This window comes from Herbaspirillum sp. ST 5-3 (assembly GCF_004804275.1).
In the GTDB taxonomy this organism is placed as follows: domain Bacteria; phylum Pseudomonadota; class Gammaproteobacteria; order Burkholderiales; family Burkholderiaceae_D; genus Noviherbaspirillum.
Map to the genome: position 1 here is coordinate 230,686 of NZ_STGI01000005.1, position 56,913 is coordinate 287,598.

The window sequence follows — 56,913 nt, forward strand, 5'->3', positions numbered from 1 at the left end:
CGGTCAGCAGCTTCATTCCGTCAGCCGTAGTGATATTTGTTCAGATCGGGATATCGTGCCGGCGCCCGGCGCGAATGTTTCACCCGCGTTCATCAAGGCCGTGCAGCAGTGAAGCCAACCTTAGCATTGATATTTCCGCTGTGCAAATAAAACGCGACAAGTTTGGTCCGAGTGCAAACCCTTGTGATGCGCTCCTGTCGCTTTTCCGGCATTCGCATGCCGGCGCTTTGCGACGTTATTTTTCTGTCAGCGCAACGCAGCAAAACGCTCCGGATTTCGTCGCACATCCTGATGGCGAGCCCGCTTCATGACGCGCTATTACCAAATTCCCGCGGCGCACAAAGCCGTCTTTCGAGAGCCCGATCGAGGCCTTCCAGCACCAGGACTTTTTCTTTTTTCTTGATACGTATCATGTTTTTTCGTTTGGCGCTTGCGTAACTTCTATCTTGCCAAACGTCTACGTTCCTGATTTCGATCATATCGGCGCATCCGCGCCGCTCCATATAACCAATGCCGCATAACCGGCCACACGGAGGAAACGATGTCTGCAAATCCTGAGTTGCATACCAACGAAGAATCGGAAGAGCGTGTTCCCATCATGCAGCAGATCCTGGATAACCCGTTCCTGCTGCTGTTCATCGGTGTCGCCGTTCCGACGGTGTTCTACACCATGTGGGGAATCATGGAAATCGTGACGATCCCGATCGCGAAATAAGGAGACTGCTATGAGCGCCATACATCCGCCAACCACGAGGCTGTGGTGGAAACAGCCGCTGGACCGCGTCGAAGGAACCTGGATTGCGATCGCTTTCTTCTGGTGCCTGATCATGTTCTTCATGATGCCGTACTGGCATGTGACCGGAAAGCAGAACCTGTCGAATGAAGCCTACCGCATCTCGCCCGAAGCCCATGGCAAGAAGGCGCAGGAGATGGTCGACAAATACACGGTGCGCACCGAGAGCGACCAGAAGATCCCGGTGGTGCATCCGCCAGCGGGCAGCGACGTCTATCTGGTTGCCCGCCTGTGGGCATGGTGGCCGATCCTCGAACTGGAAAAGGGCAAGAGCTACCGTTTGCACCTGTCGGCCATGGATTACATGCACGGCTTCTCCCTGCAGCCGTCGAACATCAACCTGCAGGTCATTCCCGGTTACGACATGGTGGTCACCGTGACGCCGAACCAGGAGGGAACCTATTCCATCGTCTGTAACGAGTATTGCGGCATCGGCCATCACACCATGGTCAACCGCCTCTATGTCGTGAACAAATAAGGGGGATGCCCATGGCTAACCAAGAGACTTTCCGCACCTGTCCGCGGACGGGGCTGCAGTTCCATACCTCGGCAGAAAACCTGATGAAGGCCAACGCCGTTGCCGCCGTCGTGTTCCTGCTGATCGGCGGCATTCTGGCGCTGCTGATCGCACTGACCCGCTGGCCGGCGGTGCACCTGCTGCCCGCCGATACCTTCTATCTGGTACTCACCGCGCATGGCCTCGACATGCTGGTGTTCTGGATCATCTTCTTCGAGATCGCGGTCTTGTACTTCTGCTCCTCCACCCTGTTGCGATGCCGGCTGGCGACGCCCAACATGGCGTGGCTGGCGTTTGCGCTGATGCTGATCGGCGGGATCACCACCAACGTGGCGATCTTCCAGGGCAATTCGAGCGTGATGATGACCTCGTATGTGCCGATGCAGGGCAGCCCGGCCTTCTATCTGGGCCTGATCCTGTTTGCGGTCGGCGCGCTGATCGGCTGCTTCATCTTCTTCGGCACGCTGGTCGTCGCCAAGGCGGAGAAGACCTACACCGGCTCGATTCCGCTAGTGACCTTCGGCGCCATGACGGCCGCCATCATCGCGGTGTTCACGATTGCGTCCGGCGCGATCATCCTGATCCCGACCTTCCTGTGGGTGGTCGGTTACATCAAGGCGATCGATCCGCTGATGTATCGCGTGATCTGGTGGGCCTTCGGCCATTCGTCGCAGCAGATCAACGTCGCCGCGCACATCTCGGTGTGGTATGCGATTGCCGCCATCGTGTTCGGCGCCAAGCCGATGTCCGAGCGCGTGTCGCGCACCGCCTTCCTGCTGTATATCTTCTTCCTGCAACTGGCCAGCGCGCACCACATCCTGGTCGATCCGGGCGTTTCCTCCGAATGGAAGATCTTCAACACCAGCTATGCGATGTATCTCGCGGTGCTCGCTTCCATGGTGCACGGCCTGACCATTCCGGGTGCGATCGAAGTGGCGCAGCGCGAGAAGGGCTTCAACAAGGGTCTGTTCGAGTGGATCCGCAAGGCCCCATGGGGCAATCCGGTGTTCTCCGGCATGTTCATCTCGCTGGTCGGCTTCGGTTTCCTCGGCGGCATCTCGGGCGTAATGATGGGTACCGAGCAGCTCAACCTGATCATCCACAACACGATCTACGTGCCGGGCCATTTCCACGCAACCGTCGTGATCGGCACCACGCTGGCCTTCATGTCGCTGACCTACTTTCTGATTCCGGTGCTGTTCAAGCGCGAAATCATGTTCTCGGGACTGGCGAAGTGGCAGCCTTACCTGTTCGGCATCGGCATGAGCGTGTTCTCGCTGGTGATGATGGGCGCAGGTACGCTCGGCGTGCCGCGCCGCCACTGGGACATTTCCTTCGCCGGCACGGCCCTGCCCTATGAATTCCCGGGCAGCGCCTATCTGCTGATGTCGCTGGTGGGCATCAGCGCGGTCGCAGCGGTGATCGGCGGCGGCGCCTACATCCTGATCACGGTCTGCTCAATCCTGTTCGGCCGCAAGCTGGAAGGCGGCGCGCTAAGCAACAAGCCGACCCCGGTCGTCACGCCGGTGACCGCTTCGGTCGGCGGCCATGGCGGCGTCGGCATTGCCGGCTTCGCCGCACCGGGCACCTTCGTGTTCGCGATGGTGTTCCTGGTTGCCTTCGTCCTGTACTACTTCATCAACTGGAAGTACCTGTCCCAGGTGTGGGGCATGAGCTGACAGGTTGCATGCCACGGGCTCCGCTTTCCGCAGGAAGGTGGAGCCCGCGATGGCATCCATGTCCCAATTCCCCTGGAGAGCAGCCGACATGAGCAACCCCATCAAACAAATACTCAACGTTTTCAAACTCCGTATCGGCGTGGTGATCGCGCTGACTGCTCTCACCGGATATGCCATGACGCCGGGCTCCCATGCGCCGGCATGGAAAGCGGCCCTGATCGGCATGATGGTGCTGTTCTCGGCAGCGGCGGCCGGCGCCTTCAACCAGTACGTGGAGCGCGACATCGACGTCAAGATGACGCGCACGCGCAACCGCCCTTTCGTCACCGGCACGCTCAGGCATGGCCCGCACTGGCTGTGGCTGATTGCCATCATGGTGATCGGATCGACGCTGGCGACCGGCTGGGCGCTCAACTGGGTCTCGGCGCTGTATGTGTTTCTCGGTGCATTCTTCTATGCGGTGGTCTATACCGTCTGGCTCAAGCGCCGCACCTGGCTCAATATCGTGGTCGGCGGACTGGCCGGCAGCTTCGCGGTGATGGCGGGCGCGGCGGCGGTCAACCCGCAGCCGGAGCCGCTTTCCCTCTCGCTGGCGCTGGTCCTGTTCCTGTGGACGCCGCCGCACTTCTGGAGCCTGGCGATCGCGCGCGCCGACGACTACACGGCCGCGGGTGTGCCGATGCTGCCGGTGGTGATCGGCGTGCCGGCAGCCGCGCGGGTGGTGCTGGCCAACACGATTGCGCTGGTGTCGGCATCGCTGTTGCCGATGTGGTTCGGCGCCGGCCCGATCTACCTGGCCGGGGCGCTGATCGGCGGCGCGTATTTCCTGGACAAGAGCGTGCGCCTGGCGCGGCGTCCGGATCGCGCGAGCGCAATGGTCAACTTCCACGCCTCATTGCTGCAACTCACCGTGCTGATCACCGCGGCCGTCGCCGATGCGGTATGGCGGCACTAGCAAACAAATCGAAAGCGCTGATCGCCGCCTTGATGCTGTCCACAGGATGGCATGCCGGCGCGGCGGAACAGGCGCAGCTCGACCCGCAGGCGGTCTATCAGACCAGCCAGGCCGCGATCGGCACGACGCCGGGCGATTACATCTTGCGCGACCGCACCGGCAAGCCGGTGCGCTTGTCGTCCTATCGCGGCAAGCCGCTGCTGGTGAGCTTTGTGTACACCGGATGTTTCCAGGTCTGTCCGAGCGATACCGTGCTGATTTCCAAGGCGGTGAATGCGACGCAGGACTTGTTGGGAACGGAAGCCTTTCACACGGTCACGATCGGCTTCAACGCGCCCTTCGATTCACCTGAAGCGATGGCGTCATTCTCGCGGCAACTCGGTGTCACGGCGCGCAACTGGGAGTTCCTCAGCCCGGATCTCAAAACCGTGGCGCCACTGACGCGCGACTTCGGTTTCAGCTACCTCGCCACGCCGAAGGGTTTTGACCATATCACGCAGCTGAGCGTGCTCGATCGCAGCGGCCGCATCTACCGGCAACTGTATGGCGACAGCCTGAACGCGCAGGCCATCGTCGCGGCATTGCGCGACATCGACCACGGCGTGGTCCCGGTACCGTCCGGCTGGTCGGGCGTGCTGGTGCGCGTGCGTCTGCTGTGCACCGTGTACGACGGCGGCACCGGCACCTATCGCGCCAATTACGGAGTGATCGTCGGTCTGCTGGTGGGCGCCAGCATACTCGGCAGCGTCGCATGGATGCTGGTCAGTGAGTGGAGACGCCAGCGCAAGGTTTAGGAGCAGATTCAACGTGACGGAACAATCAGTCAAGCAGGCCGACAAGCCTGCACCAAGGCCTGCAACTAAGCCGACCACCTCGCCGTTTCCGGCAGCGCTGCGTTTGCTGCAGTTCATCGAAAGAGCGTTCGACCGCGCCTTCTGCACCGTGCACAATCCCTGGCACAGCCTCGGTGCGCTGTCCTATTTTTTCTTCTGGATCATCGCGGCCACCGGCCTGTACCTGTTCATCGTGTTCGACACCGGCGTCAACGGCGCCTACCAGTCGGTCGCGGCGATTACCGCGCAATGGTATTTCGGTGGCGTGATCCGCAGCCTGCATCGTTATGCCTCGGATGCCTTCACGGTGACCATGACGCTGCACCTGGTGCGCGAATTCCTGTACGGGCGCTATGCCGGGTTCCGCTGGTTCTCCTGGGTCAGCGGCATTCCGCTCATCTGGCTGGCCTTCGCCAGCGGCATCAACGGTTACTGGCTGGCGTGGGACCAGCTTGCGCAATTCATCGCGGTGGGCACGGCCGAACTGTTCGACTGGCTGCCGGTGTTCGGCGGCGCGATGGTGCGCAACTTCCTCACGCCGGAAACGATCAGCGACCGCTTCTTTTCCTTGCTGGTGTTCCTGCACATCGGCCTGCCGCTGCTGCTGCTGGCCGGGATGTGGATCCACATCCAGCGCATCAGCCGCGCCAAGACCAAACCCTCGCGCATGCTGGGCTGGGGCACCTTCACCGGACTGATGCTGCTGTCGCTGCTCAAGCCTGCGGTCAGCATGGCGCCGGCCGACATGATGGTGGCGCCTGCGGTTCTTCCGCTCGACTGGTTTTACCTGACGGTTTATCCCTTGCTGTACGCCTGGACGCCCGGCCCGGTGTGGGCGCTGCTGGTCGGATCGACGCTGGTGCTGCTGCTGATTCCGCTCCTGTTCAGGCGCAAGCGCGCGCCGGTGGCCGTGGTCAACCTGGACAACTGCAATGGCTGCGGACGCTGCTTCAACGACTGCCCGTATTCGGCGGTCATCATGCAGCCGCGCACGGATGGCGCGCGGCATGCAATGCAGGCGGTGGTCAATCCGGAACTGTGCGCGTCCTGCGGCATCTGCGCCGGCGCCTGCCCGTCTTCCACACCTTTCCGCAGCATCGGCGAACTGGTGACGGGCATCGACATGCCGCAGCGCCCGGTGCAAGCCTTGCGCTCGGAACTGGAAAGTGCATTGCACGGCCTGACCGGCAAGCAGCCGCGCATCGTGGTGTTTGGCTGCGATTGCGGCATGAGCGTCAACAAGCTGGCGAGCGAGGATGTCGCGACCGTCAGCCTGCTGTGCACCGGGCAGTTGCCGCCTTCCTTCATCGAGTTCGCCCTGCGCAATGGCGCAGATGGCGTGTTCATCACCGGATGCCATGAAGGCGAATGCGAATTCCGCCTCGGCCATGTCTGGACCCGGCAACGCATCGCGGGCGAGCGCGAACCGCATCTGCGCCGCAATAACATCGACCTGACGCGCCTGCGGCTGTCTTCGGGCAGTCTTGCCGAGTCGCACAAGCTGGCCGGGGAAATCGACGCCTTCCGCGAGGATTTGCTGAAGCTTGCGCCGCTGCCGAATGCGAGCGAAGCGGAAGAATCGACAAGCGCGGGAGAGCATCATGACTAAATGGATCGCGCGATGTGCCCTGTTCGCCGTGTTCATGCTGGGCGTCGGCTATCTGTCGAGCGCGCCAGCCTATCGGCATCTCGGCAGCAACGAGGCCCTGATCCGCCTGAGCATCAGCCACACCGGACAGCTGGTCGGCGACTGCCGCGACCGCAGCGCAGCCGAACTGAGCAAGCTGTCGCGCAATATGCGCGCCGCGCAGGTCTGCCCGCGCGAGCGCTCGCCGGTCACGATCGAGGTCGAGTTTGACGGCAAGCCGCTGTACCGCGAAGTGCTGCCGGCATCAGGACTGTCGCACGACGGCGCGTCGAGCGTGTATCGCCGCTTCACGACGCCGGCCGGCGAACATCGCATCACGGTGCGCCTCAACGATTCGGTGCGGGTGAAAGGCTTCAATTACCAGCGCAGCGAAGTCGTGCAACTGCACCCGACGCAAGTACTGGTCATCGATTTCAATCATGAACAAGGTGGAGTAATCATCAAGTGAACATCAGCACGCATACCTCTCCCGCAGCCACTCCGGCCGCCCTTGCCACTGCCCCCTCCGCCAACGATTTCTCGCTCGCGGTTGCACGCGACGAACGCCGCACGCTGGCACGCGCATGGCTGTGGCTGGCGCTGGCTTCGCTGATCGTATCCGGCATCCTGTCGGTGCTGCTGGTGCTGTCGCGCACGCCCTACCTGCAAAAGCTGTTTCCGGTCGCGGACTTCTTCCATGTGGCGCTGGTGGTGCATGTGGACTTGTCGGTGCTGGTGTGGTTTCTTGCTTTCGCCGGACTGCTGTGGAGCATCAACGGCGAACGCGGCCGGCTCGCGCTGGCATGGAGCGGCTGGGCCGGCGCAGCGCTGGGCGCGGCGATCATGAGCCTGGCGCCCTTCTTCGGACGTGGCGGCGCAATCATGAGCAACTACGTGCCGGTGCTGGAAGACCCGATGTTCATGAGCGGGCTGATCGTGTTCGGCATCGGCATCGCACTGCTGACCCTGCGCAGCCTGCTGAGCGCACCCAAGGTGGGCACGCGTCCGGACGGGCAGGCGGCCTTGTCCTTCGGCCTGAACACGGCGGCGGTGTCGACCGCGGTCGCGCTGTTCGCGCTGGTGTGGTCGCTGCTCAAGGTGCCGTCCGCACTGGAGGCGAAGGCGTACTACGAGTTGCTGTTCTGGGGCAGCGGCCATGTGATCCAGTTCACCTACACCTTGATGATGCTGGTGGCCTGGCTTTGGCTGGCCAGTGCCTGCGGCGCACGAGTGCCGCTCACGCCGCGCGTTGCCCTGCTGCTGTTCGCCATCGGCCTGGCATCGGTGTTCGCGGTGCCGCCGATCTATCTCGCCTATGACGTCGCCTCGGTCGAACACCGCAACCTGCTGACCTGGCTGATGCGCTTCGGCGGCGGACTGCCCATCCTGCCGCTCGGACTCGCCGTCATCGTCAGCCTCGCCGGCTATCGTTCCCGTGCGCTGACGCCGCAGCAGAAGCCGCTGCACGCGGCCTTGGTGTCGTCGCTGGTGCTCTTTGCAGCAGGCGGCCTGATCGGCTTCCTGATCCACGGCAGCAATGTGAAGATTCCGGCGCACTACCACGGCTGCATCGTCGGCGTGACGCTGGCGCTGATGGGCCTCACCTATCATCTGCTGCCCCGCCTGGGCTATCGGCAGCCGTCCTCGCGCATGGCGGCATTGCAGCCGTATGTCTACGGCGTCGGCCAGTTGTTGCACATCGTCGGGCTGGTCTGGTCCGGCGGCTACGGCGTGCAACGCAAGGTGGCGGGCAGCGAGCAGGTGCTGCGCAGCACGCAGGAAATCGCAGGCATGGGCTTGATGGGGCTTGGCGGACTTATCGCCGTGATTGGCGGTATCATCTTCCTGGTCATCGTTCTGAAGGCGATGACTTCCAAAGTACACGGCGAGGGTGAATGAACAGTGATGCGCGTTATGCCCGCTTGACAGCGAACCTGTGCGGATTTGCCGCGGCCCTGATGCTCCTTGTGCTGTCCACCAGCGCCTTCATCCGCATCGAACACAACGGTTGCACCAACATCGCCTTTCCCGCCACGCTCACCTTGATGTCGCGCGTGATGCATCGGGTCAGCGCTTCATCCGTCGGCTTGCTGCTGATCGCGATTTCCTTCTTCGTGCTGCGCTGCCGCCCGGTCGTGCGCAGCCGTAATGTCCTGCTGGCTTTGCTCTGGGTCCTGACGATTTTTCTCGCTGTGCTTGGCCGCTTTACTTCGGGCAGCGTGGTGCCCGCCGTCGTGATCGGCAATGTCGTCGGCGGGATGGCTCTGATGGCCCTGTTCTGGCGCCTGAGGCTGGAGTTCGTGCCGCGCGAATCCTACCAGCGACCGGAACGCGCATTGAGCAAGCTCGCATCGACTGCGCGCTCGGTGGCTGCCTTCCAGGTATGGATAGGCAGCTGGGTAGCCGGGCTGATTGCCGAAATCGATTGCAAGGCGCTGACGTCAGCCGGCAAGTTGATGCTGTGGCCGGACGTCGCGACGTGGAAGGCACTCAACCCGACGAGGATTTACTCCACCGGCAACGCGGACCTGCTGCAGGCGGTGAACTGGCTGAGTGCGGTGCACGTGGCGGTCGCGCTCGTCCTGCTGGCGACCGTTGTCATGCTCTGCCTGCGCCTTCGGCATTCCGCCGGTGGTCTCAATCGCACCGCCCCTGTTTTACTGGCCCTGCTCGCACTGCAGCTCCTGCTCGGCATGGCCACGATCATCGCCGGCCGCGCAGTGCTGATCGGCGTGATGCACAACATCGTCGCCGCGCTGCTGCTGGTCAAGCTGATCGACGTGGACTACCGGCTGCACCGGAGCTGAGGACGGGCCGGAACCGCCGGCACATATCAGCCTTCCGTACGCGCATCCTTGGGCTTGTCGCCCTTCGGCCAGTCCTTCGCCTTGTCCGGGAAGTCCGGGCGTGCCTGATGCGTGAAGTATTCGGCAACATCAACCGCTTCCTGCTCCGTCAGCGTATCCGGCTGGCCGAGCGGCATGTTGTGCCTGACGAAGGCGGCTGCGGTATAGGTGCGTGCCATGCCAGCGCCGACGTTGAAGGACTGCTTGCCCCACAAGGGCGGGAAGGCATAGCTGCCGTCGGGATTCTTCACCCCCTGTCCGTCCACCTGATGGCAGCTCACGCATTTGGCCGCATATACCGCCTTGCCATTCTCCACATTCGGTTTCAGATCCCGGTTGATCTGGACGAAGCCGCGCCCCTTGACGCTCATGCCGACAGGAACGCCGCTCGACAGCCACTGCATGTAGGCCAGGATGTCATTCATTTCCTGCGAGTCCCAGGGCAATGCCTTGCCGTTCATGGAGCGCTGGAAGCAATCGTTGATGCGCTGTTGCAGTGAATTGATCTTCGCGCTGCGCGAACGGTACTCGGGGAATACGCCCCAGATGCCGACCCAGGGTGACGCGCCCGACATGGTTCCGGCATTGAGGTGGCAATTCGAACAAGTCAGCTTGTTGCCGACATTCTTCGGCAAGCGTTGATGCGTTTGCGTCAGCAGCAGCTTGCCGTTGCGGATGGCGTCGCCCTGCGGCCCGGAAGGAATGGTGGATTCGTCCGGCACCTTGAACTCTGCCCGGGCCTGCGCGGTCTGTGCAACGGCCGGACTGGACATGGCGCCGAACAGGACAAGCAAGGCAAGCGAACGTAGGGACATGATCTTCTCCCTGCAAAATGGACTCCCGCTATACAACGATGGCAACGAGGGCGCAACAGCAGGCGTCGGATTACCGGGCGTCGGCAAGCGCCTCACCTCTTGGTCGCGACAATCGCTGATGTAAAGACGATCTATATCGCGTGAAAGTATGACCGGGCCGCAATATCAAAAGTTCTGGCTTTTTTGCCAACAAGACGGTCGCATCAAGCATGGTCGGTGCGCGTGCCGACTTTTATTAGAAGAATAATTCAAGCGTTCGCTTAAACAAGCATTCTTCATATATCTTATAATGCCTCCGCTTTAGCACGAGATACCGCGTTTCTCAAATGACTCAGGTCAAGGTTTTTCAAAGCAATTCGAAAACGCGGCGTTCGGCATTCCCCCACCCTTCATCTTCAGGATTATGGACACCGCCACCATACTGCTGTCATCTTTTGTTCTGTCCATTACAGGACTGTTCTTTTTTATCTGGTCCCTGCGCAAGAAGCTGTTCGACAACAACCCAGCCGCCGCGCATGTGATTTTCTCGCCGGGCGAGGTTGGCCGCATCGAAGAGCCCGCCGCCGACGCCGCGCAACGCGCCGGCTTGCAGGATGCCACCATCGCGCACGGTGGACCGGCACTCAATGCGGCGCAGGAAGCGAGCCTGTCGAACGAGCTGGCCGAGCGCATCGAGGCCGACAAGTCGACCGCCTTCGTGGCCTTCGTGTTCCTGGCCTGTGCGGTGGTGTGGCTGATCGTCGCCTCCAGCGCCGGCCTGATCAGCTCCATCAAGCTGCATGAACCCGACTGGCTGGTCAATCAGGCATGGCTGACCTTCGGCCGCATCCGCACCATCCACCTCAACGCAGTGGCCTACGGCTGGGCGCCGATGGCCGCGCTCGGCATCGCCATCTGGATGCTGCCGCGCCTGCTGAAAACGCCGCTGATCGGCGGGCGTTTCGCGGTGCTCGGCGCCATGATCTGGAATGCCGGCCTGATCGCCGGCCTGGGCTGCATCGCGGTCGGCCTGAACGACGGCATGGAGTGGCTGGAAATTCCCTGGCAAGTCGACATCCTGCTGGTGGTCGGCGGCCTGCTGGTCGCGCTGCCGCTGGTGTTCACCTTGCAGAACCGCCGCGTCGATCATCTCTATGTATCGATCTGGTACATGGGTGCCGCGCTGTTCTGGTTCCCCACGCTGTTTTTGATCGGCAATATTCCGGGCCTGCATTTCGGTGTCGAACAAGCCACGATGAACTGGTGGTTCGGCCATAACGTGCTCGGCCTGTTCTACACGCCGATGGCGCTGGCGTCGGTGTATTACTTCCTGCCGAAAATCATCGGCCGTCCGGTGCAGTCGTACAACCTGTCGCTGCTCGGCTTCTGGACGTTGGCCTTCTTCTACGGCCAGGTCGGCGGACACCACCTGATCGGCGGTCCGGTGCCCGGCTGGCTGATCACCTTGTCGATCGTGCAAAGCGTGATGATGATCATCCCGGTGATCTCGTTCTCGGTGAACCAGCATCTGACCATGCGCGGCAGCTTCAAGGCGCTGATCTATTCGCCGACGCTGCGTTTCATCGTGCTCGGCGGCATGATGTACACCGTCAGCTCGATCCAGGGTTCGCTGGAGGCGCTGCGCAGCGTCAACACCATCACCCACTTCACGCATTACACCGTGGCACACGCGCACCTCGGGCTGTACGGCTTCTTCTCGATGGTAATGTTCGGCGCCGTGTATTTCGTGATGCCGCGCGTGATGGCCTGGGAATGGCCTTATCCGAAACTGATCGCCACGCATTTCTGGCTGGTCGTGGCCGGCTTCTCGATCTACGTGGTCGGTCTGACCATCGGCGGCTGGCTGCAAGGCGTGGCAATGCTTGATGCCGCCAAGCCCTTCATGGATTCGGTCACCGTCACCCTGCCCTACCTGCAAGCCCGTTCCGTTGGCGGCGCGATCATGACGCTCGGCCACCTGGTCTTTGCGTTCCACTTCATCGCGATGGCCCTGCGTTACGGCCCGCGCCGCATCGGCGCCGCGCTGCTGCACACTCCCGCTCCCGTTGTCTCCCTGCCGCGAGAATATTCATGGAAAACGAACTGAAATTATTGACCGGCGCCATGGTGACGCTGGCGCTTGCCACGTCAACCCTGGTCGTGGTGCCTTACCTGCAACTGTCCGACCTGAAGCCCGCGGCCAGCCTGAAGCCCTACACCTCGGTGCAACTGCGCGGCCGCGAGCAGTACATCAAGAACGGTTGCATCTACTGCCATTCGCAGCAGCCGCGCGACAAGGCGCAGGCGCCGGACACCCAGCGTGGCTGGGGTCGCGCCTCGGTCGCCGCCGATTACTACTATGACAGCCCGCACCTGCTCGGCACCATGCGCACCGGCCCCGATCTCTTCAACATCGGAGCGCGCCAGCCGAGCGCCGATTGGCAGCTCGGCCACCTCTACCAGCCGCGCGCCTATACGCCGGGCAGCATCATGCCGTCCTACCCTTACCTGTTCGAGGTCAAGGACCAGGCCGACAGCGGCGACCGTGTGGTGAACCTGCCGCCAGGCTACGCGCCGCCCGGCAAAGTGGTGATCGCCAAGCCGGAAGCGATGGACCTGGTGCAGTACCTGCTCGGACTTGACCACACTTATCCGGCCATCACGGCGGATGACGTCAAGAATAAATAGCAAATCGTAGCAGCGCCGCTTGCGAAGAAAACCATACGGAGTTCATACATGATTCAGGACATCAAGCAAACCGCCGCGCAGATGCGCGAGCATCCCGATCCGCATGAAAGCGGAACGCCGGTGCCGCGCAAGGTGATCGTCATCGTCAGCCTCGCGCTGCTGTGGGCCGTCGGCTACATCTTCATGGCGCGCCCCAATGCCGATCCCGCACTGGGCGACAACCGCACCAGGACCGATCTGATGGCGCAGGCCGGAGGCGGCACGGCCGATGGTGCACAGATCTTCGGTGCCCAATGCGCTGCCTGCCATCAGGCCACCGGCGCCGGCCTGCCCGGCGTGTTCCCGCCGCTGGCCGGGTCGGAATGGGTGATCGGCAAGGACACGCTCGCCGCCAACATCCTGCTGCATGGCATTTCGGGCAAGCTGACGGTGAAAGGCACGAGCTACAACGGCGCGATGCCGGCCTTCGGTGAAAAGCTGGACGATGCGCAAATCGCCGCAGTGCTCACCTATGTGCGCTCCAACTTCGGCAACAGCGCGGGCAAGATCGACGCCGCTGCGGTGAAGACCGCGCGCGAGGCAAGCAAGGACCGCAAGACGCCGTGGAACGGTGACGATGAGCTGGGTAAACTCAAGTGATGCCGGCGCGCCGGTAAAGACATTACTGGCGCTGCTGCTCGTGGCCGCGCTCGCCGCCGTCGCGGTTCACACCGTGACGGACGGCTTCCGCGTCTTCACGACGGAAGACGGGCGGCGTCTGGCGATCGAGGAGCATCCGCGGCATCTTCCCGCGACCACGATCCAGTACGAGGACGGCAGCGCGCTGCCGCTGGCACAGGCGCTGCACGAGGATGGCCGCGCGACCATCGCGGTGTTCTTCTACACGCGCTGCAATACCATCTGTTCGGTTGTCGGCACCGAACTCCAGCAACTTCAGGACAGGATCAAGGCCGACGGCCTGGAGTCGCAAATCCGCCTGCTGAGCATCAGCTTCGATCCGGATGACGGGCAGCCTGCGCTGGCCGGGTATGCGAAACGCATGCACGCAGATGCCGGCGACTGGCGCTTCGCGCGGATCACGGACACGCAACAGCGCAGCAAGCTGCTCGATGCCTTCGGCATCACGGTGGTACCCGCGCCGCTCGGCGAATTCCAGCACAATGCCGCCTTCCACATCCTGACGCCCGACGGACGGCTGGCGCATATCATCGACTATGACCAGCCCGAGGTCGCGCTGGCACATGCACTCGCGGCCGCGCGCCGCTCCGGCGCACGCCATGGAGCAGTGTCGTGAAGACCATGCATTCCCAATTTTCCAGCAGCATGAAAGCAGCGGCATGGGCCATGCTCGGCAGCCTGCTGCTGGTCATCGCCATCGCATGCAGGCAGCCGCTTGAGCAGACCATGGCGCGCCATATGCTGGTGCAGATCCCGATGCTGCTGATCGCAGGCGTCTCGCTCAACCGTTTTCTGGCGCGCCTGCCCGGCCTGCGCACCATTGCACGCCACGCGGGTTCGTGGGACGAATATGGATTGACCGGCTTGGCGGTGTTCCTGCTGGCGAGTGCCTACTGGATGATTCCCAAGGCGCTCGACAGCGCGGTCGCATCGGGCTTGATGGAGACCGGCAAGTTCGCCTCGCTGCTCGTCGCCGGTTTCGTGCTGCCCGCGTCGCTGTCGCGCGCCAACACCATTCTTCAGCTTTTCTTCCTTGGCAATTTCGCATCGATGATGGCGATCGCCGGCATGCTCTTTCAGGACACGTCGACGCGTCTCTGCAATTTCTATCTGCTTGACGATCAGGTGCTGGCAGGTACCGGACTGGTCACGCTGGCTGTCGTGATTCCGGTGTTGTGGTGCCTGGGACAGGCGTCGGTGAGGGAATTCTTCAGGGGCGGACAGCAAGCCGCCCCTGAAGTGGTGAAGGTCGGGCATCCGTAAGCGACGGATGCACGGTGCTTAGATCAGCTTCGAATAGGTGGACGTGGTCGGCTGCGTCAGATACTTGTCGAATGCCATGCCGACTGCGCGCACGAACAGGCGGCCCTTCGGCGTGACGCGAATTCCGCTGCGGTCGATGGTGATCAGGCCGGCATCCTCGTACTGCTTCAGAATGCTCATCTCGGGCGCAAAATAGCTCTCGAAATCGATCCCGTACTGGCGATTGATGTCCGCAAATTCCAGCGGCAGACTGCACATCAGGGTCATGATGATCTGGCGGCGCAGCAGGTCGTCCTTGCTCAGTTCAAAGCCTTTTTCGACCGGCAGGCGGCCCTGGTCGAGATGCTCGTAATACGCTTTCACCGTGCGCACTGACTGGCTGTAGGAACTGCCGACCTTGCCGATGGCGGACACGCCAAAACCGATCAGATCGCATTCCGCGCGCGTGGTATAGCCCTGGAAATTGCGATGCAGCGTCTTGTCCAGGCGCGCCTTGTTCAATTCATCATCCGGCTTGGCGAAGTGATCCAGGCCGATGTACACATAGCCCGCTTCCAGCAGGCGGCGCGTCGACATCAGGAAGATCTGCAGGCGCTCCTCGGCCGACGGCAGGTCGGCGGCCACGATCAGACGCTGCGCCTTGAAGCGGCTGGGCAGGTGCGCGTAGTTGTAGAGCGCGATGCGGTCGGGCGATACCTGGATCAGGCTGTCGAGCGTGCGGCTGAAGCTTTCCAGCGTCTGCTTGGGCAGGCCATAGATCAGGTCGGCGTTGATGGACTGGAAACCCGCCTTGCGGCTGTCGCTCACGGCCTTCTCGACCATTTCCAGCGGCTGGATGCGGTTGACCGCCTTCTGCACTTCCGGGTCGAAGTCCTGCACGCCGAAGCTGGTGCGGTTGAAGCCGAGGCCGGCCAGCATGTCGAGCGTGCCGTCGCGCACTGTGCGCGGATCGATCTCGACACCGAGTTCGGCATCGGGCGTGAATTCGAAGTGCTTGCCCACCATGGCCATCAGCTGGCGCAATTCGTCGGCATTGAAGAAGGTCGGCGTGCCGCCGCCCAGATGCAGCTGTGCCGTCTTGCGATCGGGGCCGATGTGCGACGCGACCAGCGCCATTTCCTTGTCGAGGTAGCGCAGGTATTCGGTTACGCGCTCATGGTCTTGCGTGATGATCTTGTTGCAAGCGCAGAAATAGCAAAGCGATTCGCAAAACGGCAAATGCAGGTAGATCGACAAGGGCGGATTGGTACGGCCTTCGGCGCGCTGCGCCAGATAGGTATGGTAGGTCTGGTCGGTAAAACCGGCGTTGAAACGGTCCGCCGTCGGGAAGGACGTGTAGCGCGGACCGAGTTTGTCGAACTTGCGAATCAGTTCTTCGGACAGTTCGATATCTGGCAGGGAAGATGTCACAGGCGTATCCAAAAGGTTGTCTTGCAGCGTATTTTGCCGCAAGTTTGCGATTGCCGTGCGACAGTATTTGATCGGGACAAGTTCCCCGTGGCCTCAGACTGTGGCTGCATTGACTGAGATCAACTCCGGGTCATCTGCATGCTCGATCAGGATGCGCCGTACGCGGTCCTGCCAAAGCGTGGCAAATTCCTCCGCTTCCTGCGGCGTGGCGACGCCTTCCAGCAGTTTCCTCAACAAGCCGCCGCCCCGCGAATCGCCCGGCACCCGGCCCATGTTCATGGCAAGCTGCACCGACTCACCGGTATCGACACGCTCGAAGCTCGCTTCGCTCTCGATCGCGCAGGAAAAATACATCAGGTCCTGACGCCGGAAGTTGCGGCCGATCCCCTTGAAGCCACCCGGCCCTGCCGCGCCTGTTATCAAACTCACCACACTTCCGATCACCCCGGTCACGCCCTCATCGGCCGCCGAAGCAAAGCGCACCTGCACCTTGCCGCGTTCCGGCGTCTGGTCCGGGTACAACAGTGCCAGCGCGCGGCGCGTCATCAGGTACGCCCCGGCCACGGTCGGGCACGAGTGTCCGGCCAGGCGCACCGCGTCAATGTAGTGGTAAGTAATCAAGCCGTCGGAAAACGCACCGAGGAATTGCGAGAGCCCGTCATGCAGAGTGATGGCAGGCGCCTGGTCGAAGAATGCCGGGTAGCTCATATGGTCTTTTTACCTTGAAAGATGTTTACAACAGTCCGAGTTCAAGCTTGACTTCGTCCGTCATGGAATCGATGCTCCACGGCGGCTCCCACACCAGTTCCACATGCACCGAATTCACGCCCGGCACTTCGGCCACGCGCCCCTCGACCACGCCGGGGAAGGTCCCCGCTACCGGACAGGCCGGCGCGGTCAGGGTCATTTCGATTTCGACATGGCCCTCGGGATCGATGTCGAGCGTGTAGATCAGGCCCAGGTCAAAAATGTTGACCGAGATTTCCGGGTCGTAGATCGTGCGCAGCACGGCGATGATGTCAGACCTCAGTTCGTCTTCATTCACGCCGGATTCGGCCTCGTTGGCCAGTATGTCCTTGCTTGCTTCCATGTTGATTCTCGCTCAGTGTGTCGATGACGGATTCATTCGGTGGTGACCGGCGCGGCCCGGTCCTTCAGCGCCGCCTGCATGGTGTGCCATGCCAGCGTGGCGCACTTCACGCGCGCCGGATATTCCCGCACGCCTGCCAGCACTTCCAGCTTGCCCAGATCCTCGTCCGGCGTGGCGTCGTCATGCGTGACCAGGTGGTGGAATTCCTCGAACAGGTGCGCGGCCTCGTCCAGCTTCTTGCCCTTGAGCGCATCGGTCATCAGCGAGGCCGAGGCGGTCGAGATGGCGCAGCCCGTACCCTCAAAGCTCACATCCTGGATCACGTCACCTTCGACATGCAGGTACACCGTCAACTGATCGCCGCACAAGCGGTTGTGGCCGTGCGCAACGTGGTTGGCATCGGCCATCGCGTGACAGTTGCGCGGCTTCTTGTAGTGATCGAAGATCACTTCCTGGTAAAGATCACGCAAATCACTCATCGCTGAAACATCTCCTGTACCTTGTTGATCCCGGCGATCAGGGCATCCACTTCGGCACGCGTGTTGTACAAGGAGAACGACGCCCGCGCGGTGCCGCTGATGCCGAAGCGCTGCATGATCGGCATCGCGCAATGATGGCCGGCGCGTATCGCGACGCCGTCGTGGTCGAGAATGGTGCCGATGTCGTGCGGATGCACGCCCTCCAGCGTGAAGGAAAGGATGCTGGCCTTCTGCTGCGCGGTGCCGATGATCTTCAAGCCCTTGATCCCGCTCGCCAGTTCGGTTGCGTACGCCAGCAGATCGTGCTCATGCGCGGCGATGGCCGCGATGCCGATCGACGTTACATAATCCAGCGCGTGGCCGAGCCCGATGGCGCCCGCGATATTCGGCGTGCCGGCCTCGAATTTGTATGGCAGCTCGTTGTATAGGGTTTCGCCGAAGGAAACCGAACTGATCATGTCGCCGCCACCCTGATAAGGCGGCATCGCATCCAGCAGCGCTTCTTTTCCGTACAAGACACCAATGCCGGTCGGCGCAAAGATCTTGTGTCCCGAGAACGCATAGAAATCGCAGTCAAGCTCGCGCACATCCACGCCAAGGTGCGCAATCGCCTGTGCACCATCCAGCAGCACCGGCACGTCATGCGCATGCGCCATCTCGATGATGCGCTTCACCGGCGTAATGGTACCGAGCGCATTCGAGAGATGCGTGATCGCGACCAGCTTTGTGCCGGGACCGATCAAGTGGCCGAGCATCTCGACATCCAGCTCGCCGGCTTCGTTCACCGGTACCACGCGCAGTTCCGCGCCAGTCTGGCCGCACACCATCTGCCACGGCACGATGTTGGAGTGATGCTCCATCGCGCTGACGATGATGTTGTCTTCCGCGGTCAGGCGCGGTCGTGCATAGCTTTGCGCCACCAGGTTGATCGCTTCGGTCGTGCCGCGCACGAACACGATTTCCCTGGTGCTGGCCGCGTTGATGAAGTGCCGCACCTTTTCGCGCGCCGCTTCATACTGGTCGGTCGCACGCTGGCTCAGCGTATGCACGCCGCGATGCACGTTGGAATTGGTATGCCGATAGAACGCAGCCTCGGCTTCGATCACCGATACCGGCTTGTGCGTCGTCGCCGCGTTGTCGAGATAGACCAGCGGCTTGCCGCGAATCGTTTCGCGCAGCACGGGAAAATCCTCGCGCCAGCGGGCGACGTCGCTGTTGATGTGGCCTGGATGTCGCAACACTTCCGATTCCATTTTCATCACAGTTCTCCGAGTCGTTCCTCCTGCCCGATACCGCCCTCCTTCGGAAGACGCGTCAGCAGGATTTGTTCAAGCCGGGACCGCAGGGACGCGACCCGGATGCGTTCAATCACATCATGCGCGAAGGCATGCACCAGCAGGCTGCGCGCCACGACCTCGTCGATGCCGCGCGAGCGCAGATAGAACAACTGCGTTTCATCCAGCTGTCCGACCGTCGCGCCGTGATTGCACTTCACATCGTCGGCATAGATTTCCAGTTCCGGCTTGGTGTCGATTTCCGCATCGCGCGACAACAGCAGGTTATGGTTGGCCTGATATGCATTGGTCTTCTGCGCGCCGGGCTGCACGATTACCTTGCCGTTGAATACCGCATGCGACTGGCCGTCGAGCACGCCGCGATAGCGTTCGCGGCTGGTGCCGTTGGGCTGGCGATGGTCGATGCGCGTGTGGTGGTCCACATGCTGCTGCCCGCCGACCAGATACAATCCATTGAAGATCGCGTCGCATCCCGGTGCCTCAAATGCCGTCGTGATGTCGTTGCGCGCCAGCGTCGCGCCCAGCGAAAACGAGTGCGATTCCAGGCGGCTGTCGCGCTGCTGCAGCGCGTGAATGCCGGCCACATGGAACGCGCCCGATGCTTCCTGCTGCAGCTTGTGATGTGCGACCGCCGCATTGGCGGCAGCGAAGATCCGTGTCACCACATTGGTGAAGTACACCGCACCGTCAAGCCCGGCATAGTGTTCAATGATCGTCGCCTGCGCACCTTCTTCGGCAACGATGATATTGCGCGCATGATTTGCGCCGCCCTCTTCCGTCGAAATGAACAGCAAATGCACCGGCGCTTCCAGCACCGTTCCGCGCTTCAGGTGCACGTAGGCGCCGTCGGCCATGAAAGCGGCATTAAGCGCACCGAAGGCCGTCGCTTGTTCCTCGTTCGCGAGATAGGGTTCCAGTACTTCCGGCGCCACGTCGAGCGTATCGGCAAGACTGGCCAGCTTCACGCCGGCAGGCAGCGTGCCGACGGAGGACAGCCACGGCGCATAACGACCGTTATGGAACACCAGCACATGATCGGACGCGCTGCCTTCCGCAAAACGGTCCACCAGGGCCGCTGCGCCTGCACTGCTGCGGCTTTCAATTGTGGAGCGGAATGCCTGCTTTTCAAACGCCGCCACGCTGGTGTATTTCCATTCCTCGTCATGCCGCGTCGGGAAACCGCGCTGCGCAAAGACATCCAGCGCACTCTTGCGCAGCCGTCCGAGCCAGGGCACGCCGCTGCCTGGCAACAGGTCGACGACGCGCGCGAAGTCGGTCAGGTAATGGTTGCGAGCTTCGGACATCATCTTGCCTCCGCGCGTACCGGCGTGCGCTTGGCAGGTGCGGGCGCGGCTTCGTCCAGCCAGCCATAGCCGCGCTCTTCCAGTTCCAGCGCCAGTTCCTTGCCACCGGACTTGACGATGCGTCCCTTCGACAGCACATGCACGAAATCCGGCACCACATAATCCAGCAAGCGCTGATAGTGGGTCACGAGAATCATCGAGCGCTCCGGACTGCGCAGCGCATTGATACCCTTGGCGACCACCTGCAGCGCATCGATGTCGAGCCCGGAGTCGGTTTCATCGAGAATCGCAAGCTTCGGCTCCAGCAAGGCCATCTGCAGAATCTCATTGCGCTTTTTCTCGCCGCCGGAAAAGCCTTCATTGACCGAGCGGTACAGCAGCTCGTCGCGCATATCCATCTGCTTCATCTTTTCCTTGATGAGCTTGAGGAATTCCATGGCATCGAGCTCGGGAAGTCCGCGATGCTTGCGCACATTGTTGACCGCAGCCTTGAGCAAATGGACATTGCTCACGCCGGGAATCTCGACCGGATACTGGAAAGCGAGGAACACGCCTTCGCGCGCGCGTTCTTCCGGCGCCAGCGGCAGCAGGTCGCGCCCCTGGAACAGGACTTCCCCGCCGGTCACTTCATAGTTTTCGCGTCCGGCCAGCACCTGCGCCAGCGTGCTCTTGCCCGAGCCGTTCGGCCCCATGATCGCATGCACCTCGCCGGCGTTTACAGTCAGGTTCAGACCGCGCAGGATCGGGTTCTTTTCGACAGATGCTTGCAGATTGGTGATTTTCAACATGTTTGTTTTTCCTCAGTTAACCCACGCTGCCTTCCAGGCTCACGCTCAACAACTTCTGTGCTTCCACCGCGAATTCCATCGGCAGTTCCTTGAAGACTTCCTTGCAGAAGCCGTTCACGATCATCGACACCGCATCTTCCGCCGACAGGCCGCGCTGGCGGCAATAGAAGAGCTGGTCTTCGCCGATACGCGACGTTGATGCCTCATGTTCCACGCTCGCGGTCGGATTCCGTACCTCGATGTACGGGAAGGTATGCGCGCCGCACAGATCGCCCAGCAGAAGCGAATCGCATTGCGTGTGATTGCGCGCGTCCTCGGCGTTCTTCATGATCTTCACCAGGCCGCGATAGGCGTTCTGGCCATGTCCCGCCGAGATGCCCTTCGACACGATGGTGCTGCGCGTGTTGCGCCCGAGATGAATCATCTTGGTGCCGGTATCGGCCTGCTGATAATTGTTGGTCAGCGCCACCGAATAAAACTCGCCGGTCGAATTCTCGCCGCGCAGCAGCACGCTCGGATACTTCCAGGTGATGGCCGAACCGGTCTCGACCTGCGTCCAGGAGATATGCGAATTCGCGCCGCGGCAATCGCCGCGCTTGGTCACGAAGTTGTAGATGCCGCCCACGCCGTTCTTGTCGCCGGGATACCAGTTCTGCACCGTCGAATACTTGATCTTCGCGTTGTCCAGCGCGACCAGCTCCACCACGGCCGCATGCAACTGGTTCTCGTCGCGCATCGGCGCCGTGCAACCTTCGAGATAGCTCACATACGCGCCTTCGTCGGCGATGATCAGCGTGCGTTCGAACTGCCCGGTGTCCTTCGCGTTGATGCGGAAATAGGTGGACAGCTCCATCGGGCAGCGTACACCCGGCGGGATGTAGCAGAACGAACCGTCGGAGAACACTGCCGAGTTGAGCGCCGCATAGAAGTTGTCGGAAGAAGGCACCACCGAGCCGAGGTATTTCTTCACCAGTTCCGGATGCTCCTGCACGGCTTCGGAGAAGGAGCAGAAGATGATGCCCAGTTCGCCCAGCTTGTCCTTGTAGGTCGTGCCAACGGAGACGCTGTCGAACACCGCATCCACCGCGACGCCCGCAAGACGCTCGCGCTCGTGCAGCGGCACGCCGAGTTTTTCATAAGTGCGCAGCAATTCCGGATCGACCTCGTCGAGGCTCTTCGGGCCGTCCTTCATCGATTTCGGCGCGGAGTAGTAAATGATGTCCTGGTAATCGATGGCCGGAAACTTGACGGCCTGCCACTTCGGCTCGGTCATCGTCAGCCAGTGCCGATACGCCTTCAGGCGCCACTCCAGCATGAATTCCGGCTCCTTCTTGCGCGCCGAGATCAAGCGAATCGTATCCTCGCTCAAGCCGCGCGGCACGGTATCGGTTTCCAGTTCGGTGACGAAACCATGTCGATATTCGCCGCCGATCATTTCGTCCAGTGCGGTGACTGCTTCTGCCATGATGTCCTTCCTATGTTCCGTTAAACCCAGCGGCAGCCGACTTCACCGACCGCTTCAATGTGATCTCGCTGGCATCGATCTTCTGCATGTCCGGCCGCACAAGCGGCTGTACCATCTGGTCCAGCGTAATGTCCTGCAGCACGCCCAGCACGGCGCGATTGATGCGTTGCCAGTTGGCGCGCACCGCACATCCGGTTTCCTGCACGCACAGGCCGGGAGTGACGCTGCACTCCGTCATGCCGATCGGCCCGTCCATCGCATAAATGACATCCGCCATCGAAATCTGCTGCGGCGGACGCGACAGCAGATAACCACCCTTCGCACCGCGCAAGGACATCACCAGCCCGCCGCGCGTCAACATCTTGAGAATCTTGCTGACCGTCGGCGCCGGCACATGGATGGCAGCGGCGATCTCGGCCGAACTGCGACTGCGCTCCGGCTCGCTGATCATCGCGGTCAGAACCACAGTGCCGTAGTCGGCCATCTTGCTCAGCCTTAACATGGTCTTGTGCCCACTCCTTAATCAGTACCGATTTAGTCCTGTAAACATCGTTTAAAAATCCCAGGGAAGGGAAATTGCCTGGGATTTTCCCGATGGAAAAGCGAATGTGTTAAACGAACATCACTTCGCCGACAAGAATCAGCATAGGGCGTCCGGCGGATAGTGCAAGCGCATGCGTTGCACCACGTTCAACTTAGCCGCCGCAGCTTCCGCAGCACATGCCTTCTTCGCCGTGCGCAACTTTCTTCAGGGTCACGCCCGCTTGCTGCAAGGTCGTGCGCAATTCTTGAAGCGACGTCACGTCGTCGTCGAAGTCGATATTGATCTTCGCCGCCGCGGTCTCGATACCAACCTTGCTCACGCCTTTGACGGAGTTGAGCACGCGTGCAACGATCAGGGCGCCAGCTTCATCCAATGCGCCTGCCAGGGAAAGAGTTTCAGATTTCATGTGAGTTCCTCGGGTTCGTCTGAATTAAGTCCAGTAACTGGATAACGACACTTTACCATAAGATTCATTTTGAATGCATCTTTAAAGGCGAATTTTTCTGCTTGGGTTACGGATCGCGTTGATGGTCTCCCGGAAACCGACCGATCGTCGCCGAGCCAACTCATGCTACGCTCGCCATCAAAAGCGCGATCAGCGATCCCTTATCCGTCAAATCACTTGGGTGCCGCTTCAGTGGCTTTGCCCGAGCCGCCACTCGCTGAGCCGGGTTGAACGCAGCGTTGAATGGAACGCCATGCCGAAAACCGCTCGATCATGGCGTGCATCAATTTTGTCGCTTCAGCCGGAGAGGTGATTACGCCGATTCCGGCTGTACGAGATTGTTTTCAGCAACAAGTCAAATACCCGGCATCGGCACGAAACCCGGCAATTCCTTGATTCGTCCTATCCATCGGCGAATGTGTGGATATGGCTCTAGTGAGACCGCGCCTTCCGGTGCAAGTGCAACGTAGGGCATGACTGCGCAGTCGGCGATAGTGGGGCGCTCCATGGCAAGCCAGCGGTGCCTGCTCAGATGCGCATCGATCAGTGGAAGAATATGAGCAGAGCGCTTGAGCGTATCCGCCTTGTCAATTGCATACCCGAATTTGTCGACCAGCCTGGCAGCTCCAGGTCCGTTCTGCACTTCATTGGCAGAAGTCGAGAGCCATTGAACCACTTGCGCCATGCCTGCGGCATCCTTGGGTAACCAGGTTTCGTCGCCGTACTTCGCGGCAAGATAGACGAGAATCGCGTGAGAGTCGCGTAGCACTACATCGCCATCCGCAAGAATCGGAATCTCACCCCAGGGATTCAGATTGATGAGTGGCGGTTGCTTGTGCTCTCCCGCGAGGAAATCGACCGCGACAATTTGGAGAGGAATTTTCGCCAAGGCTGCAAACAAACGGACCTTGTAGCAATTACCGGACAGTTCCAGGTCGTATAGCTTCATATATCTTTCCTTGAGAGTGGGTTGGGCAAATCAAGATGGGTGCATCAACATGAAAGCATTTCGCTTTCGATATAACGAGGGGCAATCTGTTGAGAGCAATTCCAGTCGAACGCGGCCACCGTGATCAGCAAGACGCGTTCAACGGGAATTTCAATGAATGGCGGGAGCACTGCGGCGATCAATTCGGGTGATGCATCGACCGTGTCGACCACTTGCACGCGCCCAAGGATCTTCAGCCGGCGACGGTTGGGATAATCAACCAGGATGAGCGCAGCCTTATCGTTGTACCGCAGGTTGCCAATACTGACATACTGACGATTGCCCCGATAGTCGGCGAAACCGAGGATATCCGAACCCAAGACCTTGAGAAAACCTGGAGAACCACCGCGATGCTGAACGTGCGGCCAGCCGGTTTCGCTCACCGTCGCAAGATAAAAGCTGTCCCGGGCCAGAATGTATTCCCTCTCGCGAACGCCGAATTCCACTGCCGCACCCTCCGTTGGCACAACGGGAAGCTCGTAGCCGTCATATCGACGCTGTGTCGTCTTGACGCTCTGAGTAAACATGACTTCTGCAAAATGACGGCGGGACATCTCGATTTCTCCAAAGACCATATGTGGAAAAGTAACAGATCAATATTGATAGAATCGATAGCCGGAATAAATAGATCAAAACGCAATAGATAAATCCGAAAATCGGTTTAATATCATCTGATGGATAAACTTCGAGCCATGACAACATTCGTCCGGATTGTGGAGGCAGGCAGTCTTACCAGCGCCGCCGAACGGCTGGATACCTCGCTGACGTCGGTGGTACGCTCGCTCTCCGCCTTGGAAGAAACCTTGGGAATACGGCTGCTGAATCGCACAACACGCCGTATTGCGCTGACGGACGAGGGGCGGGAATATTTCGAGCGCTGCCAGGACTTGCTGGTCGAAATCGAAGAGATGGAGGCGGCCCTCTCGGCGCGTCAGTTGAAACCGTCGGGCAAGATATCAATCACGGCCCCGGTCATGTTTGGCCGGTTGCATGTGGCGTCTGCGGTTACGGGGTTTCTCAGCGCCTATCCGGAAATGCGAGCGGAGTTGCTACTTCTCGACCGCGTCGTCGATTTATTGGAGGAAGGTATCGATGTTGCGATCCGGATCGGTCCCCTGCCCGACTCATCGCTCGTCGCGGTTCCTTTAGGCTCGACCCGCACCATCGTCTGCGCCAGCCCGAGCTACCTCGCACACCATGGGACTCCCCGCACGCCTGCCGCGCTTGCGCACCAAAGCTGCATTCACTTTACCGGGCTTTCGTCAAATGGAGGGGAGTGGGAATTCCGGCATGAAGGGCTGCCTCAGCGGGTAAAGATCAACGCCACGTTCACTACGAACCAGTGCGACTCCGCGCTTGACGCCTGTGCGAACGGACTCGGATACGGGCGCTTTCTCGCGTATCAGGTGCATAAATTACTCGAGGTCGGAAAACTGGTACAGGTGTTGACCGAATACGAACCTGCGCCTTTGCCAATCCATCTTGTCTATCCACATTCCCGCCTGCTGTCTTCTCGAGTACGCGCATTCGTGGACTGGGCAGTACCACAGCTGCGTGAGCTTCTTCTCACGAAAGTGACCTGTCCTGAGATTTTCGGGCCACAGGAAATTTGAGAAGTACCATCAGGCACCTGCAAAGAAAAAGGCTTATAGTGTTTCCACTATAAGCCTTTGATTTTACTGGTGGGCCTCCCGTGAGTCGAACACGGCACCAACGGATTATGAGTCCGCTGCTCTAACCAAGCATGAGCTAGAGGCCCTGTTGAAGCTGCCAAAAACTTGGGCGGTGTTACCCGCCCAAGTGTTTTGACAATGTTATCCGATTAACTTCCTTCGAGGAAGCTCTTCAGCTTGTCAGAGCGCGACGGATGGCGCAGCTTGCGCAGCGCTTTTGCCTCTATTTGACGGATGCGCTCGCGGGTGACGTCGAACTGCTTGCCGACTTCTTCCAGCGTGTGGTCGGTCGACATTTCGATGCCGAAGCGCATGCGCAGCACCTTGGCTTCGCGCGGCGTCAGCGAGTCGAGCACGTCCTTGACCACGCCGCGCATCGATGCATGCAGGGCCGCGTCGGCCGGGGCCAGCGTGTTGTTGTCTTCGATGAAATCACCAAGATGGGAATCGTCGTCGTCGCCGATCGGCGTTTCCATGGAGATCGGTTCCTTCGCGATCTTCATGATCTTGCGGATCTTGTCTTCCGGCATTTCCATCTTGATCGCCAGCGTTGCCGGATCCGGCTCGGCGCCGGTTTCCTGCAGGATCTGGCGCGAGATGCGGTTCATCTTGTTGATCGTTTCGATCATGTGCACCGGAATACGGATGGTGCGCGCCTGGTCGGCGATCGAGCGCGTGATGGCCTGACGGATCCACCATGTCGCATAGGTCGAGAACTTGTAGCCGCGGCGATATTCGAACTTGTCCACCGCCTTCATGAGGCCGATGTTGCCTTCCTGGATCAGGTCGAGGAATTGCAGGCCGCGGTTGGTGTATTTCTTCGCGATCGAGATCACGAGGCGCAGGTTGGCCTCGGTCATTTCGCGCTTGGCCTTGCGGGCCTTCATTTCGCCGGCAGCCATCTTCTTGTTGATGTTGCGCAGGTCGGGCAGCGGCAGAACGACGCGTGCTTGCAGGTCGATCAGTTTCTGCTGCAGTTCCTTGATGGCCGGCGCGTTACGGCCGAGCACGGCGCTGTAGGGCAAGCTGGCGGCGATTTCGGCGTCGACCCAGTCGAGATTGGTTTCATTGCCCGGGAAGACACGGATGAAGTGGGTGCGCGGCATGCCGCACTTGTTGACGGCGACTTCGAGGATCTGCTTCTCGATGTGGCGCACTTCATCGACCTGGCCACGCAAGGTGTCGCACAGCTTCTCGACGAATTTCGCGGTGAAGCGAATGCCGAGCAGCTCGTTCGAAATGGTTTCCTGTGCCTTGACGTAGGGCTTGGAGTTGTAGCCTTCCTTCTCGTAGGCCTTGCGCATCTTGTCGAACTGCGAGGAGATTTCCTCGAACTTCGCCAGCGAGTCGCGCTTCAACTGTTCCAGCTGTTCCGCAGAGAAGCCGGCAGCGGCGCCGCCGCTGTTGTCTTCTTCCTCTTCTTCCTCTTCTTCCTCTTCCTCGTCGTCGACTTCTTCATCGTCGGAAGCAGAGGCGGAAGCGGCCGCGACATCCTCGCCCGCGTTCGGATCAACCAGGCCGTCGACGATTTCGTCGATCTTCACTTCTTCCTTGGACACGCGGTCGGCCGCGGCGAGAATTTCGGCGATCGTGGTCGGGCAGGCGGAGATGGCCTGGATCATGTCCTTCAGGCCTTCTTCGATGCGCTTGGCAATTTCGATTTCGCCTTCGCGCGTCAGCAGTTCGACCGAGCCCATTTCACGCATGTACATGCGGACCGGATCGGTGGTGCGGCCGAAATCGGAATCGACGGTCGACAGCGCGGCTTCTGCCGCAGCTTCGGCGTCATCGTCGGTGGCGACGGTGGCCACGTTATCGGACAGCAGCAACGTCTCGGCGTCAGGTGCCTGTTCGTAGACGGCGATGCCCATGTCGTTGAACGTGCCGATGATGCCTTCGATGGCTTCCGGATCGACGATGTTTTCGGGCAGGTGGTCGTTGATTTCAGAATACGTGAGGAAGCCGCGGTCCTTGCCGAGCTTGATCAGTGTCTTGAGTTTCTGGCGGCGCTGCTCGAGCTCTTCCTCACTCGCTTCGGTATCGGAAGAGAATGCGTCCTTCAGCAAAGCCTTTTCCTTGGCCTTGCGATCCTTCGCCTTTGCCTTGTCGGCGGCCTTGAGTTCCGCGCGCTCGACGGCGTTCAGTGCGGCGACCTCGTCATTCTCCGGCTGGAATTCCTTGGGCTTGCGGCCACGGCGGCCCGGCACTTTCACTGCCGGCAACACGTAGCTGGACGTGTCAATCGCCGCCAATGCTGCCGCATCGGTAGTCTGGTTGACCGCCATTACTTTGCTTTCGGACTTGGGCTCGGTTTTTGCCGCCACCTTCGTGGCCTTGCTCGCGGTCTTCGGTTCGGGTTTCTTGGTCGTCACGGGTGCTTTCAATTTCTCGGGAGCGGCCGGTTTGGCGGCAACTCGGGATGAAGATTTCGCCTTCGGCGAGCTTGCTTTTGCAGCGGTTTTCGGTGCTGCTTTGGCAACGGTTTTCGTCGCGGCCTTGATCGAGGTTTTTGCCTTGCTTGCAGGCTTGGCAACAGCGGTCTTCTTCACGGCAGGCTTTGCCATCGACTTGGTCGAGGCCGGTTTAGTTGCAGCCGATTTCGCTTTTTTTGCGGTAACAGTCGTTTTCGCGGGTTTTTTCATTGCGTTTGCCATGGAATCAATACCAACTGGTTTGCTCTCGTGCGCCGAGTGAATTGCGCTTGGTGGAGCCGATGAATCTGTACTGGCTTCGGCATTCGCCCGCGCGACATCCTTGGTAATTCGTTCTGTGACTTATGAACCCGGTCAGGCAAACGATCTTACCTAAGGTCTTGAATCAAAAGCTTTAAATTATACCACAGAGAGCAACGTTTCTCCATCACAAAGGCATTGGGGCAAATTACCGCGGTATGCTTTCGACCGCGGCTTGCTGCCGGAGTTGCTCTTGTTGTTGCATCAGTTCGCGATATCGTGTACGCGTCTCCTCGGTCGCCAACCCGGTGGCTGCCAAGCGATCCATCTCCGCCTTGATTACTTGCATTTTAGTCTGCCGCACCGCGCCGACAAGCTCAAGGCGCGCAGCTTCGGCATCCGACTCGCTTTCTGCAGCAATTTCGGCGATCAGGGGGTCAAAATCGTTGTTTATTGCACGAAGCTGTTCGGCCAGCGCCGCAAAATTGGCCTGCGGGCCGAGCGCGAGGCAGGCCTCGACCAGTTGCCGCAGCATCTCGGCATTGTCCGGAGCAAGCTGGGCGGTGGCATCCATTGCCGATTGATCAATCCCGGAAGCCAGCGATGGATGGGCGACCAGCAGGCGGATCATTTGCCGCTCCAGGCCCATCGGCGGCGTGCGTTTGGTGCGCGGCGGTGCAATCTTGGTGCGCGCGACCGGCTGCGCCAGCTCGAACAGCGCCTCGATTTCGGCCGGGGTCGTCTGCGTTACCTGGGCCAGACGGCGCACGATCTGCAGGCGCAGCGACGAGGGTGGCATGGCCTGCAGCAGCGGCTTGGCATCGAACTGGGCCCGCGCCCGTCCTTCCGAGGTATTCAAGTCGACATCCTGGGTCACTTCGTTGAGCAGGAATTGCGACAAGGGCATGGCGTTGCGCACCTGCTGCTCGAAGGCTTCCGTACCGAGCTCGCGGATGTAGCTGTCCGGGTCGTGCTCGGTGGGCAGAAAGAGAAATTTCAGGGTCTTGTTGTCCGTGGCGTGCGGCAGACAGGCATCGAGTGCGCGCCGCGCGGCGCGGCGGCCGGCTGCATCGCCGTCGAAGCTGAAGACGACGTGATCAGTCTGGCGCAGCAGCTTCTGCACATGCGTCGCGGTACAGGCGGTGCCGAGCGTCGCCACGGCTTGCGGAAAACCGAGCTGCGCGAGTGCGACCACGTCCATGTAACCCTCGGTCACCAGCACGTAGCCGGCATCGCGTATCGCCTGGCGCGCTTCGAACAAGCCGTACAACTCATGCCCTTTTTGAAACAGCGGGGTTTCCGGGGAATTCAGGTATTTGGGCTCGCCGCCGTCCAGCACGCGTCCGCCGAAACCGATCACCTGCCCCTTGGTGTTGCGAATGGGGAACATGATGCGATCGCGGAAGCGGTCATAACGCTTGCGCCCATGCCCCTCTTCCTCGCTCTTGTCGATCACGAGGCCAGCTTCGACCAGGGCGGGGGAATCATAGTCGGGGAAAACGCCGCGCAGGCTGTCCCAGCCGTCGGGCGCATAACCGAGTGCGAATTTCGCGGCGATTTCACCGGTCAGGCCACGATTCTTGAGATAGGCGATGGCCGGCTGCGCGCCGCGCAGTTGATGGCGGTAGAAGTCGCAAGCCTTGCTCATCACCTCGGACAGGGCAAGGCTCTTCGCCTGCACTTCCGCGCGCTGCGCGGGCGGCAGGCGATCCTCGTCGGGCACGATCATGCCGACGCCCTGCGCGAGGTCTTTCACCGCCTCGACGAAGCCCAGGCCGGAATACTCGATCAGGAAGCCGATCGCGGTGCCATGCGCGCCGCACCCGAAGCAGTGATAGAACTGCTTGGTCGGACTGACCGTAAAGCTGGGGGATTTTTCGTTATGGAATGGGCACAGGCCCATGAAGTTGGCGCCGCCCTTCTTCAGTTGCACGTAGCGGCCGACCACATCGACAATGTCGACCCGGTTGAGCAAATCCTGAATGAAGGTCTGTGGAATCACGGCGAAATACGGATTGTCCCGGGTAGCTGTCGAGGAGTCGATTCGATCATTGTCGCACCCGATCGCCGGGTGCGGACATGAACCGAAAATGGGGACGAAGCGGGCTTTTTAAACCGCCCCGCCCGGAATACCTCAGGCTTTGGACAAGGCTGCCTTGACCAGGCCGGAGACTGTGGTCATATCGGCACGACCGGCCAGCTTCGGCTTGAGCACGCCCATCACCTTGCCCATGTCCTGCGGACCGGCAGCTCCGCTTGCCGCGACGGCCGCGGCCACTTCCGCCTGGATTTCCGCCTCCGACATCGCGGCCGGCATGTAAGCAGACAGCACCGCAACTTCGGCCTTTTCGGCATCGGCCAGATCCTGGCGGCCGCCGGCTTCGAACTGGGTGATGGAGTCCTTGCGCTGCTTGATCATCTTTTCAATGATCGCCAGGACCTGCGCGTCGTTCAGCTCGATACGCTCATCGACTTCCTTCTGCTTCATCGCGGCAGTCAGCATGCGGATCGTCCCGAGCCGCGCACTGTCCTTGGCGCGCATCGCGGCCTTCATGTCTTCGGTAATCTGCTCTTTGAGGCTCATTTTTTCTCTCCAATGCGAGTTCCGCCAATGGGACATGTGGCAAAGAAAGCGTAGCGAGCGGGTTGAGTTTCGTTCGAGGAGCGCAGCCGTACTGGCGTACGGCGAGCACCACAGAGCGAAAATCAGCCCGCGCAGTAGCTTTATTTGCCACATGAAACGCCAAAACCCGCTGCGGGAACTCTTCCGGAGCGGGTTTGCACGCCATACCGCACACAACGTGCGGCAGCAAAAATCAGTACAGTTTCTTCGGCAATTGCTGGCTGCGGATGCGCTTGTAGTGGCGCTTCACGGCAGCGGCGAGCTTGCGCTTGCGCTCGGCAGTCGGCTTCTCGTAGAACTCGCGCGCACGCAACTCGGTCAGCAGACCGGTTTTCTCGATGGTGCGCTTGAAGCGACGCATGGCGACTTCGAAAGGCTCGTTTTCTTTAAGGCGAATTGTGGTCATGTAAACTCAAACCGAGGGTTTTTAGGGAAAGACTCAAAGTATAACACGCTCAACAAGGCATTGCAAAGCCTGTCATTCGAAGCGTCGCTTATGTGCAAACATATCAAATCGACAAACCTGCCGCCGTGCCGGATGCCCATGCCCACTGGAAGTTGTATCCGCCCAGCCAGCCGGTCACGTCGACGGCTTCACCGATGAAGTGCAGGCCCGGCACCTTGTTGGCCATCATGCTTTGCTGCGACAGTTCACGGGTGTCCACGCCGCCGCGCGTGACTTCGGCTTTCTTGTAGCCTTCGGAACCGTTCGGGATGATGACCCAGCGATTGAGCGATTCGCCCAGCTTGCGCAGGGCCTTGTCCTGCATGTCGGCCAGCCGCGCATCCGGCTTGAATCCGTTTGCCAGCAGCCAGCCTTCCGCGAGACGCGCGGGCATCCACTGCGCCAGCAGGTTGCCGAGATTCTTCTTGAACGTGCCCTTGCCTTCGATCAGGGTCTGCGCGACATCGGTTTCCGGCAGCAGGTTCAGAATCAGCGGCGCGCCCGGTTCCCAGAAGCTCGATATTTGCAGGACCGCCGGACCGGACAGGCCGCGATGGGTAAACAGCAAGTCCTCGCGAAAATGCGCGCGCGACTTTTTCTCGCCGGTTTCGATGTCGAGCTCGAGGGCGATCCCTGCCAGCGGAACAAAAGGCTCCCAGGCGGCATGGTCGAAGGTCAGCGGCACCAGCGCGGGACGCGGTTCGACCAGCTTGAGGCCGAATTGCTTTGCGATGCGGAAGGCGAAATCGGTGGCGCCGATCTTGGGAATCGACAAGCCGCCGGTGGCGATCACGACATTATCGGCCAGCAGCACGCCGGCGTCGGTATCGAGCCGAAAAGCCTCGCCCTGCTTGCCGATGGCTTCGATCCTGCAGGGCATGCGCCACGCTACATGGCCCAGATCGCATTCGGCCTTGAGCATGTCGATGATCTGCTCCGAGGAATGGTCGCAGAACAACTGCCCCTTGTGCTTCTCGTGATAGGCGATGCGGTAACGCTTGACCAGCGTAAGGAAATCCTGCGGCGTGTAGCGCGCCAGCGCGCTGCGGCAGAAGTGCGGGTTATTCGAGATGAAATTCTGCGGGCCGGCATGCAGGTTCGTGAAATTGCAGCGGCCGCCGCCGGAAATGCGGATCTTCTCCGCAAGCCGGCTGGCGTGGTCGATCAGCACGACCTTCTTGCCGCGCTGACCGGCGACGGCGGCGCACATCATGCCCGCCGCGCCGGCGCCGATTACTGCTACATCAAACTGGTTTGCCATGGCTTGTATCAATCGGAACAAGCCGTGATTGTAACTAATGGAAGCACGGCGACGACGAATGCTTCATCCATAACTCCGATGAAAGACGCATCACGTCATTGAGCGAGCCGCGCTGCTTGTAGGTGTCGCGCAGCCAGGTTGCATCGTTGAGACGTTCGTAGGCCATGTGGCGCAGCTTCTTGAGCGCCTGCAAGTCGGCGTCGTTCTGCGCGTAGCGTTTCAGATCCTGCAGTCGGTTCAGGATGCTGACGTAAATCGATTGCTTGGCCGAGGTCTTGTCCGCGGACTGCTGCGCGATCTCGCCGTCGAGTCCGTAGCGGCTGGCTTCGAAACGGTTGTACTGATACAGCAGATAGAAATCCTCGTCGATGGTGATCGGCCGTTCGGTCAGCAGCCAGCGCGCCAGCAGTTGCGCGTAGCAGCCGAGCAGCGCCGCATGCTCCAGCGTCAGCGGCGTGTCGCATACACGGATCTCGACCGTGCCGTATTCGGGTTTGGGGCGGATGTCCCAGTAAAAATCCTTCATGCTGCCGATGATCCCGAGCTGCATCAATTCATCGTAATAGCTCTCGAATTCGCTCCACTTGGTCAGCACGGGTACTGTGCCGGCCAGCGGGAACGCTCGGACCACGTTGCTGCGCGAGGAGTCGAAGGCGGTGTCGACGCCCTGGTAGAACGGCGATGCGGCCGACAATGCGATGAAGTGCGGCACGAAGCGCGAGAATCCGTGCGTCAGGTACAAGGCGTCGTCACCATTGGCAACGCCGATATGAATATGCTGGCCGAACACGGTGAATGTCTTGGCAAGATAGCCATACCTGCGATGAATGTGATGGAAACGTTCGCTCGGCGTGATGCGCTGCTCGCTCCAGCTCTGGAAGGGATGCGCGCCGCCGCCGGCGACGTCGATGTTCAGCCGCTGCGCGCCTCGCAGCAAGGCCGAGCGCAGGTCTTTCAACTCGGCGAGCAATTCGTCGACACGGGTATGGATGCCGGAATTCAGCTCGATCATGCCTTGCGTGATTTCCAGCTTGATCTGGTCCTGCAGCTTGCGCGGCTCGATCCATGCCAGCAGGTCGAGCGCGTCGGTCGCGAGGTTGTAATTGCGGCGGTTCACGAGTTGCAGTTCAAGCTCGATGCCCATCGTGAAGGGTGTCGAGGATGTGAAAGGCAGGATGCCCATGTGTCTCTCCTTGGTTTTCATTATTTAGTCGCTTATTCGCGTCCGCTCTCGCCGGACTTGATCAGTGCAAATTGCGTCGCGATCGGGCCGAACAGTTCAAGCACGATGAGGCTGCCGGCGAGCAGCGGCGCCACCGCTGCCGCGGTGTGCGGATAGACGGCGGAAATCTGTCCCAGCACCAGGCTTGCTTCCGCCATCGGCAGCGCGCCGAGGGTGAGCAAGCCTGCCTGCCGCCATTTCAGTTTCGCCGGGCGTGCGAACGCAAAGATGCTGCATGCCATGGCGGCAAAGCGCGCGCCGATCAGCACCGCGACCGAGCCGCCGATCGCAACCAGCTCGGAGACATGGATGGATGCGCCGACCGTCATGAACAGCATGACGATGAACAGCTCGCTGGCAACGCCGAATTCGAGTTCCATCAAGTCGTACTGCAGGTCCAGGTTCTTGGACAGGATGGCGAAGATCAGCATGGTCAGCAGCACCGGCAGACGCAACGCATGCGCCGCGCCGATCGTGAGCGTGATGATGGCGATCACCAGCACGAACTGGCGGCTGCGCTCGCGGCCGAGCAGGCGCGCCAGCGGCATCATCAGGCGATAGGTCAGGTAGGCAAGCAAGGCCGAACCGAACACCGAATACAAGGTGCTCGCCAACAAGGTCTGCAAGGGAATGTCGGCATCGGTAGCGACCAGCGGCAAGACGATATAGGCAGACAGAAGCGCCACCAGATTGTTCAAGGCGGTCATCGCGGCAAGGCGCCGCGTGATGTGCCCTTCGGCACCGAGGTCGCGCACGACGACCATCACGACCGCGGGTGCAGTACCGATGGCGAACACGCCGGCCAGCATGGCGAGCGGACGTGCAACGCCGAGCGCTTCCAGCGCGCCCCAGACGAACAGGAAACACAAGGCGGAGCCGGCGACGACCGTGGCCACCAGCCATTTTTCATGACGCAGCCAGCCGATATCGACGTAGCGGCCGAGTTGATAGGCGACCAGTGCGAGCGCGATGTCGGCGAAGACATTCGACAGTTTCAGCAGGTCACCCGACAGCCAGTCCAGGCCGCCGGTGCCGAGAATCATCCCGACCAGCAGATAACCGGTGATGCGAGGTATCCAGGAATTTTTTGCGACCAGATGGCCGCCGATCATACCCAACAATAACAGGCTGCCGAACAACAACAGCGCGTTCCACTGCAGTGGCTGCGCCAGGTCAAATGGCGGTAGCGTCCACGACATGGATTCTCCCAGATTGAAATGTTTTTAATACAGGAGTGAGATCAGAAATCCGCTTGAAATCGATGACGAATGCAGGGATGGAAAATCGCAAGCGAATCTTGAAACGCAAAACGCGTGCTGCACGCCCGGCACCATGGCATCGAAAAATCAAACGGCGACTCTGAACTCCTCTTGCTAATAATGATGTCGCGGCCGAGACATTAGGAACTGCAAAGCTTTTGTCAGCAGGCAAGTAATAAAGTTCCTATTAAAAATTCCGTATTGCACTTTTTTGTGGAATCGGTTGTCAGCCATGTAATGAGTGGCGAGCGAGCAGGAAAATGCGTCAAACGTCGCGGCGTTCGCGGGAGCGGGATGCGATAAGACGGCCTGCTCCGCTCGGAGAGGCCGTCCCATGCAGGAAGCGCGAATCAGGCGGTGCGCTGATCCAGGCCGGGGATCATGTCCTGCGACGCACAACGCACGACATCGCCGATCACGATGATGCTCGGGCTGCCGAGCGAGGATGCGGCCAGCGCCTGCGGCAATGCGCCGAGAGTGGTAATCAATTGCGCCTGCGCGTCCGACGTCGCCGCTTGAATCACGGCAACCGGCGTGGTAGCAGACTTGCCGCCGGCGAGCAGGGCTGTCTGGATTTCACGGCAACGCGCGACACCCATGTAAATGACGAGCGTCATGTCGAGCCTCGCCAGCGTTGCCCAGTCGGGATCGGCGTCCGGCGTCTTGCCGTGGCCGGTCACGAAGACCGCGCCCTGGCTCCAGTCGCGATGCGTCAGCGGGACGCCGATCGACGCCGGTGCAGCCAGGCCGCTGCTGATGCCGTTGACAACTTCGACATCGATGCCCGCTGCCTGCAGATGCGCGCGCTCTTCGCCGCCGCGTCCGAAGATGAAGGGATCGCCGCCCTTCAGGCGGACAACAACCTGGCCGGCGCGGGCTTCGGCGATCATGAGGCGTTCGATGAATTCCTGCGGCGTGGACTGGCAGCCGCCGCGCTTGCCGACGTGGATGATGCGGGCTTCCTGCCGGGCGAACGCGAGGATGTCGGGATTGACAAGGTCGTCGACCAACAGCACGTCGGCCTTGCCGATCGCCTTCACTGCCTTGAGCGTGAGCAGCTCCGGATCGCCGGGACCGGCGCCGACGAGAAAGACTTTAGCGGGGCTCGTCATGGAACACCTTGTTTGCATGTAGACGTCTTGTTACATGCAAACAGTGTTCCACCTGATCGGCGATGGGTTGCGGGACGGGTTGATCGCCCTTGAGCGCGTCCCTGATCCATTTTGCCGTCGTTTCTGCATCACTTGAGGGCGGTAATGGGGGCAGTTCGTCCACGGGGCCTTCTTTTTGCACCAGGATCGTGCGTTCATGCTCGTGGAACCATTCGATCTGCTGCGCGCGCTTGGCATTGGCGACTGTTTCACCCTCGGTGCCGCGCATCAGGAACACGTCGCCGCGCGCGACCGGTGCGGCGCTGGAAAAATAGGCGCTCAGCATCTCGAGGTATTCCGGATGCGTGTATGAAGTCAGGCGCAGCGCCGGGCCGGAGAACGGCTGGAGAATCTTGACCAGTGTGTGGGTCGAACTGCGCACGCCCAGTACGCGACGCAGCGCCAGCAAACGCGCCATGCGCGGCGCGAGCGCTTCGATCGGCATGAAGACCGGCTCCCGTCGCGCGAAGCCTTGTTGCGCTTCCTGCACCGTTTGAGCGAAGGAATAACCGAGCGCCTGGAGAATCTCGGCGGTCGTTACCCGGCCCGGATCGGTCGTCACGCCATGCACCAGCACCGGCACGCCGCGTTGTGCAAGCAGCAAGGCCAGCAGCGGTGTCAGATTCGCCATGTGGCGCGAACCGTTGTAGCTGGGTATCACGACGGGCGCGTGCTCACCATCGGGCGCGGCGAGCTTGGTGAACGATGCTTCGGCGGCATCGAGAAAACCGGCGATCTCGTCGACCGACTCGCCCTTGATGCGCATCGCCATCACGATGGCACCGAGTTCCAGATCGGAAACGCGGCCGTCGAGCATGGCAGCATAAAGTTGAGAAGCGTCGTCGCGCGACATACTGCGCGCGCCTTTCTTGCCGCGGCCGATTTCCTTGATGAAGCGGGCGGCGGGAAAGGATTCGTGGGAGTGTGCGTGTTCCATGGTGAGAGGGTACACCGAACCGGGACTTGAATGAAAGCCGGCCCGGCCCTTCAGCACCGCTCCGCCGCGACCGGCAACTCGATCACGAATTCCGCGCCGCCGCCGACCACATTGCGCGCGTACATCTTGCCGCCGTGCTGTTCGATGATGCCGTAGCTGATCGACAAGCCGAGCCCGGTGCCCTTGCCCACCGGCTTGGTGGTGAAGAAGGGATCGAAGATCTGCGACATGTGTTCGGGGGGAATGCCCGGGCCGTTATCGCGCAGCATCAGCGTCACATGCTGCGCATCCTTGTGCGCGGAGATCCAGAGTTGCGGTTGCGTCACGTGCGCTGCCGCAGCGGCGTCATAGGCGTTCTGAATCAGGTTCATCAGCACTTGCAGGAGCTGGCCGGCGTTGCCGATGACGTTCAGGGCTTCGCCGGCTTCCCAGTGCACCGTGAATTCCGGTGCGGTGCCCTTCCTGACCCAGTGAATGGCGCGCTCGACCACGGCGGCGAGGTTCACCGTCGTCTTCTCTTCGCGGTCCACCACCGAGAAGCGCTTGAGCCCATTGACGATATCGGCGGTGCGCTGCGCGCCTTCGATGGTTCCCTCGATCAGCGAGGGCAAGTCCGCCACGATGCGGTCGATGCGCAAGTGCCGGCGCAGTTCGGTCATCTCATGCGACGCGCCCTGCTCGTGCAAGGCGTTCACATAGGTCGCGAGGCGTTCGCTGTAGCGCTTCAGTGCATGCACATTGCCCAGCACAAAGCTGATCGGATTGTTGAGCTCATGCGCGACGCCAGCGACGAGGCGGCCGAGCGATGCCATCTTTTCCGAATGCAGGAGCTGCCGCTGCGTGCGCTTGAGCGCTTCGTGCGTCTCGCGCAGTTCGTGATAGGCGCGCTTGAGTTCGCCCACGGGACGTCCGACGAAGACGTAGCCGACATGCCTGCCGCTGCTGTCTATGCGTGGCGTGCAATTGACATCGACGGGGACGGCGCCGTGCGCGGCATTGCTCAGATTGAGTTCGGTCACTTCGCACACGCGCCGTGGTTCGGCCTGCTCGATCACCTTGCGCACGCACTCGACGCTTTCGCTGTCGGCCAGCAGCCGGTAGATCTGCATGCCGTGCAAATCGGCTTCACTGATGCCGACCAGTGCACGCAGCGCCGCATTGGTTTCCTCGATCTCGCCGAGATGGTTGCAGGCGATCAGCACATCCGACATGGCCGACAGCAGGCTGAAGATGAACTGCTGCGAACGCTCCAGCGCCTCGTTCTTTTCTTCGAGGGCGATCTCGTCGCGCACCAGTTGCGAATATACCTCGTCCATCTTGTGGATCACGTCGACCCAGGTGGCTTCATCGACGCCTTCGATGGGCGGCTGGTTGGGCAGCGCGCCGATCTGGGGGAGCGGCGGTGATTTGGTTTTCGATCTGCTCTGTGGCATGGTTGTTGGTCCGGAAAAGCTGGGTGTCCACGGAAATCACGGAAGACACGGAAAAAATCTTTTCACATGGTTGGCGTCTGTTCGGACAGACGTAACGAACACTGGCTATTGGCTACGTACTTCCACAAGATTTTCATTTCTTTCCGTGTCTTCCGTGTTTTCCGTGGACAAAAAATTCAATGCACAGTACATACCATGCATGGATCAAACGAGCGAACGATGTGCTGGACCGCGACCGGCGTGTCTTCGCCCTCGCGCACCGGTGCGCCGACCAACGCTGCTTCCAGCGCGCCGGGAACGCCTTGGGCATCGCGCGGCGAGAAATTCCAGGAGGTCGGCGCGACGATCTGGTAATTCAGGATCTTGCCGTCGCGGATCGCGATCCAGTGGCCGAGGCTGCCGCGCGCCGCTTCGGTCAGGCCGGTGCCTTCCGCATGGTCGGGCAAAGGCGATTCCGTGAAATAGGGGTCGCCGATGCGCACCGCGCCCAGCCATTTTTCCATTGCCGGCACGACCAGCGCGAGTTCCAGCAGGCGCGCCAGCACGCGGCTGTAGACCGTGCCGCCGCAGCGCTCGGCCGCATCGCGTACCAGCGGGTGGCCGTTGACGAGCTGGCGGGCCAGCGCTCCGGTTTCCAGTACGCGGCCGCCGAGGCGCGGCGCCTTGTTCCAGGTATAGGCATCGGGTTTGTCCGGTGTCGGCAAGGTCAGGCCTTCGCGCGGATGGCGCGGACCGCCCTGGTCGGACAGCCAGGCGCGCGTTGCGTCTTCTTCTATCGCGGCGGTATCGAGCGGAGTCGTCGCCTTCTGCGCGGCATCCCAGACACCGGGTACGAAGCGCATTGTTGCATCGTGTTGCGGATAGGCGCCGTAGGACAGGTAGAGTCCCGGGCCTTGCCCGAGGCGGTCGAGGCCGGCATCCTGCGCAATCGTGAGAAACAGACGGAAATCGCCATGATCCGGTGGCGCGCTTGCATGCCACGCGCGCAAGGCTTCTTCATTGTCGAGGGCGGCGATCTGCTCCAGCGGCGCGGCAAACAGGGTGCGTTCCAGGAATGCGCGGAATTCGCGGATGCGCGCGAGCATGCGCACGCGTTCGGACGCATCGATGGCGCGTGCCGAGCCGCCGGGGTGGATGGATTGCGTATGCGGCCATTTTCCGCCCAGGGTCCCCAGCAGCGTGAACCAGCGCTGGCGGGCAGCGATGGCCTGCCGTGCATGCTCGCCCTGCTGCGCGGCGAAGCGCTGCCGCACCTGCGCATGCCAGGGCAATCCGGCATAGACGGGGCGCGCGAAGTCGGGCATGAAGAACAGGTAGAAATGGCTCAGGTGATCGGCCAGATTTTCCGCGGCGAGCATCAGGTTGGTAACGATCAGCCCGTTCGGCGGTGGCGCAACCTGCATGGCGTCGGCCAGTGCGCGCGCGGCGGCGACCGATTGCGAAACGGAACAGATGCCGCAGATGCGCGGCACGTACACCATCGCATCGAAGGGATGCTTCTGCTGCAGGATCTGCTCGAAGCCGCGATACATGGGCGCGTTCACCTGCGCCGAACGCACGCTGCCATCGACGACATCGAGCTGCACTTCGAGGTCGCCCTCGACGCGGTTGAAAGGGCCGACGATCAGGCGTGACATGGCGCTCTCATTTCAGCCGCGTCTTGCGAATGGCGGGATTGACCACCTGATGGTCGACCCGCGCATTGTCGCGCACGCGTTTGGGCGTGGCCGATTTCGACAAGGACGAGAGTGCGACGAACCAGGCTTTCGGCATGTCGGACGGCAGGCCGATCGGAATGCCGGCGATTTTCGGCGTCACGTGGAAGGGATGGCCCGGCTCCTCGAAACCGGGTTCGGTGCAGCTGATGCAGGCGTAGCCGCCGCGCAGGCAGGAGCCCTCGCCGTTCCATGGACGCGCGCCGCAATCGGCGTGTGCCTGCGTGCCCTTGCACCCCATGTTTTCCATGAGACAGCCGAGGTCGGAAGGCTTGGCCGCGCTGGCCTTGAATTCATAGAATTCGTTGCGGGTGCAGCCGTGGTGCACCAGGCGGTCCGCATAAAAGCGCGGACGGCCGAGCGCATCGATCTGGCTGGCGTCGAACTGGTCGGCCGCGAGCGCCATCAGGGTTTCGATCACCCACTGCGGATGGGTCGGGCATCCCGCGACGTTGATGACCGGCAGGCCGGAGCGCGCGCGATAGTGCGCGCCGAGCAGGCCGCCGATCTGGTCGCCGTCATACTGCAGGCCGCAGGCGTCGGTCGGATTGCCGCCGCCGGCGGTGATGCCGCCATAGGCCGCGCAACTACCGACTGCGATCGCATGGTCGGCTACCGCAGCAAGCTCGCGCACCCACGCGATCATCGGCTTGCCGGTACCGGACAACATATGGAATCGCCCGCTGCCGCCGGGACCGCGCAGCAGCGCGCCTTCGACGCACAAGGCATTCAAGGGAATTTCGCGCTCGCAGCAGGCGCGCAGGATGTTCAGGGCATCGCTGCCGCTTTCGAGCGACAGCGAGGGATGCCACAGCATGTTGATGCCGGCATCGGTGAGCGATCCGAAAAAATCCGCCGTGTCTGCGCACAGCAGCGACATGGTGCAACCGCCGCAGCCGCCGGACTGCAGCCACAAGACATTGAAGCCGGGGCGTCGCTCGGGAATGTCGTCATGCGGCATCATTTTTCCTCCAGTCCGAAGCGCACCAGCTTGCTGCGCAGACCGACGCGCGACAGGCCGAGTTCCTTCGATGCATGCGTCTTGTTCCAGCGGTAGCGCAGCAGGGTTTCCTTCAGGATCACCGCCTCGATCGCATCAAGCCGTTCCTGCAGTGTGCCGGACTGCGGCATGCCGGGATAGCCAGGTGTACCGGTGCCGTGCAATGCCGCGGTGCCGGGCTGCCCCTGCAGCACCTTGCTGGAAAAGGCGCGCGCGCCCACTTCGCTGCCTTCGGTGAGCGCGACCGCGCGGTAGATCTCGTTGCGCAATTCGCGGATATTGCCGGGCCACGGATACGACATCATGCTGGCGACGGCGTCGGGATGGAATCGCTCGATGGGTTTGGCCAGCTCGCGCACGGCATGCTGCAGCAGCGATTCGGCGATCGGCGGAATATCGCCGGGCCGTTCGCGCAGGGGCGGTATCGCCATCGTCATGCCTGCAAGGCGGTAATACAGGTCCTGGCGGAATCGCCCGGCGTGCACGTCGTCTTCGAGGTTGCGGTGGGTGGCGGCAATCACGCGCACGTTGACGGGTATCGCGCGCGTCGCGCCCACGGGACGCACTTCGCCCTCCTGCAGGACGCGCAGCAGCTTGACCTGGAAGCCGGGCGAAGTGTCACCGATCTCATCGAGAAAAACCGTTCCGCCATCGGCGCGCTGGAACAGCCCGACATGGTCTTCATACGCGCCGGTGAAGGAGCCGCGCTTGTGGCCGAACAGTTCCGATTCCAGCAGCGTCTCCGACATCGCTGCGCAGTTCTCCATCACGAAGGCGCGCGATGCGCGCGGGCTGGCATAGTGCATTGCGCGTGCGAGCAGTTCCTTGCCGCTTCCCGATTCGCCGAGAACCAGCACGGACAGATCGTAGCGTGCGATGCGCGCGGCGATCTCGCAGACCTGATCCATCGGGCTGCCCTGCGCGCGCACGATGCGGCTGAAGTCGAAGGCATCGCGCACGCTGGCCTGCTTTTCGGCGGCACGTGCGCGCAATACCGGCGTGCTGGTGCGCAATTCAATGTTGAGGCGATGCATGTCGGACTGCAGTCCCTGCGCCTCCACCGCGCGCCGGACTGTTTCCAGCAAGTGGTCGGGCAGCCAGGGCTTGAGCAGGTATTGATAGATGCCTGCCTCGTTGATGCCTTCGATGATGTCTTCCGAATCGGTGTAGCCGGAAATGATGATGCGCACCACGTCCGGCCAGCGCTCGCGCACTTCCTTGAGAAACTGCACGCCTGTCGTGCCGGGCATGCGCTGGTCGCACAGGATGACGGAGACGGAATGCCGCTCCATCAGCTCGCGTCCATCGTCGGCCGCGCCGGCCGTGATCACGTTGAAGTCCTCTTCGAGGGTGCGCCGGATCGCGTCTTGCGATCGCGGTTCGTCGTCGATCACGAGGACGGTCGGCAGGCTGGTCGGAAGGGCGGCATTCATGAGATGTGATCAGCGGTGGATAGCGAGGTGGCGCGGTGTCCACGCATGCGGCATTTTATGCACAAAATGGTAGCGCGCGACATGGTAACTGGGATCGAATCCGTAAAAATTGCGGCGCATTCTTGCCAATTCCTCATCGCGGTAGGCTTGCAGCGGCTTGGCTGCTTCATCGCGGCTGCGGCGCTCGCGCTTGGCCGCCAGCCGTTCGCCGTAGTCGTCCGCTTGCGCGAGCGCCGTGGCGCGGCGCCTCACTTCCTGCAGAAATTCTTGGGCGTCGCGCTCGAACGCGGCATCGATCAGTCCCTGCCGCGCCGCCTGCATGGCCGAGATCGGCATGCGGTTCTGCGTGATGGCGCGCGCCTGGTCCGTGCCCACCCGCCGCGGCAGCAGATAGGTCCAGTACTCGGAGCCGTACAGGTTGCCCATGTTCTTGTAATGCGGATTGAGCAGCACGCCTTCATGCGCCCAGACCATGTCGGCCGCCAGCGCCAGGAAGGCACCGCCGGCGCCGGCGTTGCCGCGCATGGCAGCGATCGTCAGCTGCTCATTGGCGGTCAGGATTTCGAGCGCGAGGTCGTCCATCGCATTGATGTTATGCCAGGACTCGTCGGCCGCGCTCTCGTCGGGCCGGTGGGCGGCCGCTTCGATGCAATTCAGGTGGATGCCGTTGCTGAAGAAATCCTCGCCGCCCAGCAGTACCAGAACGCGCGTCGGTCGTTGCCTGGCTTCCAGTACCGCGTCGCGCAGGCGCCGGCATTGTGCGGTCGACATCGCGCCATTGTAGAAATCGAAAGACAGATAGCCGACCGCACCCTCTTCGCGGTAACGCAGCTCGCCCCATTCCTCGTCGGCGCGTTGCAGCGGAACTGCCAGCTCGGGCAAGTCCGCGGTCTCGGCGGGAAAGGCCACCGCAACAGGGAGTTTCAACTGCTTGTCGAGATCCTCGGCGCCCGGCGCGCGGCGCGCATGGCCTATCCACACGCCGCCATCGCGCGTGCGGCGCAAGACGGCTTCATCGCGGCGTGCGACGATATCGCCCGGACTGCCCTTCACTGCCGCCAGGGCCACACTCGTGGCGGGGTGCGCGTCGTACAGATAGCAAGGTGTGCCGAACAGGCTGTCGACTACACCCGGAAATCCGTCCGCGCCGTGGATCTTCGCCAGCACCGTCGCGCTGTCGTCGTTGTGCCAGTCGATGCGGCGTTGCTCCTGCCGCAGCAGCGGACGCAACTGCCCCTGCGTGTCGCCCGCCTCGGCCAAGGGCAGCGGGCGTTCTCCGCGTTCGAATTTGGCTATCGCCTCCAGCACGGCGGCGACGGCGGCATTGGTCACTTCATTGCGGTACAGGCTGCTCTTCATCGCAGTCCGCATCGGGAAGCCGGCAGTCGCCCAGATGTCGCCCGCGTCCATCTCGGCATTGGCTTGCAGCACCGTCACGCCCCAGCGCGCTTCGCGGTTCAGGATGGCCCAGTCGAGCGCCGACGGTCCGCGGTCGCCGACGATGCCGGGATGGACAATCAGGCACACGTGCTTCTGCCAGATCGAGGCAGGCACCGCGCGTTTCAGAAAGGGCGCGACGATCAGGTCGGGCTTGTACATGGCCACCGCTTCTTCGCTCACGGAATCGGCGATGTCCAGTTCGATCGATACCTCATGGCCGCGCGCGCACAGTTCGACGAACAGCCGCTGCGTGAGGCTGTTGAAGCTGTGGGAAATGAAGAGAATGCGCATGACGGCCTCAGCAGATGCGCGGCAATTGCTCGCCCGACAGCCAGTCGACCACGCGTCGACCGCCGAAGCGGGTTTTCATCTGCACGAAGCCGTGCGTGTCCTCGATCACGCTGCCGATGCGCGCCGCGTCCTTGCCGAGCGGATGGGCGCGCATGGCGGCAAGCAATGTGTCCGCATCCTGCTCCGCGCAGATGGCGATCAGTTTTCCTTCGTTGGCGACATAGAGCGGATCGAGGCCGAGAAATTCGCACGCCGCTTCCACTTGCGGCAGCACGGGGATCGTTGCCTCGTCCAGCAGCATGCCGACACCGGACTGCTTGGCGATTTCATTGAGCGTAGTGGCAAGGCCACCGCGCGTGGGGTCACGCAACACATGCACACGCGGCATCGCCGCCAGCATGTCGGCGACCAGTCCGTGCAGCGCTGCGGTATCGGACAGGATTTCGGTCTCGAAGGCCAGTGATTCGCGCTTGGACATGATGGCAACACCATGGCTGCCGATATGACCGGACACGAGAATCGCATCGCCCGGCTTGGCGTAGGCGCCGTCGATATCGATGCCGGGCGGCACCACGCCCACGCCGGTGGTGCTGATAAACACGCCGTCGCCCTTGCCACGCTCGACCACCTTGGTGTCGCCGGTCACGACGGGTACGCCGGCGTCGCGCGAGGCCTGCGCCATGGATTCGACAATGCGCTTCAACTCCGACAGCGCGAAGCCTTCCTCCAGGATGAAGCTGGCCGACAGGTAGAGCGGCGTCGCGCCGTTCATCGCGACGTCGTTGACGGTGCCGTGCACCGACAGGCAGCCGATATCGCCGCCGGGGAAGAACAGCGGCGACACCACATGCGCATCGGTGGCCATCACCACGCGCCCTGCCGGCAGTGTCATGCGTGCGCCGTCATTGCCCTGGCGCAGCCATTCATTGTCGAAGGCGGTGACGAACAATTCCTCGATCAGTTGCGCCGATGCGCGTCCTCCCGCGCCGTGTCCCATATCGATGCGTCCATTCTTGAAATCGAGCGGACGGATGTAATTTTTCTTCACTGTTCCATTCATGCAGTCACCACTGGAATATCCTTGAATCGTCCATACGAATAATGCGCGGCGCAGGCGCCCTCGCTCGACACCATGCACGAACCCATCGGGTTTTCCGGCGTGCACACGGTGCCGAACAGCTTGCAATCGGTCGGGCCTTTCACGCCGCGCAGGATGGCGCCGCATTCGCAAGCCTTGTTGTCAGCCACCGGCCGATAAGTGAGGCCGAACTTCTTCTCCGCGTCGTAGGCCGCGTAGGCGGGGCGGATGCGCAAGGCGCTGTACGGCACTTCACCCAGGCCGCGCCATTCGAAGGTGGTGCGCAACTCGAACACGTCGGACACCAGCGTCTGCGCGGTGAGATTGCCTTCGGTGGTGACGGCGCGCATGAATTCGTTCTCGACTTCGCTGCGCCCTTCATTGACCTGGCGCACCAGCATCAGGATCGCCTGGATCACGTCCAATGGTTCGAAGCCGGCGACGACCACCGGCTTGCGGTATTCCTCGGCAAAGTGTTCATACGGGCCGGAGCCGATCACGATACTCACATGCGCCGGGCCGATGAAACCGTCGATCGGCACCGTGCCGTAGTCGCGCACTTCCGGCGATTCGAGGATGTGCGTGATTGCGGACGGCGTCAGCACGTGGCAGCACAGCACGCTGAAGTTGTCCACCTTGCGCGCGGCCGCATCGCGCAGCACCAGCGCGGTCGGTGGCGTGGTGGTTTCGAAGCCGATGGCGAAGAAGACGACTTCGCGCTCGGGATTGTCGATCGCCGTCTTCAATGCATCCGCCGCCGAGTACACCATGCGGATATCCGCGCCGCGCGCCTTGGCCTTGATCAGCGACAGGCCGTCCGACGCCGGAACGCGCATGGTGTCGCCGTAGGTGCAGACGATCGCATTGCGCTCCAGTGCGAGATGGATGGCGTGGTCGATGCGCCCGATGGGCAGCACGCAGACCGGGCATCCGGGGCCGTGGATCATGCGCACATTCGGCGGCAGCAGCTCGCTCACGCCATAGCGCGAAATCGCGTGCGTATGGCCGCCGCAGAATTCCATGAAGCTGTAGCGCCGCTCCGGGCTGGCTTCGTCACGGATGCGTGCGGCGATCTTTTGCGCCAGCTCGCCGTCCCGGTATTCAGCGATGTATTTCATGGGAACCTTCTTCGTGTCGCAAGGCCTGCGCCTTTTCAAGCTCGTTGAACATGTCGAGCGTGCGCTGCGCCTCTTCCGGATCGACCTTGCCGATCGCATAACCGACGTGCACGATCACGTAGTCGTCGACGGACACGGCATCGACCAGCGCCGTCGAGATTTCCTTGCGCACGCCGGCCAGATCGATCACTGCGAGCTGGCCCGATCGCACTTCCACCACGCGTGCGGGAATTGCTAAACACATGCATCCGCTCCTGTTTCGATGAGTTGTTGCGCCGCGACCCAGGCCTGGCCGAGCGCCAATCCGGCATCGCCGCAGGACACCTTTTGCGGCAGAAAGACATGCAGTCCGCGGCGGTCGAGGTCGGCGCTCAGGCGCGAGGTCAGCACGCGATTGAGAAAGCATCCGCCGCCGAGTGCCACGGCGCGCACGTCATACTGCTTTGCCGCCTGCTCGGCCCACTCGGCGAGCGCGCCGGCGAGCGTGGTGTGAAACAGCGCGGCGCCGCGTGCGATGCTCTTCGCGTCGCCGTTATCGGCCAGTGCGAACAGTTGGGTGAACAGAGGCCGCAGATCGAGTACGCCTGCGTCATCGATCATATAGTCGCCTGTGCGGCCCGGCTCGCCGTGTTCGGCAAGATAGGCAGAGGCCAGCTTTTCCAGCGCGATTGCCGCCTCCGCTTCGAAGGCCTGCCTGACGCTGATGTCGAGTGCGCCGGCAGCGGCGTCGAACCAGCGTCCGGCGCCGGTTGCAAGCGGGCAGTTCAGCCCGCGCGTCAGCATGGTCTGCACGGTCTGCGCGGCGGGCATGCCGACCGTTTCACCGTAACGCGTCGTGATTTCCGCATTGCGTCCCATCGCATGCAAGGCCGATGCGGCCATGCGCCAGGGTTCGCGGGCAGCGACGTCGCCGCCGGGCAAGGCGAGCGCAAGCAGATGCCCCGGCCGCTGCCACTGCGCGCCATCCACCCAGATCAGTTCGCCACCCCAGGCGACGCCGTCGGTGCCGAGGCCGACTCCATCGAGCGCAAGGCCGATCATCGGTTCCCGCATGCCGTATTCGGCGGCTACAGCAGCAATGTGTGCGTGATGATGCTGTACGCCGATTGCCGGAACGCCCAGTTCGCCGGCAATGCGCACGGCCAGTTGCGTGCTGAAAAAATCGGGATGAAGGTCGTGCGCCACCGCATCGACGCGGCCGTCCGCTTGTGCGAGCAAGGTTTCAAGCGACTGTTCCAGGGCGATGCAATTGGCCGGGTCGCCGAGGTCGCCGTGCACCGGGGACCATTGCACATGCTGTCGATGCAGCAGGCAGGTGGCGTTCTTGAGCCACGCGCCGCAGGCGAGAATTTTCGTGTCCGATGCCGCGGCTGGCAGATCGAGAGAGACGGTAGTCATAGGGACTCCGCCAATACCCGGCGCTCTTGCGCGATCCAGTCGAGCCAGGCGTCCATGCCCTGGCCGTTGGTAGCGGACACTTGCAGCACTTCGATGGCCGGGTTGACGCGCCGTGCGTAGGCGATGCATTGATCGAGGTCGAAACGCAAATACGGCAACAGATCGACCTTGTTCAGGATCATCAATCGCGCGGCGGCGAACATGTCGGGATACTTGAGCGGCTTGTCTTCGCCTTCGGTCACGGACAGGATCGCGACCTTGGCTGCCTCGCCAAGATCCCACATCGCGGGACACACAAGGTTGCCGACGTTTTCGATAAACAGGATGCCGCCCTGCCCTTCATGCCCGCCGTGTCCGTCATGCGCATGCAGCGGCAATCGCGCAAACGCATTGCCGACCATCTGCGCGTCGAGATGGCAGCCCTTGCCGGTATTGATCTGGATAGCCGGTGCACCGGTGGCGCGAATGCGATCGGCGTCGTTGCTGGTCTGCTGGTCGCCTTCGATGACTGCGACCGGAGGGAAGTTTCCGCGCTGCCTGATCGCTTCGATGGTCGCGCACAGCAGCGTCGTCTTGCCGGAGCCGGGACTGGAGACGAGATTGAGCGCCAGGATACCGTGATGCGCGAAGTGCTCGCGATTCTGCGCGGCGAAGCGGTTGTTCTTGCCAAGCACATCCTGTTCAAGCTTGATGGTGCGCGCCTGGCTGACGCCGGGAATCGAGACGCAGGCCGGTCCATGGCCGAAGTGCAGGTCGCCGGTGGCCGCGTCGACTGCAACATGATCGTGCTCATGTTCGTGCGCGTGGTCATGCTCGTGGTCATGATCGTGATGATGGCCATGCGGGTGATGATGCAGACTGCCCGCCGGTCGCTGCACTTGCCGATATGGCAATCCGGTTTCCATCGATTGATCCTGCGCGTTGCCGGTCCCCTTGTTTCCACATCCGCATACGACACACATTGTCTGTCTCCTCGCCGACTCTGCGTCGACTTTTCTTCGTTGAGTTTAATGAGCTTCCACTACCGTGTCCAACCTGGAAAGCAAACTTCCGCTTCGCACAGCAAGCGACACATTGATTTGTGCCGATCCGCTGGAAACCCGCTTTGCGTCTGCCCTCCAAAACGGCACTTGTGATTGCAGCTGCAGTCATCGTCCGACGCCGGCCGCGCTCTGCTCTCGCGCATCACCGCTCCCCGCTCAGCAAGGCCCAGCCTCGATTTGCCGCGCCCGTGATGAAAAAAATGCGCCGTGGCACAAAAGTTGCGCATCACCATTCGTCCCGTCAGGTGTTCCGTACTTGCAATATTCGTGACAGCTCATGACGGCGACAGCAGACGACTCGGCAGGAATGCATTGTTGCGCATCGCGCCTGTCGTCATTTGTCTTACATATTCCAGTCGATGCGTTTCGAACATCAACGGAGAGGGGAGCGGGATGAACAAGAACAAGCACGGCCGCAAGGAAGATCACGTTGCGGCGGTCGAGAAACGGCTCGGCATTTCGCGCCGCAGTTTTCTGCAGTTATGCACGGCAATGGCATCGACCATGGGCCTGCCCACAGGCGCCGATGCGGCAATCGTGCAGGCAGTGGCCAACAAGAAGCGGCCTTCGGTAATCTGGCTGCACTTTCAGGAATGCACCGGCTGCACCGAGTCAATGTTGCGTGCGGAACATCCGACGCTCGAGAAGCTGATCCTCGACGTCATTTCGCTCGATTATCACGAGACCCTGTTCGCCGCGGCGGGCCATCAGGCCGAGGCAGCACGGCGCGCGGCGATGAAGGCCAACAAGGGCAAATATCTGCTCGTGGTGGAAGGCGCGATCCCGACCAAGGACAACGGCGTCTATTGCAAGATCGGCGGCCAGACCGCGATCGATATGCTGAAGGAATGCGCAGCCGATGCTGCGGCGGTGATCGCCATCGGCAGTTGCGCTGCCTGGGGCGGCATGCCCTCCACCGGGCCGAATCCCACAGGTGCGTCGAGCGCGGCGCAAGTGCTCGGCAAGCCGGTAGCGAACATTCCCGGCTGCCCGCCGAATCCGTATAACTTCCTTTCGACGGTGGTGCACTTCCTGACCTTCGGCAAATTGCCGGAACTCGATGCCAAGAGCCGCCCGAAGTTCGCCTATTCGCGCCTGGTGCACGACAACTGCGAACGGCGCGCGCACTTCGATGCCGGCCGCTTCGCGATGGAATTCGGCGACGAGGGCCATCGCAAGGGATGGTGCCTGTACAAGCTCGGTTGCAAGGGACCGGAGACTTACGCCAACTGTCCGTCCATCCTGTTCGGCGACGTGGGCAATGCGAGCTGGCCGGTCGGCACGGGCCATCCCTGCATCGGCTGCACCGAGCAAGGCGTGGGCTTCGCGAAACCGATCCATGCGCTGGCCGAACTCAAGACCAATGTGCCGCCGGTCAGTTATCCGCGCGTCGAGGAAGAAAAGGGCCATGGCGCGACCATGGGCGCGGTCGCGGTCGTTGCGGGTGTTGCCGGCGCGGTCGTGGGCGGCACTGTCGCGATGGCGAAGAATCTCGGCAAGTGCCAGACGGAATGTCCGAGCAAATCCACCGGCAAGCCGTCCGCTGACACCGAGAGGACGGAATCATGACCATCGACCGGCGCGATTTCCTGAAGGGCGCGCTGGGTGGCGGAGCATTGCTCGCCACGGCCACTTCGGTGGAGGCCCGCGACAACAAGCCGATACCGCCGGAAGCGGTCGGCCTGTTGTTCGACAGCACGCTATGCATCGGCTGCAAAGCCTGCGTCGCGGCGTGCAAGGAAGCCAACGGCATGCCTCCGGAATTTTCCACTGAAGACCAGCTCTGGGACACACCGCTCGACCTGTCCGGCAAGACGCTCAACGTCATCAAGCTGTACAAGAACGGCACGGGCGAGAAGAAGGACAGCGAGATCAACGGCTTTGCCTTCAACAAGGCGTCCTGCCTGCACTGCGCGGACCCGTCCTGCGTGTCGGCCTGCCCGGTGAAGGCGATGACGAAAGACCCGGTGACGGGCATCGTCAGCTACAACAAGGATGCCTGCATCGGCTGCCGCTACTGCGTTGCCGCCTGCCCGTTCGGCGTGCCGCGCTTCGAGTACGACAAGGCGATCCCGAAGATCTCCAAGTGCCAGTTGTGCAAGCACCGCATGGCGGAAGGCAAGTATGCCGCTTGCGCGGAAGTGTGCCCGACCGGCGCGACACTGTTCGGCAAGGTGAAGGACCTCAAGGTGGAGGCGAAACGCCGGATGGAACTCAAGCCCGGCGTGGAAACCGCTTTCCCGCGCGGCAACCTCAACACCCGTGACCAGTCACCGCATGTGGCGAAGATCCCGAACTATGTGCAGAAGGTGTACGGCGACAAGGAAGTCGGCGGCACGCAGGTGATTCGCCTGTCCGCCGTGCCGTTCGAGAAGCTGGGCATGCCCACGCTGCCCGAACGCTCCTTCGCGGCCAATTCGGAAACCATACAGCACGGCCTGTACAGCGGCATGGTGCTGCCGATCGCCTTCCTCGGTGTGCTCGGCTTCATTGCGAAGCGCAACGTGAAGGACGACGACAGCCACGACACCAAGCCGACGGACAAGACACAAGGAGGTTCCGATGTCTGATGCACATCACGCCGCCCCTGCTCCGCTCGGCGGACCGATGGTGACGCCGACTACCGTTACGCTCGCCATCCTGGCAGCGATCGCGGTCGTCATCCTCGGCGTTCGCTTCCTGTACGGCATGGGCGCGGTCAGCAATATCAGCGACGGACAGACCTGGGGCATCTGGGTCGTGTACGACGTCATGATCGGCTCCGCCTTCGCCTGCGGCGGCTACGTCATGGCGATCCTGGTCTATATCTTCAACAAGGGCGAGTACCACCCGATGGTGCGGCCGGCGCTGCTGGGCAGCCTGTTCGGCTACACGCTGGCCGGCCTTTCGGCAGCCATCGACCTCGGCCGCTACTGGAATTTCTGGCATGTGTTCTGGCCGGGCTACGCGCAGCTCAATTCGGTGATGCTGGAAGTGGCCTTGTGCGTGTCGGCCTATATCCTCGTGATGTGGATCGAGTTCGCGCCGGCGCTGCTGGAGAAGTTCGGCCTCAACGTGGCGAAGAAAAAACTGAGCAAGGTGCTGTTCTTCTTCATCGCGCTCGGTGTGGTATTGCCGTCCATGCACCAGTCCTCGCTCGGCGCCATGCTCACGGTGTTCGGCTATCACGTGCATCCGCTGTGGCAAAGTCCGGTCATTTCGCTGCTGTTTCTGATGACTGCGGTGACGACCGGCTTCGCGGTGGTGATCTTCGAATCCTGCCTGTCCTCGTCCGGATTCCGGCGCGCATTGGAAATGGATTTGATGACCAAACTGTCGCGCCTGATGGTATGGACAGTGGCGGCGTACATCATCATCCGCCTGGCAGATCTGGCGATGCGCGGTGCGTTCGGCTTCATGTTCGAACCCGGACTCAAGGCCTTGATGTTCTGGATCGAGATGATCGCCTTCATCGTGCCGGTGTTCATGCTGCGCGACGAGAAGCGCCGCACTCAGCCGGCCAAGCTGTTCGTCGCCGCCGTGCTGCTGATGGCGGGCGCCTTCCTGCTGCGCATCAACGCCTATATCGTCGGTTACAGCACCGGGCTGGGCTGGAGCTACTTCCCCTCGGTGCCGGAACTCATGGTCAGCATCGGCATTATCGCAATCGAAATCCTGGGCTACATCGTGCTGGTTCGGTATCTGCCGATCCTGCCGCAAGAAGAATCAATTTAGGAGACAAGCATGACAAAGAGAATCACGATCGATCCGATCACCAGGATTGAGGGCCATCTCCGGATCGACTGCGAGGTTGACGGCGGCAAGGTCAAGAAGGCATGGGCCTCGGGCCAGATGTGGCGCGGCGTGGAGCAGATCCTGGTAGGACGCGATCCGCGCGACGCCTGGTCGATCACGCAGCGCATCTGCGGCGTCTGCACCACCGTGCATGCAATCACCTCGGTGCGCGCCATCGAAAACGCGCTGAAGATGGAAATCCCGCTCAACGCGCAATACATCCGCAACCTGATCATCACGGCGCACGCGATCCACGACCACATCGTGCACTTCTACCATCTGTCCGCGCTGGACTGGGTGGACGTCACCTCGGCACTCAAGGGAGACCCGGCGAAGACCGCTCAACTGGCGGAAAGCCTGTCGACCTGGAGCGGCAACAGCAAGCATGAATTCGCGAAGGTGAAAGAGCGCCTGTCCGGCTTCGTCGGCACCGGGCAGCTCGGCATCTTCACCAATGGCTACTGGGGCCACCCGGCGATGAAGCTGACGCCGGAAGTAAACCTGCTGGCGACCACGCACTATCTGCAGGCGCTGGATATCCAGCGCAAGGCGAACAAGATCGTGTCCATCCTCGGCGCGAAGACACCGCACATCCAGAACATTGCCGTGGGCGGCGTGTCCAACCCGATCGATTTCGATTCGCAATCCTCGCTGACCATGGAACGCCTGATGGCGGTCAAGGGCTGGATCGACGAGCTGGCCGATTTCGTGAAGAACGTGTATCTGGTCGACGTGGCCGCCATTGGCGCCTTCTATGCCGACTGGACCGGCATCGGCGCCGGCGTCATGGAGTACCTCGCAGTGCCGGATATTCCGCTCGACACCAAGGGCACACAGTTCGCCATGCCGGGCGGCTACATCCAGGGGGGCGATCTCGCTTCCTTCAAGCAGATCAAGAGCTTCAGCGACCAGTATTTCCGCGACGGCGTCGAGGAGAGCGTCAAGCACGCCTGGTACAAGGGCGGCAAGGGCGCGCTGCATCCGTTCAAGGGCGAGACCGAGCCGCAATACACCGACTTCCAGGACGACGGCAAATATTCCTGGGTCAAGTCGCCGACCTTCTATGGCAAGCCGGCGCAAGTCGGCCCCTTGTCGCGCGTGCTGACCATGGTCGCGGCCAAGCATGAGCCGACCATCAAGTATGTGAACCAGACGCTCGACACAGTCAGTGCACTGGCGAAAACCAAGGTCCCGGTCGCCGCCCTGCACTCCACCATCGGCCGCCACGCAGCGCGCGCCGTGTCCTGCGCGGTGCAGGTCGACATCCTCGCGCAGCAGTGGCAACTGCTGGTCGAGAACATTGCCAAGGGCGACCAGAAGACCTTCAACAAGCCGAGCTTCCCGAAAGGCGAAGTCACCGGCGTCGGTTTCCACGAAGCGCCGCGCGGCGCGCTGTCGCACTGGGTCGTTCTCAATGACGGCAAGATCAGCAATTATCAATGCGTCGTGCCGACCACATGGAACGCGGCGCCGCGCAACGAGCATGACGCCATCGGGCCGTACGAGGCATCGCTGCTGAATACGCCGGTGGCCGATCCGGAGCGCCCGCTGGAAGTGCTGCGCACGGTGCACTCCTTCGACCCCTGCCTCGCCTGTGCGGTGCATGTGCTCGACGCTGACCAGCAGGAGGTTGTGAAAGTTCAGGTGTTATAGCCATGCGCATCGTCATCCTCGGCGTCGGCAACATCCTTCTCTCCGACGAAGGTGTCGGCGTGCGTGCGGTCGAACGCTTCCAGCGCGAGTACCGCGTGCCGCCCGGTGTCGAGGTGATCGACGGCGGAACCGCCGGCATGGAATTGCTGGAAGACCTCGCCAATGCCACGCACCTGATCATCGTCGATGCGGTGCGCAGCAGGAAAGCGCCCGGCACCATGGTGCGCATCGCCGGTCCCGATGTGCCGGTGTTTTTCAAGACCAAGCTGTCGCCGCATCAGGTCGGCCTGTCCGATGTGCTGGCGACGCTGGCGTTCAATGATGAACAACCCGGCGGCGTGACCGTGTTCGGCGTCGAACCGGTGTCGCTCGACACCGGCATGGCGCTCACGCCGCAAGTGGAAGCCTTGTTGCCGGCGCTGACCTCCCACCTGGTCGCCGAGCTGGCCCTGCTCGGCATCGCGGTCGAACCGATCGCACAGGAGGCGGCCTGATGTGCATGGCCATCCCTTCGCGCATCGTTGCCATCGACGGCGACATGGCAACGGTCGAAGCATTCGGCCGGCAACGTCATGTGAGCCTGCTCCTGATGCAGCACCCGGTGCAGCTCGGCGAGTATCTGCTGATCCAGGCCGGGGGCTTCGCCTACGAATGCGTGGCGCCGGATCGCGCGCTGGAAACACTGGCTATTTTGGACGGGATCGTCGATCATGCGGAAAATTGACCGCGACCTCTGACTGAATTTCCTATTGCACCGTGAGCCTGGAAGGGAAAATCCGCATCAAGCTGGACTGGGACGGCAGGCACGTCACTGCCGCCGCACTGCAGCCGCGCAAGCTCGTTCCCATCCAGACACTTCTGCACGGCAAGCGTCCCGAGCACGCATTGCAAATCATCTCCATGCTCTTCAGCCTGTGCGGCAAGGCGCAAACCGCTGCTGCGGCAACGGCATTGCAGGCTGCAGGCGACGCTACGTCGCGCGTTCCGGCGTGGCGCGAACGTGCGGTTGCCGCTGAAGCCTTGCAGGAATTGCTGTGGCGCTTCCTGATTGATCTGCCGCGCCTGATGGAATTGCCCACCGATACACGTGCGCTGGCACGCTTCAGGCAGGGTCTGATGGCGTACTGTGATGCCGATAATGACGAGCGTGCATCGCAGGCCGATCTGGCGGAGCTCGAAGCCGATGTCCACCGGACGCTTCTCGGGCAGGTCACCTTGGGCGATGTTCGAACCATGAGGGAGCTGCTGCAATGCCTGCGAGAGGCCAATACCACCACGGCGTCGATCTTGCTGCAATGCCGGCAACTGGAAACCGGTCGCCCTGCCAATGACGTCCCCCTGATGCCGCATGCAGAACGAAATTGCGTGCTGGAGGAACTGATGCCGGTCATGACAGAGACGAATTATTCGATCTGCCCGCACTGGAACGGTCGGGCAATGGAAACCGGCTCACTGGCGCGCATGCAGCATCACCCTCTTCTTGCCTGGCTGCTGCAACAAGAGGGGCGATCCCTGTTTGCCCGCCTTCTTGCGCGACTGTGCGAGATCCATGCGCTGTTCGCGCATCTGCGCGCGCCGGACGACTCAGGCAGCGCATGGGTACAGGGAGCGACGCCGGCAGAGGGGATCGGCCTGGCCTGGGTGCAGAATGCGCGCGGTCTCTTGCTGCATCATGCCGTGCTCGACGCGGCAGGAAACATTCACGACTACCGTATCGTCGCTCCCACCGAATGGAATTTCCACCCGCAAGGCATCTGCACCCGCACTCTGACCGGCATGGCCGCGCCCAGCGAGAACGCGCTGCGTCACCACG

At 61.7% G+C, this 56,913-nt stretch carries 56 protein-coding genes and 1 tRNA gene (2 of these 57 cut by a window edge); 23 read left to right on the top strand and 34 right to left on the bottom strand.

Going from position 1 to position 56,913, the window contains the following annotated elements; translation table 11 throughout:
• Positions 1-16 carry the start of a diguanylate cyclase gene (locus E6W33_RS12505; RefSeq protein ID WP_136417647.1) on the bottom strand. Its footprint begins 1,778 nt before the window's first position, so 16 of the gene's 1,794 nt are visible here — the first part of the coding sequence; its start codon is at positions 14-16; its stop codon lies off the left edge, out of view.
• Positions 17-541: 525 nt separating this feature from the next.
• Here E6W33_RS12505 and E6W33_RS27035 point away from each other — a divergent pair.
• From E6W33_RS27035 to E6W33_RS12545, 9 genes are all read left to right on the top strand, one after another.
• Entirely contained in the window at positions 542-715 is a 174-nt protein-coding gene (locus tag E6W33_RS27035; protein ID WP_168798630.1) for a hypothetical protein, read from the top strand.
• Between the two features lie 10 nt (positions 716-725).
• The gene (locus E6W33_RS12510) at positions 726-1,271 is read left to right on the top strand and encodes a cytochrome C oxidase subunit II (RefSeq protein WP_136417648.1); all 546 of its coding nucleotides are present in this window, start codon (positions 726-728) and stop codon (positions 1,269-1,271) included.
• A gap of 11 nt (positions 1,272-1,282) precedes the next feature.
• Complete coding sequence (locus E6W33_RS12515) at positions 1,283-2,989, top strand: cbb3-type cytochrome c oxidase subunit I (RefSeq protein ID WP_136417649.1); 1,707 nt, start codon at positions 1,283-1,285, stop codon at positions 2,987-2,989.
• Between the two features lie 88 nt (positions 2,990-3,077).
• Positions 3,078-3,944: a heme o synthase gene (gene cyoE, locus E6W33_RS12520; protein ID WP_136417650.1), complete on the top strand. Its 867-nt coding sequence runs from the start codon at positions 3,078-3,080 to the stop codon at positions 3,942-3,944.
• Complete coding sequence (locus tag E6W33_RS12525; RefSeq protein WP_136417651.1) at positions 3,932-4,738, top strand: SCO family protein; 807 nt, start codon at positions 3,932-3,934, stop codon at positions 4,736-4,738. The genes cyoE and E6W33_RS12525 overlap by 13 nt, the downstream gene beginning before the upstream one ends.
• A gap of 13 nt (positions 4,739-4,751) precedes the next feature.
• The gene (locus E6W33_RS12530) at positions 4,752-6,386 is read left to right on the top strand and encodes a hydrogenase iron-sulfur subunit (protein WP_168798631.1); all 1,635 of its coding nucleotides are present in this window, start codon (positions 4,752-4,754) and stop codon (positions 6,384-6,386) included.
• Complete coding sequence (locus E6W33_RS12535; RefSeq protein ID WP_136417653.1) at positions 6,379-6,873, top strand: hypothetical protein; 495 nt, start codon at positions 6,379-6,381, stop codon at positions 6,871-6,873. The genes E6W33_RS12530 and E6W33_RS12535 overlap by 8 nt, the downstream gene beginning before the upstream one ends.
• Entirely contained in the window at positions 6,870-8,303 is a 1,434-nt protein-coding gene (locus tag E6W33_RS12540) for a cbb3-type cytochrome c oxidase subunit I (RefSeq protein ID WP_136417654.1), read from the top strand. The genes E6W33_RS12535 and E6W33_RS12540 overlap by 4 nt, the downstream gene beginning before the upstream one ends.
• The gene (locus tag E6W33_RS12545; protein ID WP_136417655.1) at positions 8,300-9,211 is read left to right on the top strand and encodes a COX15/CtaA family protein; all 912 of its coding nucleotides are present in this window, start codon (positions 8,300-8,302) and stop codon (positions 9,209-9,211) included. Before E6W33_RS12540 ends, E6W33_RS12545 begins: the two co-directional genes overlap by 4 nt.
• Before the next feature lie 26 nt (positions 9,212-9,237).
• On the opposite strand, the gene E6W33_RS12550 is transcribed toward E6W33_RS12545, so the two are convergent.
• Positions 9,238-10,065: a c-type cytochrome gene (locus E6W33_RS12550; RefSeq protein WP_136417656.1), complete on the bottom strand. Its 828-nt coding sequence runs from the start codon at positions 10,063-10,065 to the stop codon at positions 9,238-9,240.
• A gap of 403 nt (positions 10,066-10,468) precedes the next feature.
• On the opposite strand from E6W33_RS12550, the gene E6W33_RS12555 reads away from it, so the two are divergent.
• Genes E6W33_RS12555 through E6W33_RS12575 form a run of 5 tightly spaced genes read left to right on the top strand, consistent with a single transcriptional unit; the run spans position 10,469 to position 14,673 of the window.
• The gene (locus tag E6W33_RS12555; RefSeq protein ID WP_136417657.1) at positions 10,469-12,151 is read left to right on the top strand and encodes a cbb3-type cytochrome c oxidase subunit I; all 1,683 of its coding nucleotides are present in this window, start codon (positions 10,469-10,471) and stop codon (positions 12,149-12,151) included.
• Entirely contained in the window at positions 12,136-12,732 is a 597-nt protein-coding gene (locus E6W33_RS12560; protein ID WP_136417658.1) for a cbb3-type cytochrome c oxidase subunit II, read from the top strand. The genes E6W33_RS12555 and E6W33_RS12560 overlap by 16 nt, the downstream gene beginning before the upstream one ends.
• A gap of 48 nt (positions 12,733-12,780) precedes the next feature.
• Positions 12,781-13,371 (top strand): c-type cytochrome, encoded by a 591-nt coding sequence (locus E6W33_RS12565; protein WP_136417659.1) that lies wholly within the window; start codon positions 12,781-12,783, stop codon positions 13,369-13,371.
• A complete protein-coding gene (locus E6W33_RS12570; protein WP_136417660.1) occupies positions 13,349-14,026 on the top strand; it encodes an SCO family protein in 678 nt (225 codons plus the stop codon). Before E6W33_RS12565 ends, E6W33_RS12570 begins: the two co-directional genes overlap by 23 nt.
• Before the next feature lie 5 nt (positions 14,027-14,031).
• Positions 14,032-14,673: a hypothetical protein gene (locus E6W33_RS12575; RefSeq protein WP_136417661.1), complete on the top strand. Its 642-nt coding sequence runs from the start codon at positions 14,032-14,034 to the stop codon at positions 14,671-14,673.
• An 18-nt stretch (positions 14,674-14,691) separates the two neighbouring features.
• Here the strand turns inward: E6W33_RS12575 and hemN are convergent, their stop codons facing one another.
• From hemN to E6W33_RS12635, 12 genes are all read right to left on the bottom strand, one after another.
• The gene (gene hemN, locus E6W33_RS12580) at positions 14,692-16,083 is read right to left on the bottom strand and encodes an oxygen-independent coproporphyrinogen III oxidase (RefSeq protein ID WP_136417662.1); all 1,392 of its coding nucleotides are present in this window, start codon (positions 16,081-16,083) and stop codon (positions 14,692-14,694) included.
• 93 nt (positions 16,084-16,176) lie between these two features.
• On the bottom strand, positions 16,177-16,791 hold the full coding sequence (locus E6W33_RS12585; RefSeq protein WP_136417663.1) for an FmdE family protein: 615 nt from the start codon (positions 16,789-16,791) through the stop codon (positions 16,177-16,179).
• A 25-nt stretch (positions 16,792-16,816) separates the two neighbouring features.
• Entirely contained in the window at positions 16,817-17,173 is a 357-nt protein-coding gene (locus E6W33_RS12590; RefSeq protein ID WP_136417664.1) for a DUF59 domain-containing protein, read from the bottom strand.
• Between the two features lie 32 nt (positions 17,174-17,205).
• Positions 17,206-17,652: a Fe-S cluster assembly sulfur transfer protein SufU gene (gene sufU, locus E6W33_RS12595; RefSeq protein ID WP_136417665.1), complete on the bottom strand. Its 447-nt coding sequence runs from the start codon at positions 17,650-17,652 to the stop codon at positions 17,206-17,208.
• On the bottom strand, positions 17,649-18,911 hold the full coding sequence (locus tag E6W33_RS12600) for a cysteine desulfurase (protein WP_136417666.1): 1,263 nt from the start codon (positions 18,909-18,911) through the stop codon (positions 17,649-17,651). The genes sufU and E6W33_RS12600 overlap by 4 nt, the downstream gene beginning before the upstream one ends.
• Positions 18,911-20,254 carry a Fe-S cluster assembly protein SufD gene (sufD, locus tag E6W33_RS12605; protein WP_211097321.1) on the bottom strand — a complete coding sequence of 448 codons (1,344 nt, stop codon included), beginning with the start codon at positions 20,252-20,254 and terminating at the stop codon, positions 18,911-18,913. The genes E6W33_RS12600 and sufD overlap by 1 nt, the downstream gene beginning before the upstream one ends.
• Positions 20,251-21,039 (bottom strand): Fe-S cluster assembly ATPase SufC, encoded by a 789-nt coding sequence (sufC, locus tag E6W33_RS12610; RefSeq protein WP_136417667.1) that lies wholly within the window; start codon positions 21,037-21,039, stop codon positions 20,251-20,253. Before sufC ends, sufD begins: the two co-directional genes overlap by 4 nt.
• A gap of 16 nt (positions 21,040-21,055) precedes the next feature.
• A complete protein-coding gene (sufB, locus tag E6W33_RS12615) occupies positions 21,056-22,504 on the bottom strand; it encodes a Fe-S cluster assembly protein SufB (protein WP_136417668.1) in 1,449 nt (482 codons plus the stop codon).
• Between the two features lie 10 nt (positions 22,505-22,514).
• A complete protein-coding gene (locus E6W33_RS12620; RefSeq protein WP_136417669.1) occupies positions 22,515-23,006 on the bottom strand; it encodes an SUF system Fe-S cluster assembly regulator in 492 nt (163 codons plus the stop codon).
• A 193-nt stretch (positions 23,007-23,199) separates the two neighbouring features.
• Complete coding sequence (locus E6W33_RS12625; RefSeq protein WP_136417670.1) at positions 23,200-23,454, bottom strand: copper chaperone; 255 nt, start codon at positions 23,452-23,454, stop codon at positions 23,200-23,202.
• 394 nt (positions 23,455-23,848) lie between these two features.
• Entirely contained in the window at positions 23,849-24,442 is a 594-nt protein-coding gene (locus tag E6W33_RS12630; RefSeq protein WP_136417671.1) for a glutathione S-transferase, read from the bottom strand.
• 44 nt (positions 24,443-24,486) lie between these two features.
• Entirely contained in the window at positions 24,487-25,035 is a 549-nt protein-coding gene (locus E6W33_RS12635; protein ID WP_136417672.1) for a pyridoxamine 5'-phosphate oxidase family protein, read from the bottom strand.
• A 138-nt stretch (positions 25,036-25,173) separates the two neighbouring features.
• Between E6W33_RS12635 and E6W33_RS12640 the strand changes: the two genes are divergently transcribed.
• Positions 25,174-26,094: a LysR family transcriptional regulator gene (locus E6W33_RS12640; RefSeq protein ID WP_247869629.1), complete on the top strand. Its 921-nt coding sequence runs from the start codon at positions 25,174-25,176 to the stop codon at positions 26,092-26,094.
• Between the two features lie 67 nt (positions 26,095-26,161).
• On the opposite strand, the gene E6W33_RS12645 is transcribed toward E6W33_RS12640, so the two are convergent.
• Positions 26,162-26,240: transfer RNA gene (locus E6W33_RS12645), tRNA-Ile, on the bottom strand.
• A gap of 63 nt (positions 26,241-26,303) precedes the next feature.
• Positions 26,304-28,526, bottom strand: coding sequence for an RNA polymerase sigma factor RpoD (rpoD, locus tag E6W33_RS12650; RefSeq protein WP_211097322.1), 2,223 nt, complete (start codon positions 28,524-28,526; stop codon positions 26,304-26,306).
• Between rpoD and E6W33_RS27310 the strand changes: the two genes are divergently transcribed.
• Positions 28,429-28,848, top strand: coding sequence for a hypothetical protein (locus tag E6W33_RS27310; RefSeq protein ID WP_211097331.1), 420 nt, complete (start codon positions 28,429-28,431; stop codon positions 28,846-28,848). The two genes, rpoD and E6W33_RS27310, sit on opposite strands and share 98 nt — an antisense overlap.
• A gap of 186 nt (positions 28,849-29,034) precedes the next feature.
• Here E6W33_RS27310 and dnaG read toward each other — a convergent pair whose 3' ends face one another.
• From dnaG to hypB, 18 genes are all read right to left on the bottom strand, one after another.
• Positions 29,035-30,828 carry a DNA primase gene (gene dnaG, locus E6W33_RS12655; protein ID WP_136417675.1) on the bottom strand — a complete coding sequence of 598 codons (1,794 nt, stop codon included), beginning with the start codon at positions 30,826-30,828 and terminating at the stop codon, positions 29,035-29,037.
• A gap of 132 nt (positions 30,829-30,960) precedes the next feature.
• Positions 30,961-31,410, bottom strand: coding sequence for a GatB/YqeY domain-containing protein (locus E6W33_RS12660; RefSeq protein ID WP_136417676.1), 450 nt, complete (start codon positions 31,408-31,410; stop codon positions 30,961-30,963).
• Positions 31,411-31,642: 232 nt separating this feature from the next.
• Positions 31,643-31,855: a 30S ribosomal protein S21 gene (gene rpsU, locus E6W33_RS12665; protein WP_005665410.1), complete on the bottom strand. Its 213-nt coding sequence runs from the start codon at positions 31,853-31,855 to the stop codon at positions 31,643-31,645.
• A 103-nt stretch (positions 31,856-31,958) separates the two neighbouring features.
• Entirely contained in the window at positions 31,959-33,155 is a 1,197-nt protein-coding gene (locus tag E6W33_RS12670) for an NAD(P)/FAD-dependent oxidoreductase (protein WP_136417677.1), read from the bottom strand.
• 34 nt (positions 33,156-33,189) lie between these two features.
• Positions 33,190-34,338 (bottom strand): YbdK family carboxylate-amine ligase, encoded by a 1,149-nt coding sequence (locus E6W33_RS12675; RefSeq protein ID WP_247869630.1) that lies wholly within the window; start codon positions 34,336-34,338, stop codon positions 33,190-33,192.
• A gap of 32 nt (positions 34,339-34,370) precedes the next feature.
• Positions 34,371-35,576 (bottom strand): cation:proton antiporter, encoded by a 1,206-nt coding sequence (locus tag E6W33_RS12680; RefSeq protein WP_136417679.1) that lies wholly within the window; start codon positions 35,574-35,576, stop codon positions 34,371-34,373.
• A gap of 410 nt (positions 35,577-35,986) precedes the next feature.
• Positions 35,987-36,748: a uroporphyrinogen-III C-methyltransferase gene (cobA, locus tag E6W33_RS12685; protein ID WP_136417680.1), complete on the bottom strand. Its 762-nt coding sequence runs from the start codon at positions 36,746-36,748 to the stop codon at positions 35,987-35,989.
• Positions 36,732-37,724, bottom strand: a complete 993-nt coding sequence (gene ybiB, locus E6W33_RS12690) for a DNA-binding protein YbiB (RefSeq protein ID WP_136417681.1) — start codon at positions 37,722-37,724, stop codon at positions 36,732-36,734. Before ybiB ends, cobA begins: the two co-directional genes overlap by 17 nt.
• 50 nt (positions 37,725-37,774) lie before the next feature.
• Complete coding sequence (locus tag E6W33_RS12695) at positions 37,775-39,157, bottom strand: ATP-binding protein (RefSeq protein ID WP_136417682.1); 1,383 nt, start codon at positions 39,155-39,157, stop codon at positions 37,775-37,777.
• Positions 39,158-39,333: 176 nt separating this feature from the next.
• Positions 39,334-40,794 (bottom strand): nickel-dependent hydrogenase large subunit, encoded by a 1,461-nt coding sequence (locus E6W33_RS12700; RefSeq protein ID WP_136417683.1) that lies wholly within the window; start codon positions 40,792-40,794, stop codon positions 39,334-39,336.
• Between the two features lie 7 nt (positions 40,795-40,801).
• Complete coding sequence (locus E6W33_RS12705; protein WP_247869631.1) at positions 40,802-41,836, bottom strand: HupU protein; 1,035 nt, start codon at positions 41,834-41,836, stop codon at positions 40,802-40,804.
• The gene (locus E6W33_RS12710) at positions 41,833-43,305 is read right to left on the bottom strand and encodes a sigma-54 dependent transcriptional regulator (protein WP_136417684.1); all 1,473 of its coding nucleotides are present in this window, start codon (positions 43,303-43,305) and stop codon (positions 41,833-41,835) included. The genes E6W33_RS12705 and E6W33_RS12710 overlap by 4 nt, the downstream gene beginning before the upstream one ends.
• A gap of 9 nt (positions 43,306-43,314) precedes the next feature.
• Complete coding sequence (locus tag E6W33_RS12715; protein ID WP_136417685.1) at positions 43,315-45,036, bottom strand: hydrogenase maturation protein; 1,722 nt, start codon at positions 45,034-45,036, stop codon at positions 43,315-43,317.
• 7 nt (positions 45,037-45,043) lie between these two features.
• Positions 45,044-46,096, bottom strand: coding sequence for a hydrogenase expression/formation protein HypE (hypE, locus tag E6W33_RS12720; RefSeq protein WP_136417686.1), 1,053 nt, complete (start codon positions 46,094-46,096; stop codon positions 45,044-45,046).
• Complete coding sequence (gene hypD / locus E6W33_RS12725) at positions 46,093-47,232, bottom strand: hydrogenase formation protein HypD (RefSeq protein ID WP_136417687.1); 1,140 nt, start codon at positions 47,230-47,232, stop codon at positions 46,093-46,095. Before hypD ends, hypE begins: the two co-directional genes overlap by 4 nt.
• Positions 47,216-47,476, bottom strand: a complete 261-nt coding sequence (locus tag E6W33_RS12730) for a HypC/HybG/HupF family hydrogenase formation chaperone (RefSeq protein WP_136417688.1) — start codon at positions 47,474-47,476, stop codon at positions 47,216-47,218. Before E6W33_RS12730 ends, hypD begins: the two co-directional genes overlap by 17 nt.
• Positions 47,467-48,630: a carbamoyltransferase HypF gene (locus E6W33_RS12735; protein ID WP_136417689.1), complete on the bottom strand. Its 1,164-nt coding sequence runs from the start codon at positions 48,628-48,630 to the stop codon at positions 47,467-47,469. The genes E6W33_RS12730 and E6W33_RS12735 overlap by 10 nt, the downstream gene beginning before the upstream one ends.
• Positions 48,627-49,592, bottom strand: coding sequence for a hydrogenase nickel incorporation protein HypB (gene hypB, locus E6W33_RS12740; protein WP_136417690.1), 966 nt, complete (start codon positions 49,590-49,592; stop codon positions 48,627-48,629). Before hypB ends, E6W33_RS12735 begins: the two co-directional genes overlap by 4 nt.
• 474 nt (positions 49,593-50,066) lie before the next feature.
• On the opposite strand from hypB, the gene E6W33_RS12745 reads away from it, so the two are divergent.
• The 7 genes in view from E6W33_RS12745 to E6W33_RS12775 are tightly spaced (at most 32 nt apart) and all read left to right on the top strand, a layout consistent with a single transcriptional unit that may run on beyond the window.
• On the top strand, positions 50,067-51,242 hold the full coding sequence (locus E6W33_RS12745) for a hydrogenase small subunit (RefSeq protein ID WP_136417691.1): 1,176 nt from the start codon (positions 50,067-50,069) through the stop codon (positions 51,240-51,242).
• Positions 51,239-52,243 (top strand): hydrogenase 2 operon protein HybA, encoded by a 1,005-nt coding sequence (gene hybA / locus E6W33_RS12750; RefSeq protein WP_136417692.1) that lies wholly within the window; start codon positions 51,239-51,241, stop codon positions 52,241-52,243. The genes E6W33_RS12745 and hybA overlap by 4 nt, the downstream gene beginning before the upstream one ends.
• Positions 52,236-53,387, top strand: a complete 1,152-nt coding sequence (gene hybB / locus E6W33_RS12755; protein ID WP_136417693.1) for a Ni/Fe-hydrogenase cytochrome b subunit — start codon at positions 52,236-52,238, stop codon at positions 53,385-53,387. The genes hybA and hybB overlap by 8 nt, the downstream gene beginning before the upstream one ends.
• 9 nt (positions 53,388-53,396) lie before the next feature.
• Entirely contained in the window at positions 53,397-55,100 is a 1,704-nt protein-coding gene (locus tag E6W33_RS12760) for a nickel-dependent hydrogenase large subunit (RefSeq protein WP_136417694.1), read from the top strand.
• A gap of 2 nt (positions 55,101-55,102) precedes the next feature.
• Positions 55,103-55,594 carry a HyaD/HybD family hydrogenase maturation endopeptidase gene (locus E6W33_RS12765; RefSeq protein WP_136417695.1) on the top strand — a complete coding sequence of 164 codons (492 nt, stop codon included), beginning with the start codon at positions 55,103-55,105 and terminating at the stop codon, positions 55,592-55,594.
• Between the two features lie 5 nt (positions 55,595-55,599).
• A complete protein-coding gene (locus E6W33_RS12770) occupies positions 55,600-55,824 on the top strand; it encodes a HypC/HybG/HupF family hydrogenase formation chaperone (RefSeq protein WP_211097323.1) in 225 nt (74 codons plus the stop codon).
• A 32-nt stretch (positions 55,825-55,856) separates the two neighbouring features.
• Positions 55,857-56,913 carry the 5' portion of a nickel-dependent hydrogenase large subunit gene (locus E6W33_RS12775; protein ID WP_136417697.1) on the top strand. The gene runs 65 nt beyond the window's last position, so only the first 1,057 of its 1,122 coding nucleotides appear in the window; it begins with the start codon at positions 55,857-55,859; its stop codon lies beyond the right edge, outside the window.

Coding starts and splice junctions, on each gene's coding strand:
- E6W33_RS27035 (WP_168798630.1), top strand. CDS start 542: ATGTCTGCAAATCCTGAGTTGCATACCAACGAAGAATCGGAAGAGCGT.
- E6W33_RS12510 (WP_136417648.1), top strand. CDS start 726: ATGAGCGCCATACATCCGCCAACCACGAGGCTGTGGTGGAAACAGCCG.
- E6W33_RS12515 (WP_136417649.1), top strand. CDS start 1,283: ATGGCTAACCAAGAGACTTTCCGCACCTGTCCGCGGACGGGGCTGCAG.
- cyoE (WP_136417650.1), top strand. CDS start 3,078: ATGAGCAACCCCATCAAACAAATACTCAACGTTTTCAAACTCCGTATC.
- E6W33_RS12525 (WP_136417651.1), top strand. CDS start 3,932: ATGGCGGCACTAGCAAACAAATCGAAAGCGCTGATCGCCGCCTTGATG.
- E6W33_RS12535 (WP_136417653.1), top strand. CDS start 6,379: ATGACTAAATGGATCGCGCGATGTGCCCTGTTCGCCGTGTTCATGCTG.
- E6W33_RS12545 (WP_136417655.1), top strand. CDS start 8,300: ATGAACAGTGATGCGCGTTATGCCCGCTTGACAGCGAACCTGTGCGGA.
- E6W33_RS12550 (WP_136417656.1), bottom strand. CDS start 10,065: ATGTCCCTACGTTCGCTTGCCTTGCTTGTCCTGTTCGGCGCCATGTCC.
- E6W33_RS12555 (WP_136417657.1), top strand. CDS start 10,469: ATGGACACCGCCACCATACTGCTGTCATCTTTTGTTCTGTCCATTACA.
- E6W33_RS12560 (WP_136417658.1), top strand. CDS start 12,136: ATGGAAAACGAACTGAAATTATTGACCGGCGCCATGGTGACGCTGGCG.
- E6W33_RS12565 (WP_136417659.1), top strand. CDS start 12,781: ATGATTCAGGACATCAAGCAAACCGCCGCGCAGATGCGCGAGCATCCC.
- E6W33_RS12570 (WP_136417660.1), top strand. CDS start 13,349: ATGAGCTGGGTAAACTCAAGTGATGCCGGCGCGCCGGTAAAGACATTA.
- E6W33_RS12575 (WP_136417661.1), top strand. CDS start 14,032: ATGCATTCCCAATTTTCCAGCAGCATGAAAGCAGCGGCATGGGCCATG.
- E6W33_RS12585 (WP_136417663.1), bottom strand. CDS start 16,791: ATGAGCTACCCGGCATTCTTCGACCAGGCGCCTGCCATCACTCTGCAT.
- E6W33_RS12590 (WP_136417664.1), bottom strand. CDS start 17,173: ATGGAAGCAAGCAAGGACATACTGGCCAACGAGGCCGAATCCGGCGTG.
- sufU (WP_136417665.1), bottom strand. CDS start 17,652: ATGAGTGATTTGCGTGATCTTTACCAGGAAGTGATCTTCGATCACTAC.
- E6W33_RS12600 (WP_136417666.1), bottom strand. CDS start 18,911: ATGAAAATGGAATCGGAAGTGTTGCGACATCCAGGCCACATCAACAGC.
- sufD (WP_211097321.1), bottom strand. CDS start 20,254: ATGATGTCCGAAGCTCGCAACCATTACCTGACCGACTTCGCGCGCGTC.
- sufC (WP_136417667.1), bottom strand. CDS start 21,039: ATGTTGAAAATCACCAATCTGCAAGCATCTGTCGAAAAGAACCCGATC.
- sufB (WP_136417668.1), bottom strand. CDS start 22,504: ATGGCAGAAGCAGTCACCGCACTGGACGAAATGATCGGCGGCGAATAT.
- E6W33_RS12620 (WP_136417669.1), bottom strand. CDS start 23,006: ATGTTAAGGCTGAGCAAGATGGCCGACTACGGCACTGTGGTTCTGACC.
- E6W33_RS12625 (WP_136417670.1), bottom strand. CDS start 23,454: ATGAAATCTGAAACTCTTTCCCTGGCAGGCGCATTGGATGAAGCTGGC.
- E6W33_RS12630 (WP_136417671.1), bottom strand. CDS start 24,442: ATGAAGCTATACGACCTGGAACTGTCCGGTAATTGCTACAAGGTCCGT.
- E6W33_RS12635 (WP_136417672.1), bottom strand. CDS start 25,035: ATGTCCCGCCGTCATTTTGCAGAAGTCATGTTTACTCAGAGCGTCAAG.
- E6W33_RS12640 (WP_247869629.1), top strand. CDS start 25,174: ATGACAACATTCGTCCGGATTGTGGAGGCAGGCAGTCTTACCAGCGCC.
- E6W33_RS12660 (WP_136417676.1), bottom strand. CDS start 31,410: ATGAGCCTCAAAGAGCAGATTACCGAAGACATGAAGGCCGCGATGCGC.
- rpsU (WP_005665410.1), bottom strand. CDS start 31,855: ATGACCACAATTCGCCTTAAAGAAAACGAGCCTTTCGAAGTCGCCATG.
- E6W33_RS12670 (WP_136417677.1), bottom strand. CDS start 33,155: ATGGCAAACCAGTTTGATGTAGCAGTAATCGGCGCCGGCGCGGCGGGC.
- E6W33_RS12675 (WP_247869630.1), bottom strand. CDS start 34,338: ATGGGCATCCTGCCTTTCACATCCTCGACACCCTTCACGATGGGCATC.
- E6W33_RS12680 (WP_136417679.1), bottom strand. CDS start 35,576: ATGTCGTGGACGCTACCGCCATTTGACCTGGCGCAGCCACTGCAGTGG.
- cobA (WP_136417680.1), bottom strand. CDS start 36,748: ATGACGAGCCCCGCTAAAGTCTTTCTCGTCGGCGCCGGTCCCGGCGAT.
- ybiB (WP_136417681.1), bottom strand. CDS start 37,724: ATGGAACACGCACACTCCCACGAATCCTTTCCCGCCGCCCGCTTCATC.
- E6W33_RS12695 (WP_136417682.1), bottom strand. CDS start 39,157: ATGCCACAGAGCAGATCGAAAACCAAATCACCGCCGCTCCCCCAGATC.
- E6W33_RS12700 (WP_136417683.1), bottom strand. CDS start 40,794: ATGTCACGCCTGATCGTCGGCCCTTTCAACCGCGTCGAGGGCGACCTC.
- E6W33_RS12705 (WP_247869631.1), bottom strand. CDS start 41,836: ATGATGCCGCATGACGACATTCCCGAGCGACGCCCCGGCTTCAATGTC.
- E6W33_RS12710 (WP_136417684.1), bottom strand. CDS start 43,305: ATGAATGCCGCCCTTCCGACCAGCCTGCCGACCGTCCTCGTGATCGAC.
- E6W33_RS12715 (WP_136417685.1), bottom strand. CDS start 45,036: ATGCGCATTCTCTTCATTTCCCACAGCTTCAACAGCCTCACGCAGCGG.
- hypE (WP_136417686.1), bottom strand. CDS start 46,096: ATGAATGGAACAGTGAAGAAAAATTACATCCGTCCGCTCGATTTCAAG.
- hypD (WP_136417687.1), bottom strand. CDS start 47,232: ATGAAATACATCGCTGAATACCGGGACGGCGAGCTGGCGCAAAAGATC.
- E6W33_RS12730 (WP_136417688.1), bottom strand. CDS start 47,476: ATGTGTTTAGCAATTCCCGCACGCGTGGTGGAAGTGCGATCGGGCCAG.
- E6W33_RS12735 (WP_136417689.1), bottom strand. CDS start 48,630: ATGACTACCGTCTCTCTCGATCTGCCAGCCGCGGCATCGGACACGAAA.
- hypB (WP_136417690.1), bottom strand. CDS start 49,592: ATGTGTGTCGTATGCGGATGTGGAAACAAGGGGACCGGCAACGCGCAG.
- E6W33_RS12745 (WP_136417691.1), top strand. CDS start 50,067: ATGAACAAGAACAAGCACGGCCGCAAGGAAGATCACGTTGCGGCGGTC.
- hybA (WP_136417692.1), top strand. CDS start 51,239: ATGACCATCGACCGGCGCGATTTCCTGAAGGGCGCGCTGGGTGGCGGA.
- hybB (WP_136417693.1), top strand. CDS start 52,236: ATGTCTGATGCACATCACGCCGCCCCTGCTCCGCTCGGCGGACCGATG.
- E6W33_RS12760 (WP_136417694.1), top strand. CDS start 53,397: ATGACAAAGAGAATCACGATCGATCCGATCACCAGGATTGAGGGCCAT.
- E6W33_RS12765 (WP_136417695.1), top strand. CDS start 55,103: ATGCGCATCGTCATCCTCGGCGTCGGCAACATCCTTCTCTCCGACGAA.
- E6W33_RS12770 (WP_211097323.1), top strand. CDS start 55,600: ATGGCCATCCCTTCGCGCATCGTTGCCATCGACGGCGACATGGCAACG.